42 protein-coding genes (2 of these 42 cut by a window edge) are annotated in these 57,671 nt (G+C 71.6%); 15 read left to right on the top strand and 27 right to left on the bottom strand.

Annotated features, from left to right (window positions below; all coding sequences use genetic code 11):
- Positions 1 to 86: the beginning of an oxidoreductase gene (locus tag ACFC0Z_RS03715; protein ID WP_376432342.1), read on the bottom strand. The gene continues 772 nt to the left of window position 1, outside the view; only the first 86 of its 858 coding nucleotides appear in the window; its start codon is at positions 84 to 86; its stop codon lies beyond the left edge, outside the window.
- A 98-nt stretch (positions 87 to 184) separates the two neighbouring features.
- Here ACFC0Z_RS03715 and ACFC0Z_RS03710 point away from each other — a divergent pair, with 98 nt between their 5' ends.
- Entirely contained in the window at positions 185 to 604 is a 420-nt protein-coding gene (locus ACFC0Z_RS03710; RefSeq protein WP_376432339.1) for a MerR family transcriptional regulator, read from the top strand.
- Here the strand turns inward: ACFC0Z_RS03710 and ACFC0Z_RS03705 are convergent.
- From ACFC0Z_RS03705 to ACFC0Z_RS03650, 12 genes are all read right to left on the bottom strand, one after another.
- A complete protein-coding gene (locus tag ACFC0Z_RS03705) occupies positions 601 to 1,101 on the bottom strand; it encodes a universal stress protein (RefSeq protein ID WP_376432337.1) in 501 nt (166 codons plus the stop codon). The genes ACFC0Z_RS03710 and ACFC0Z_RS03705 overlap by 4 nt on opposite strands.
- A 5-nt stretch (positions 1,102 to 1,106) precedes the next feature.
- Positions 1,107 to 2,366, bottom strand: a complete 1,260-nt coding sequence (locus ACFC0Z_RS03700; RefSeq protein ID WP_376433443.1) for an SLC13 family permease — start codon at positions 2,364 to 2,366, stop codon at positions 1,107 to 1,109.
- A gap of 115 nt (positions 2,367 to 2,481) precedes the next feature.
- Positions 2,482 to 2,844, bottom strand: coding sequence for a DUF1304 domain-containing protein (locus ACFC0Z_RS03695; protein ID WP_376432335.1), 363 nt, complete (start codon positions 2,842 to 2,844; stop codon positions 2,482 to 2,484).
- A gap of 88 nt (positions 2,845 to 2,932) precedes the next feature.
- Complete coding sequence (locus ACFC0Z_RS03690; protein ID WP_376432333.1) at positions 2,933 to 4,411, bottom strand: non-reducing end alpha-L-arabinofuranosidase family hydrolase; 1,479 nt, start codon at positions 4,409 to 4,411, stop codon at positions 2,933 to 2,935.
- A 100-nt stretch (positions 4,412 to 4,511) separates the two neighbouring features.
- Entirely contained in the window at positions 4,512 to 5,198 is a 687-nt protein-coding gene (locus ACFC0Z_RS03685; RefSeq protein ID WP_376433441.1) for a cupin domain-containing protein, read from the bottom strand.
- Entirely contained in the window at positions 5,195 to 6,055 is an 861-nt protein-coding gene (locus tag ACFC0Z_RS03680) for a PmoA family protein (RefSeq protein ID WP_376432332.1), read from the bottom strand. Before ACFC0Z_RS03680 ends, ACFC0Z_RS03685 begins: the two co-directional genes overlap by 4 nt.
- The gene (locus tag ACFC0Z_RS03675; protein ID WP_376432330.1) at positions 6,052 to 7,098 is read right to left on the bottom strand and encodes a Gfo/Idh/MocA family protein; all 1,047 of its coding nucleotides are present in this window, start codon (positions 7,096 to 7,098) and stop codon (positions 6,052 to 6,054) included. The genes ACFC0Z_RS03680 and ACFC0Z_RS03675 overlap by 4 nt, the downstream gene beginning before the upstream one ends.
- Positions 7,095 to 8,135: an endo-1,4-beta-xylanase gene (locus ACFC0Z_RS03670; protein WP_376432328.1), complete on the bottom strand. Its 1,041-nt coding sequence runs from the start codon at positions 8,133 to 8,135 to the stop codon at positions 7,095 to 7,097. Before ACFC0Z_RS03670 ends, ACFC0Z_RS03675 begins: the two co-directional genes overlap by 4 nt.
- Positions 8,136 to 8,166: 31 nt before the next feature.
- A complete protein-coding gene (locus tag ACFC0Z_RS03665; protein WP_376432326.1) occupies positions 8,167 to 9,567 on the bottom strand; it encodes a glycoside hydrolase in 1,401 nt (466 codons plus the stop codon).
- Between the two features lie 117 nt (positions 9,568 to 9,684).
- The gene (locus ACFC0Z_RS03660) at positions 9,685 to 10,515 is read right to left on the bottom strand and encodes a carbohydrate ABC transporter permease (protein WP_376432324.1); all 831 of its coding nucleotides are present in this window, start codon (positions 10,513 to 10,515) and stop codon (positions 9,685 to 9,687) included.
- Positions 10,512 to 11,417: a carbohydrate ABC transporter permease gene (locus tag ACFC0Z_RS03655; protein ID WP_376433440.1), complete on the bottom strand. Its 906-nt coding sequence runs from the start codon at positions 11,415 to 11,417 to the stop codon at positions 10,512 to 10,514. Before ACFC0Z_RS03655 ends, ACFC0Z_RS03660 begins: the two co-directional genes overlap by 4 nt.
- A gap of 76 nt (positions 11,418 to 11,493) precedes the next feature.
- Positions 11,494 to 12,789, bottom strand: coding sequence for an extracellular solute-binding protein (locus tag ACFC0Z_RS03650; protein ID WP_376432322.1), 1,296 nt, complete (start codon positions 12,787 to 12,789; stop codon positions 11,494 to 11,496).
- 228 nt (positions 12,790 to 13,017) lie between these two features.
- Between ACFC0Z_RS03650 and ACFC0Z_RS03645 the strand changes: the two genes are divergently transcribed.
- The 4 genes from ACFC0Z_RS03645 to ACFC0Z_RS03630 all read left to right on the top strand — a co-directional run bounded on the left by ACFC0Z_RS03645 (position 13,018) and on the right by ACFC0Z_RS03630 (position 19,496).
- Positions 13,018 to 14,061, top strand: coding sequence for a LacI family DNA-binding transcriptional regulator (locus tag ACFC0Z_RS03645; RefSeq protein WP_376432320.1), 1,044 nt, complete (start codon positions 13,018 to 13,020; stop codon positions 14,059 to 14,061).
- Complete coding sequence (locus ACFC0Z_RS03640; protein WP_376432318.1) at positions 14,042 to 16,261, top strand: glycoside hydrolase family 3 N-terminal domain-containing protein; 2,220 nt, start codon at positions 14,042 to 14,044, stop codon at positions 16,259 to 16,261. The genes ACFC0Z_RS03645 and ACFC0Z_RS03640 overlap by 20 nt, the downstream gene beginning before the upstream one ends.
- Positions 16,258 to 17,751 (top strand): family 43 glycosylhydrolase, encoded by a 1,494-nt coding sequence (locus tag ACFC0Z_RS03635; protein WP_376432316.1) that lies wholly within the window; start codon positions 16,258 to 16,260, stop codon positions 17,749 to 17,751. The genes ACFC0Z_RS03640 and ACFC0Z_RS03635 overlap by 4 nt, the downstream gene beginning before the upstream one ends.
- Before the next feature lie 308 nt (positions 17,752 to 18,059).
- Positions 18,060 to 19,496 carry an endo-1,4-beta-xylanase gene (locus tag ACFC0Z_RS03630; protein WP_376432314.1) on the top strand — a complete coding sequence of 479 codons (1,437 nt, stop codon included), beginning with the start codon at positions 18,060 to 18,062 and terminating at the stop codon, positions 19,494 to 19,496.
- Between the two features lie 58 nt (positions 19,497 to 19,554).
- Here ACFC0Z_RS03630 and araD read toward each other — a convergent pair whose 3' ends face one another.
- From araD to ACFC0Z_RS03610, 4 genes are all read right to left on the bottom strand, one after another.
- Positions 19,555 to 20,304 (bottom strand): L-ribulose-5-phosphate 4-epimerase AraD, encoded by a 750-nt coding sequence (araD, locus tag ACFC0Z_RS03625; RefSeq protein WP_376433438.1) that lies wholly within the window; start codon positions 20,302 to 20,304, stop codon positions 19,555 to 19,557.
- On the bottom strand, positions 20,265 to 21,773 hold the full coding sequence (araA, locus tag ACFC0Z_RS03620; RefSeq protein WP_376432312.1) for an L-arabinose isomerase: 1,509 nt from the start codon (positions 21,771 to 21,773) through the stop codon (positions 20,265 to 20,267). Before araA ends, araD begins: the two co-directional genes overlap by 40 nt.
- 81 nt (positions 21,774 to 21,854) lie before the next feature.
- Positions 21,855 to 23,564 (bottom strand): ribulokinase, encoded by a 1,710-nt coding sequence (gene araB / locus ACFC0Z_RS03615; RefSeq protein ID WP_376432310.1) that lies wholly within the window; start codon positions 23,562 to 23,564, stop codon positions 21,855 to 21,857.
- Positions 23,565 to 24,362: 798 nt separating this feature from the next.
- Positions 24,363 to 25,409 carry a LacI family DNA-binding transcriptional regulator gene (locus ACFC0Z_RS03610; protein WP_376432308.1) on the bottom strand — a complete coding sequence of 349 codons (1,047 nt, stop codon included), beginning with the start codon at positions 25,407 to 25,409 and terminating at the stop codon, positions 24,363 to 24,365.
- A gap of 225 nt (positions 25,410 to 25,634) precedes the next feature.
- Here ACFC0Z_RS03610 and chvE point away from each other — a divergent pair, with 225 nt between their 5' ends.
- The 3 genes from chvE to mmsB are packed head-to-tail and all read left to right on the top strand — an operon-like array spanning position 25,635 to position 29,631.
- Positions 25,635 to 26,744 (top strand): multiple monosaccharide ABC transporter substrate-binding protein, encoded by a 1,110-nt coding sequence (gene chvE / locus ACFC0Z_RS03605; RefSeq protein ID WP_376432306.1) that lies wholly within the window; start codon positions 25,635 to 25,637, stop codon positions 26,742 to 26,744.
- Positions 26,741 to 28,390 (top strand): multiple monosaccharide ABC transporter ATP-binding protein, encoded by a 1,650-nt coding sequence (mmsA, locus tag ACFC0Z_RS03600; RefSeq protein WP_376432304.1) that lies wholly within the window; start codon positions 26,741 to 26,743, stop codon positions 28,388 to 28,390. Before chvE ends, mmsA begins: the two co-directional genes overlap by 4 nt.
- Complete coding sequence (gene mmsB, locus ACFC0Z_RS03595) at positions 28,387 to 29,631, top strand: multiple monosaccharide ABC transporter permease (RefSeq protein ID WP_376432302.1); 1,245 nt, start codon at positions 28,387 to 28,389, stop codon at positions 29,629 to 29,631. The genes mmsA and mmsB overlap by 4 nt, the downstream gene beginning before the upstream one ends.
- Positions 29,632 to 29,715: 84 nt before the next feature.
- Here the strand turns inward: mmsB and ACFC0Z_RS03590 are convergent, their stop codons facing one another.
- From ACFC0Z_RS03590 to ACFC0Z_RS03565, 6 genes are all read right to left on the bottom strand, one after another.
- Complete coding sequence (locus tag ACFC0Z_RS03590; RefSeq protein ID WP_376432300.1) at positions 29,716 to 30,789, bottom strand: aldose epimerase family protein; 1,074 nt, start codon at positions 30,787 to 30,789, stop codon at positions 29,716 to 29,718.
- A 111-nt stretch (positions 30,790 to 30,900) separates the two neighbouring features.
- Positions 30,901 to 31,908: a galactofuranose ABC transporter, permease protein YjfF gene (gene yjfF / locus ACFC0Z_RS03585; protein ID WP_376432298.1), complete on the bottom strand. Its 1,008-nt coding sequence runs from the start codon at positions 31,906 to 31,908 to the stop codon at positions 30,901 to 30,903.
- The gene (locus tag ACFC0Z_RS03580) at positions 31,905 to 33,029 is read right to left on the bottom strand and encodes an ABC transporter permease (protein WP_376432296.1); all 1,125 of its coding nucleotides are present in this window, start codon (positions 33,027 to 33,029) and stop codon (positions 31,905 to 31,907) included. Before ACFC0Z_RS03580 ends, yjfF begins: the two co-directional genes overlap by 4 nt.
- Complete coding sequence (locus ACFC0Z_RS03575; RefSeq protein ID WP_376432295.1) at positions 33,026 to 34,603, bottom strand: sugar ABC transporter ATP-binding protein; 1,578 nt, start codon at positions 34,601 to 34,603, stop codon at positions 33,026 to 33,028. Before ACFC0Z_RS03575 ends, ACFC0Z_RS03580 begins: the two co-directional genes overlap by 4 nt.
- A gap of 66 nt (positions 34,604 to 34,669) precedes the next feature.
- A complete protein-coding gene (locus tag ACFC0Z_RS03570) occupies positions 34,670 to 35,671 on the bottom strand; it encodes an ABC transporter substrate-binding protein (protein WP_376432294.1) in 1,002 nt (333 codons plus the stop codon).
- 250 nt (positions 35,672 to 35,921) lie between these two features.
- A complete protein-coding gene (locus ACFC0Z_RS03565; protein WP_376432293.1) occupies positions 35,922 to 36,935 on the bottom strand; it encodes a LacI family DNA-binding transcriptional regulator in 1,014 nt (337 codons plus the stop codon).
- Between the two features lie 323 nt (positions 36,936 to 37,258).
- On the opposite strand from ACFC0Z_RS03565, the gene ACFC0Z_RS03560 reads away from it, so the two are divergent.
- From ACFC0Z_RS03560 to ACFC0Z_RS03545, 4 genes are all read left to right on the top strand, one after another.
- Positions 37,259 to 38,224 (top strand): glycoside hydrolase family 6 protein, encoded by a 966-nt coding sequence (locus tag ACFC0Z_RS03560; protein ID WP_376432291.1) that lies wholly within the window; start codon positions 37,259 to 37,261, stop codon positions 38,222 to 38,224.
- A 62-nt stretch (positions 38,225 to 38,286) separates the two neighbouring features.
- The gene (locus tag ACFC0Z_RS03555) at positions 38,287 to 39,567 is read left to right on the top strand and encodes a glycoside hydrolase family 6 protein (RefSeq protein WP_376432289.1); all 1,281 of its coding nucleotides are present in this window, start codon (positions 38,287 to 38,289) and stop codon (positions 39,565 to 39,567) included.
- 110 nt (positions 39,568 to 39,677) lie between these two features.
- A complete protein-coding gene (locus ACFC0Z_RS03550) occupies positions 39,678 to 41,915 on the top strand; it encodes a glycoside hydrolase family 9 protein (protein WP_376432287.1) in 2,238 nt (745 codons plus the stop codon).
- A gap of 73 nt (positions 41,916 to 41,988) precedes the next feature.
- On the top strand, positions 41,989 to 42,558 hold the full coding sequence (locus ACFC0Z_RS03545) for a YbaK/EbsC family protein (RefSeq protein WP_376432285.1): 570 nt from the start codon (positions 41,989 to 41,991) through the stop codon (positions 42,556 to 42,558).
- A 12-nt stretch (positions 42,559 to 42,570) separates the two neighbouring features.
- On the opposite strand, the gene ACFC0Z_RS03540 is transcribed toward ACFC0Z_RS03545, so the two are convergent.
- Positions 42,571 to 46,770: a hypothetical protein gene (locus ACFC0Z_RS03540; protein WP_376432283.1), complete on the bottom strand. Its 4,200-nt coding sequence runs from the start codon at positions 46,768 to 46,770 to the stop codon at positions 42,571 to 42,573.
- On the bottom strand, positions 46,767 to 49,694 hold the full coding sequence (locus ACFC0Z_RS03535; RefSeq protein WP_376432281.1) for a hypothetical protein: 2,928 nt from the start codon (positions 49,692 to 49,694) through the stop codon (positions 46,767 to 46,769). The genes ACFC0Z_RS03540 and ACFC0Z_RS03535 overlap by 4 nt, the downstream gene beginning before the upstream one ends.
- Positions 49,695 to 49,965: 271 nt before the next feature.
- On the opposite strand from ACFC0Z_RS03535, the gene ACFC0Z_RS03530 reads away from it, so the two are divergent.
- Entirely contained in the window at positions 49,966 to 51,243 is a 1,278-nt protein-coding gene (locus ACFC0Z_RS03530; protein WP_376432279.1) for an MFS transporter, read from the top strand.
- A 108-nt stretch (positions 51,244 to 51,351) separates the two neighbouring features.
- On the opposite strand, the gene ACFC0Z_RS03525 is transcribed toward ACFC0Z_RS03530, so the two are convergent.
- Positions 51,352 to 54,834 carry a M28 family peptidase gene (locus ACFC0Z_RS03525; RefSeq protein WP_376433436.1) on the bottom strand — a complete coding sequence of 1,161 codons (3,483 nt, stop codon included), beginning with the start codon at positions 54,832 to 54,834 and terminating at the stop codon, positions 51,352 to 51,354.
- Between the two features lie 328 nt (positions 54,835 to 55,162).
- Between ACFC0Z_RS03525 and ACFC0Z_RS03520 the strand changes: the two genes are divergently transcribed.
- On the top strand, positions 55,163 to 56,119 hold the full coding sequence (locus tag ACFC0Z_RS03520) for a penicillin-insensitive murein endopeptidase (protein ID WP_376432278.1): 957 nt from the start codon (positions 55,163 to 55,165) through the stop codon (positions 56,117 to 56,119).
- A 65-nt stretch (positions 56,120 to 56,184) separates the two neighbouring features.
- On the opposite strand, the gene ACFC0Z_RS03515 is transcribed toward ACFC0Z_RS03520, so the two are convergent.
- The gene (locus ACFC0Z_RS03515; RefSeq protein ID WP_376432276.1) at positions 56,185 to 56,457 is read right to left on the bottom strand and encodes a hypothetical protein; all 273 of its coding nucleotides are present in this window, start codon (positions 56,455 to 56,457) and stop codon (positions 56,185 to 56,187) included.
- Positions 56,458 to 56,931: 474 nt separating this feature from the next.
- Between ACFC0Z_RS03515 and ACFC0Z_RS03510 the strand changes: the two genes are divergently transcribed.
- Positions 56,932 to 57,671 carry the 5' portion of a PHB depolymerase family esterase gene (locus tag ACFC0Z_RS03510; RefSeq protein ID WP_376432274.1) on the top strand. The gene runs 607 nt beyond the window's last position, so the window shows 740 of its 1,347 coding nt (coding positions 1-740); its start codon is at positions 56,932 to 56,934; its stop codon lies beyond the right edge, outside the window.

Genomic DNA, 57,671 nt, shown 5'->3' with positions numbered 1-57,671 from the left:
ATGACGCGGTGCCCCCGGCCGAGGGCCTCCCGCGTGATCTCCGCGCCGAGTCCGCGCGACGCACCGGTGACGAACCACACGCTCATGTCTTCTCCCCTGTTCGCAGAGCCCCGAAGGGCCGTGGGAACGACCGTAGAACCTAGAGTCGGGTCTAGATCAACAGCGATCGGCGGGAGGGGTACGGATGGACCTGAGCATCGGCGAGGTGGCCGAGCGCAGTGGGCTGAGCGTGCACGCGCTGCGGTTCTACGAGCGGGAGGGCCTCTTCGCCAACCCCGTGCGCCGCCTGTCCAACGGCCGCCGGATCTACCACGAGGAGGACCTCGGCTGGCTGGCCGTCTGCACGAAGCTGCGCGCCTCCGGCATGCCGCTGGCGATGATCCGGGAGTACATCGACCTGGTCCGGCAGGGCCCGGGCAACGAGCGCCAACGTCTCGACCTGCTCCGCCGCCACGAGAGCCACGTGGAGGAGCAGATCCGTGCGCTCCAGGACACCCTGGAGGTCATGCGCTACAAGGTCCGGATCTACGAGGAGCACCTCGCCCGCGGCGAGGCCGACGGCCTCTGGAACCCGTCCCGGCCCGATCGGCAGGAAGCCCCCTAACGGATGTCGGCGGCGCCGGGCGGCTCCGGCCAGACGAGCAGGACGGGGCAGGGGGCGTGGTCGACGACGTAGCGGCCCGCGGGGCCGAGGCTGTGGGGGCCGGCGTGGGTTCGGTCGCCGTCGCGGGACAGGATCAGCAGGTCGGCGCCCGACGCCTCCGCCTCCGCGAGGACCTCGCGCTCGGTGCGACCGGTGCGCTCGGTGGTCGTGCAGGGGCGGCCGAGGCGGTCGGCGGCGGCCCGGAGCAGCTCGTGGGCGGAGGAGGAGGCGAGGTGTTCCAGACGGGTGCCCGGGTCGCGTTCGGGATGGCCGCGGCCGAGGAGCCCGGCGAAGGCACCGTGCGCGGCGCCCGGCACGTCGGGGGCGGTGACGTGCAGCAGGACGGTCTCCGTCCCCACCGGGGTGTGGGCGCGGGCGGCGTCCACGCACGCCGGCCAGGTGCCCTCGGCGATCCAGACGACCACAGTCGCGGGCGGCACGGGTGCCACGGGGCTCATACGCGTCAGCCTCCTCCGATCACGGTGAGCGAGAGCCACAGCGCCGACACGGACGCGACGAGGGCCGCCGGGACCGTGTAGACGCCGAGCCGGGTGAACTCCTTGAGTTCCACCTCACCGTCGTGGGCATGGACGATACGCCGCCAGAGCAGCGTGGCCAGGGAACCGGCGTACGTGAGGTTGGGCCCGATGTTGACCCCGAGGAGCACGGCGAGGACGGCACCGGGGCCGGAGGGGGCGGTCAGCGGGAGCAGCACGAGGACGGCGGGGAGGTTGTTGATGACGTTCGCGAGGACGGCGGCGAGCGCGGCGAGGGCCAGCAGCTCGGGGAATCCGGCGCCGTCCGGGATGACGTTCGCGAGGACCTCGTCGAGCCCGTTGTCGACGACCGCCCGGACGACGATGCCGAGGGCGAGGACGAAGGCGAGGAAGGGGACGGAGGTGGCGCGGAGCAGGGCCCGCGGGGCGGTGCGGCGCCGGAGCAGGGCGCGTACGGCGAGGGCGAGCGCACCGGCGAGCGCCGCCCACGCGGGGTCGATCCCGACCGCCGAGGTCAGGACGAAGCCGACCAGCGTGCAGCCCACGGTGACGAGCGCGAACATCGGCGGCCGGGGTGCCTCGGTGAGGGCGGGGGCCTGCGCCCCGGCGTCCAGGTCGGTCGCGAAGAAGCGGCGGAAGACCGCGTACTCGACGCCGATCGCGACCAGCCAGGGCAGCGCCATGAGCGCGGCGAACCGGGTGAAGCTCAGACCGCTCGCGGCGAAGGCGAGGAGGTTGGTGAGGTTGGAGACCGGCAGGAGGAGGGAGGCCGTGTTGGAGAGGTGCGTGCAGGCGTAGACGTGGGGTTTGGGGCGGGCACCGATCCGGGCGGCGGTGGCGAAGACGACGGGCGTGAGCAGCACGACCGTGGCGTCGAGGCTGAGGACGGCGGTGATCGCCGACGCGGCCAGGAACACCTGCCCGAGGAGGCGGCGCGGCCGGTTCGCGGCCGTGCGGGCCATCCAGGCGCCGCAGGCGCGGAAGAGTCCCTCGTCGTCGCAGAGCTGGGCGAGGACGAGTACGGCCGCGAGGAAGCCGATGACGGGTCCGAGCCGCTCGGCCTCCTCGACCGCGTCGTGGAGGGGGATCGCTCCGGTGGCGACAACCACGCCGGCGGCGGGGACGGCCACCACCGCCTCGGGCCAGCCGAAGGGCCGCGCGACGGCGCAGGCGAGGACGAGGATCAGGAGGGTCGCGGACAGCGCCTCCGCGAGCTCGGGGTTCAGGGTCGGGTCCTTCCGCGTACGTACGGCGGAGACACCGCCCGGTCAAACAGCAGGGAGGTTACCCGCGCGCACCCGGCGTCCTCGCGGCGGCCCCGGCCTGTCGGCGGCGGCACCGTCAGTGGGCCGCGAGCACCAGGGCCAGGCCGATGAGGGCCGGGACCGTCTGGACGAAGAGGATCTTGCGGCTGGCGGTGGCGGCGCCGTAGGCGCCCGCGACGGCGACGCACACCAGGAAGAAGATCTTCGCCTGGAAACCGACGGGGTCGGAGGCGACCGCGCCCCACACGAGGCCGGCGGCGAGGAAGCCGTTGTACAGCCCCTGGTTGGCGGCGAGCGCCTTGGTCTCGGCGGCGAAGGCGGCGGTGGTGCCGAAGGCGGCGCGGGCCCGGGGGCCGGTCCAGAGGAACATCTCCAGGACCAGGATGTAGACGTGGAGCGCGGCGATGAGCAGCACCACGGTGGTTGCGAAGGTCGACATGGGCATCAGGATCACATGCCGCGGCCCCTCCGGCGGAGCGGAGGGGCCGCGGCGTGACGGGTCGGAGGGGGGCGGTGTGCCCCCTGGGTCAGCGCTGGAGGGTCAGAAGGCCCGGGCGGTAGGGCAGGAGGCCGTAGTCGCCGCCGACGTTCGGGTCACGTCCCTGGTAGAGGAACTGCAGGTTGCAGGGGTCGATCGTGAAGGTCTGGTCGGCGGTGGCGCGGACCAGCTCGCCGTGGCTGATGTCGTTGGTCCAGGTGGCGCCGCTGTTGGCCTTGCCCGCGAAGGGGTTGGTCTCGGTGGCGGCCTGGGGCGTCCAGGTGCCGTTCAGGCTGGTGGCGGTGAACGAGCGGAAGAAGCGCTGCTCGCTCGCACCCCGGGCCTCGACGATCATGAGGTACTGGTTCTGGTCCTTGACCTTGTAGACCTGGGGAGCCTCGAAGAGGTTCTTCTCCGTGTCGCTCATGACCGTCGTGTACGAGGAGCCGAAGCTGCTCGGGAAGTTCCCGATCGGCATGCTGGCGCGGTAGATCTTGCCGTTGTCACCGGCGAAGAACAGGTACATGTTCGTGCCGTCGGCGATCAGGGTCTGGTCGATGGGGCCCGTTCCCGAGCCGGAGATGGTGCCGGAGAAGAGCTCCTGCTCCGCCGACCAGCCGTTGGGGTTGGTGGGGTCGGTCGACGTCCGGTAGGAGAAGGCGGTCCTGCCCCACTGGTAGGCGAGCACCCAGATGTTCTTCGGCGCGAAGTAGAAGAGCGTGGGCGCGACGACGGAGTTCGTCATGCCGTTCTGGGCGGTGGTGGCCATGTCCGACCAGGTGGTGAAGGGCGAGAAGTTCATCGAACCCCAGCCCTTGCCCGTGCCCGCGGCGCCGTACGTGGTGGCGTAGACGAGCTGCTTGCCGTTGTACGGGGCGACGGTGAAGTCCTTGAGCGAGGCCCATTCCGGCTTGGGCTGCGCGAGCGGGCCCGAGGACGACCAGCGGTACGTCGAGGGGAGCGCACAGGTGCCGGGCGTGGTGCCGCCGGCGACCTTGATGAACTGCCACTGCTGGTTGGCGCCGCCCCAGTCGTCGTACTGGACGATGTTCGCACCGTCGGCGGTGGAGGCGCCCTGGACTTCGAGGGCCTTGCCGCTGTGGCGGGCGACGAGGCGCACGTACCCGTCGGCGCTGTCGGCGAGGCGCCACTGCTGGTTGGTGCCGTTCGCGTCGCTCCACTGGGTGATCGCGGCGCCGTTGGCGGTGGAGCTGTTCTGGACGTCCAGGACCTTGCCGGAGTGGCGGGACTTCACGCGGTAGTAGCCGTCGCCGTTGGAGACGAACTGCCACTGCTGCTGGTTCTGGTCGTTCCTGGTCCACTGGGTGATGCGGGCGCCGTCGCTGGTCGACAGGTTGTAGACGTCGAGGGCCTTGCCGCTGTTGCGGTTGACGAGGACGTACCAGGCGCTGGTGTCGACGGTGGCCGCGGCGGCCGGCGGGGCGGTGAGGAGTGAGGACCCGAGCAGCAGGGAGGACAGGACCGCGAGGACGAGCCCCATGATCAGGGGTGGACGACGGAATGTCATCGGACGGCTTCCTTCGGGGGGTGGGGGTACGGGGTGCGGGTGGTGCGATGGGTGCGGGTGGTGCAGGTGGTGCGTCGGGGGCCGGCGGGCCGTCGAGCGGCTACGCCGGGAGGGCGGCGGTGTACGGGTGGAGGAGGCCGCACATCCCGTGGCGCGGGGCCTCCGGGCGGTCCAGGCGCTCCACCGCGCCGTCGTCGAGATGCGCGAGGTCCCCGGCCTTGAGGCGCTCCAGCTGACGGCCGGTCTCCTCGGCCGCCGCCAGGGCGCCGCCGCGCCAGCGGGCCTCCCATTCACCGAGGAGGCCCTGTTTCAGGCGGAGGGCCGCGGCGTGGAACTCCCGCAGCCCGCCTTTCTCGCGCAGGGTCAGAAACCCTTCGAGCGCCAGGTCGCGGCGGCGGAGCGCCGCCTCGCCGTGGTCGCCGGTCAGGGTCGCCGCCGCCGCGTAGGCCTCGGGATCGGCCAGGACGGGGGCGGGGAAGGTGAAGACGGCGTCGCCGGCCTCGGGGAGGCCGCTGTTCTGCATGAGGACGACGAGCCGCAGACCGCCGCCGTTGACCAGGCGGTGGATCGTTCCCGGGGTGAACCGGACGACGTCGCCGACGCGCAGCGGCGTGTCGGCGAAACCGGAGGTCGTGAGGGTCTGCACGCTGCCCTCGCCGCCGATGACGACGTACGCCTCCGAGCAGACGAGGTGCATGTGCGGGGTGCCGCCGCACAGTCCGTCGGCGGCCTCCCACTCGTACACGGTCAGGTCGGAGAGTCCGACACCGCCGGGGAGCGCCGTCACCACGGGTGCTCCTCGACGTACCGGGTCAGGCGCGCGCGGTCCCAGGCGCCGTCGGCCACGACGATCCGGTAGCGGCGCGCCAGCGTCTCGCCGGGGGCGAGCGGCACCTCCTTGTCGAACGCCAGGGACGGGTTGACGGCGGGGATGGGCTCGCTGCGGACGAACCACTGGCAGGGGTGGTCGGGGTCGTCCAGGAACAGCAGCGTCGAGGAGTGGTCGACCTCGTCGTGGGTGCCGACGAAGGCCAGCCAGTCGCCCCGCTCGCCCATTCCGGGGCCGATCACCTCCCCGCCGGTGAACTCGCGCGGTCCGCGCCAGAACAGGCCGGTGTATCCGGCGAGTTCGCGGCCCTGGGTGCCGGGGCTGCCGAAGACCAGGCCGGTGCCGTGGACGTTGGTCAGCTCGGTGGTGACCTCCAGGGTCCAGGAGTCGTCCTCGACGTCGCGCGCGGTCAGCGTCCGGCGCTCGTCGATCCAGTGCCCGCCCGCCATGGTGTGCCAGGCGAGCCGTTCGGTGAGGGCGACGCGGTCGTGGTCCGTCTCGGCGGTCACGTCGAGGCTGCGCATCGTGCCGAGGTTCGGCAGGTCGACGTAGCCCTGGCCGCGCAGGTAGGTGCCGCCGCCCCAGAAGTTCTGGCCCGACACCCAGGAGGCGGTGAGCTGGACGCCCTTGTGCCAGCGGTGGTCGTGCGGCCGGTAGCCGGTGACCACCCGGCCGCCGAGCGTGCGCACCGGGTGCAGGTAGGGCTTCGGCGCCTCGAAGGGGTCCATGACCGGGTGGTGCACGTACCGGAAGAGGTCGGTGCCCCGGGCCCGTACGGTCAACGCGTCCTCGTCCCGCAGGAGTTCGAGGGTCATCGGAACACCTCCGGGCGTCCTCCGTGGAGGACGCCGTAGAACGGGTCGTTGGCGTCGATCTCCCCGCGCACGACGGGCCGGCCGGTGATCGCGGCCTTGTACAGGGCGGTGACCAGTTCCATGGTGGGTCGGCCGAGGTCGGGGCGGATCCCTGCCTCGTACCCGTCCAGGAAGGCGGCCAGCTGGGCGGTGTGCGAGCTGGGTACGTCCTCCGGCGGCTCCCACTTCGTGTCGGGCGTCCTGCCGGTGAACGTCCAGTCCGCGTTGGAGTAGCCGTACAGGTGCCGGAGTTCGACCGTGGCCTCGGTGAGGTCGAACCGCAGGTAGCTCTCCTCGCGCGGCGAGAGGACGCTGTTGACGACGGTGGCGACGGCGCCGTTCTCGAAACGGACGAGGGCCGTGGACACGTCCTCGGTCCGGACGTCGCGTGCGAGGCGGCCGGCCATCGCCCGCACCTCGGCCCAGGGGCCGAGCACCGCGAGCAGCAGGTCCGTCTGGTGGATGCCGTGGCCGAGCGTCGGGCCGCCGCCCTCGCTCTCCCAGGTGCCGCGCCACGGCACGTCGTAGTAGGCGTCGTCGCGGTACCAGGCCGTGACGCACTGGGCGACCAGCGGGCGGCCCAGGGTCCCGGCGGCGATCAGCTCGCGCAGGTACCGGGCACCGGAGCCGTACCGGTGCTGGAAGACGGCGCCCGCGGCGGCCGTGCCCTCGGCGGCGCGGATCCGGTCGATCTCGGCGAGGGACAGCGCCACCGGCTTCTCGCACCAGACCCACGCCCCCGCGTTCAGGCAGGCCACGGCCTGTTCGGCGTGCAGGAACGGCGGCGTGCACAGGTGCACCACGTCCGGGCGCTGCTCGTCGAGCATCGTGCGCAGGTCGGTGTGGACGGCGGGGATGCCGTGCTCGGCCGCGAAGGCCTCGGCACGCACGGCGTCCACGTCGACGACGGCCACGATCTCGGCCCGGTGCGCCTGGGCCCGGAGGGCGGGGACGTGGCAGATGCCCGCGATCCCGCCCGCCCCGACGATGGCCGTCCTGATCATCCGCCCAGCACCTTCCGGATGGCGTCGTAGGCGGGCTTGGGCCGGAGGTTCTCGTCGAACGGCAGCGCGGCTCCCTCCTCGGGGAAGACCCCGGGGATCCACGAGTACTTGTCGGTGTAGTCCCAGATGGTGACGCCGACGCACCGCTCGACGTCCAGGCAGGCCTTGACGTAGTCGGCGTACCACTGGGCCTGGGTGGCGAGCTTCTCCGGGGTCGCGGGGAGCTGCATCCGGATGTCGAGCTCGGTGACGGCGACGTCGACGCCGAGGTCGGCGAAGCGCTGGATGTTCTCCTTGACGCCGGCGGGGAAGCCGTACTGGAGCGCCAGGTGGCCCTGGAGGCCGAAGCCCTCGACCGGGACGCCGTCGGCCTTCAGCTGCTTGATGAGCTTGTAGTAGGCGTCGCTCTTGGCGTTGATGCCGTCGACGTTGTAGTCGTTGAGGTAGAGCTTGGCGTGCGGGTCGGCCTCGTGGGCCCAGCGGAGGGCGTCGGCGATGTAGCCGGGGCCGAGCGTCTTGTAGAAGACCGACTGGCGGTAGGTGCCGTCCTCGTTGAAGGCCTCGTTGACGACGTCCCAGTGGATGACCTTGCCCTTGTACTTCCGCGCCACCGTCTGGATGTGGTTCTTGAGGACGGGGCGCAGCTCCTCGGCGGTCCAGGTGCGGTCGGTGAGCCAGGCGGGGAGCTGGCTGTGCCAGACGAGCGTGTGGCCGCGGACCTTCTGGTGGTGGTCCTTGGCGAAGGCCATGACCTCGTCGGCGGCGGTGAAGTCGAAGACGCCGGGCTGGGGTTCGGTGGCGTACCACTTCATGGCGTTGCCGGGGGTGGTCTGGCCGAACTCGCTGCCGAGGAGCTTCAGGTAGGCGGCGTCGGTGAACTCGGGGTTGTCGGTGGCCGAGCCGAAGTACTTGTGGTGCTTCTTGGCCAGTTCGGCGAGCGTGGCGGGGCGGGGCTCGGCGGTGGCGGGGGCGGCGGCGAGGCCGGCGGAGACGCAGACGGCCGCGGCGAGGGCGATCAGATGACGGGACATGGACATGAGCGGCTCCTCGGGTGTGGGCGGGGGCGGGTCAGTCGAGAACGATCGTGGTGAGCGCGCGGGGGGCGAGCTTCGCCGTGAGGGTCGTGCCGTGGGCGGTGACGACGTCCGCCGGGGCGATCGAGCGGGTCTCGTCGGTGACGTAGCCTTCGGGCCGCTTGTCGTGTCCGCCGCGGAGGGTGAACGTGGCGGACCTCTCGACGGACGCGGTGTTGAGGATCTCGATCACGCGGCTGCCGTCCGTGTTGCGGAAGGCCGTGACGCGCAGGTCCGGGTCGGCGTCCGTGACCGGCACGCGGACGGCGCCGGGACGGATGAAGCGGCTGAAGGCGGCGAGTGCCCAGTACCGCTTGGACACCCGGTAGTCGTCGCCGGGGTTGGCGAGCTGGATGAGGCCCCGGGTCGCGCCGAGGGAGGCGCCGGTCCAGTAGACGTAGGCGTTGGCGTTGCCGACGGTCAGGGTGTTCTGGATGTCGGCGGCGACGGTGAGGCCGTCGTAGCCGCTGCCGTCGTCCCAGCGCTCGTTCCAGGTGCCGCCGTCCGGCGACCACTCGGACATCCACACGTGCTTGTCGGTGGGCTGCGGGACCGAGGTCGCACCGCTGTAGCGGTGGCCGGTGACGGTCCGTACGGCCCTGTCGGCCTCCGGGTCCGCCTCGATGGCCTCGGTGTAGGCGACCTGGCGGTCCCAGCCGGCGGCATCACAGCAGACGATGCCGGTCTTCAGCCCGGAGGCGCGGACGGTCGGTCCGAGCACCTTGAGGAAGTCGACGGCCTGCTGGGGCGTGAACCGCATCGAGGCGTAGGTCGCCGTCCAGTCGGGTTCGTTGGTGAACCCGAGGTCGGTGATGTCGATGCCCTCGCGCTCGTAGAACTTCGCGTACTGCACGAGGTAGTTCGCGTAGGCCTGGCGCCAGGCGGGGAGCAGCTCGCCGCCGTTGTTCTCGCTGCCGTTGGTCTTCATGAAGGCGGGCGCGCTCCAGGCGTCGGCGTAGAAGCGCTCGACGCCGTACGCCTTGGCCTCCTTGGCGAGCCACACCTGGCCGCCGTCCCAGCCGTCCCAGATGTACTCCGGTGTGGCGTCCGGCCCACCGGGGTCGGTGGGCAGGATGGTCGGCATGTGGTCGTAGACCCGGTCGGTCGACGAGCCGATGCCCAGGCGCAGGATCGACAGGCCCGCGCCCTTCTCCTTGCTGAGCAGCAGGTCGAGGACCTCGCGCTGCTTCGCGGGGCTGAGGCCGCGTGCGCCGTGCAGCAGGTCGGCGCGCTGGAAGGCCATGGAGAAGCCGAATCCGTCGATGGGCTGGAGTGCTGCCCGGAAGTCGATGACGGGTCCGGCCGGGTGGAGCCGGCGGGCCTGGTCGGCCGGGTGGGCCGTGTGGGCCGGGTCGGCCTGGGTGGCCGCCGACGGCGCGGGTTCCGCGGCGGCCATGGGGGATGTTAGCGCTAACAGTGCGACGGCTGTCAAGGCGGTCATGCGTTTCACTGGATCTCCTCAGGGACAGGGAGGTCACGCGGTACGGGTCGGCCCTTGGTCACGCGGTACGGATCAGCCCTTGGTCGCGCCGGCCGTGAGGCCGCCGATCAGCTGCCGCTCGGCGACGGCGTAGAACGCGAGGGCGGGGATCATGGCGAGCACGATGTACGCGAGGACGAGCGCGAAGTCGGTCGAGTACTGGCCCTGGAACTGCTGCACGCCGACCGGGATCGTCTGCAGCTTCGGGTCGTTGAACACCAACAGCGGGAGGAAGAAGTTGTTCCAGCTCGCGACGACCGCCAGGACGGAGACCGTGCCGAGCGCCGGCCGCGCCATCGGCAACAGGATCTGCCAGAAGAAGCGGAGCTTGCCGCAGCCGTCCATGGTCGCGGCCTCCTCGATCTCCGCCGGGATGGTCCGGAAGAAACCGCGCAGGATCACGATCGTCATGGGCAGCCCGAACGCCGCCTGCGGGAGGATCACTCCGAGCGGATTGTCGAGCAGGCCGAAGGTGCGCAGCATGAGGAAGAGCGGCAGAACGGCGACCGCGAACGGGAACATCAGCCCGATGGTGAAGAGCGTATAGAACAACTCCCTTCCCCGGAAGGCGTATCGGGCGAGCACGAAGGCCGCCATCGCCGAGGCCACGACGGTGACGACCGTCGTACCGATGGCGATGCCCGCACTGTTGGCGATCTGCCGCCAGAACATGCCGTCGCCGAGAATTCCGAGGTAATTGCCGACCTTCCACTGCTCCGGAAGTCCGAACGGGTTGTTCGTGAGTTCCGCGGTGCTCTTGAAACCGGAGATCACCGCGTAGAGCAGGGGTACGGCGACGAAGGCGGCGATCAGCCAGACCACGGCGTGCAGCGAGAGGCCGCGTACCGTCCGACGGGCGTTCATCGGTCACCTCCCGAGGTGACGGCACCGCTCAGGTCACGCCGGAGCACGTACCGCTGGTAGAAGAGGGAGAAGACGAGGCTGATCATGAACAGCACGACGCTGATCGCGCTGGCGTAGCCGACCTGGTACCGCTTGAACCCGAACTGGAACATCGCGATGGCCATCGTCTCGGAGGAGTGGTTGGGACCGCCCGCGGTCATGACCCAGACGAGGTCGAAGAGCTGGATGGACCCGATGATCGACAGGAAGACGCTGATCCGGACCGTCGGTCCGAGCAGCGGCAACGTGATGTGCCGGAAGCGCTGCCAGGGGCCGGCGCCGTCGATCGAGGCGGCTTCCAGGATCTCGGTCGGGATGCTCTGCAGCCCGGCGAGGAACAGCATCATGTGGAAGCCGAAGTACTTCCAGATCATGACGACGAACAGGGTCGGCAGGACCGTCGAGGGGTCGGCGAGCCACTTGCCCTGGAGACCCTCCAGGCCGAGGAGGCCGGCGATGTGGTCGGCCATGCCCGCGCCGGGCAGGAAGATCATCGTGAAGAGGACCGCGGTGACGACCTCGGAGAGGATGTACGGCGCGAAGAACAGCATCCGGTAGACGGCCCGGCCGCGGAGCTTCTGGTTCAGCAGGACCGCGGTGAACAGGGCGAACGGCAGCTGCACCAGGACCGACATGAGGATCAGGTACAGGCCGCGCCACAGATCCCCGACGAAGACCTCGTCGTCGAAGAGCTTGCTGTAGTTGTCCAGGCCGACGAAGTCATCCATGGGGCCGATGCCGCCCCATTTGAAGAAGCCCGTCCAGACGGCGACCACCATCGGGGCGAGGACGAACACCAGGAAGAGCACCAGGGCCGGGACGAGGAACCAGGCCACCGAGGCCCAGGAACCCCACCGGCTCAGGAGTGAACGGGTCGGAGGGGGCGTGGGCGTCGCCACGGACGCCTCCGTCCTCTCCTTGGTCAGGGTGGACACGGAGCTAGGCACTCTTCGCAGCCTCGGTGATCGACTGGGTGACCTGCTCGGGGGTCTTCTTGCCCGCTATGAGGTCGGCGACGCTGTCGTTGACCTCCTGGCCGACGGCCGGCGGGTAGGCCTGGTCCAGGAAGAGCTGGAAGCCGGTGGCCTTGACCAGGCTGTCGGCGACGACCTTCTTGTTGGCGTCCTTGAGCTGGCTCTCCGCGCCCTTGACCACCGGCAGGTAGCCGTTGGAGGCGAGGAGCTTGTCCTCGTTGTCCACCGAGAAGAACTTCAGGAAGTCCAGGGCCTCCTTCGGGGCGCCCTTGCGGAGCGCGAAGCCGCTGCCGCCGCCGAAGACCTCACTGGCCTGGCCCACTCCGCCCTCGACCGTCGGGAAGGCGAAGAAGCCCAGGTCCGCGCCGAGGTCGGCGCCCGCGTCCTTCTGCACGGACGGCCCCCACTGGCCCATCAGCTCCATGGCCGCCTTGCCGTTGCCCATGGTCGCGGCCTGGCCGCCGGGGCTGGAGTACCCGGCGCCGAGGAAGCCCGGCTGGAACGGCTGGAGGTCGACGAGCTCCTTGAGGAGGGCGCCCGCCTTGACGAAGCCGGGGTCGGTGAAGTCCTTGGTCTCGGCGGCCTTCTGCAGGGCGGGGAGGCCGGCGACGCGCATCGCGAGGTAGGCCCAGTAGTAGTGGCCGGGCCACTTCTCCTTGCCGGCGAGGGCGATCGGGGTGACGCCCGCGGCCTTGAGCTTCTTCACGGCGCCGAGGTACTCGGTCCAGGTGGCCGGCGGGGCGGTGATCCCGGCCTTGGCGAAGAGCTTCTTGTTGTACCAGAAGCCGACCATGCCGATGTCGTACGGGATCGCGTAGAGGCGGCCCTCGATCTGGTAGGCCGAGAGCGAGACCGGGGTGAGCTGCGAGGACCACTCGGCGGCGAGGTCGGTGAGGTCCTCCACGAGGCCCGCGTCCACCTGCTGCTGGAGCACGCCGCCGCCCCAGGTCTGGTAGACGTCCGGGAGCTTGCCCGAGGAAGTGGTGGCGGTCAGCTTCGACTTGAACGCCTCGTTCTCCAGCGAGGTCGTGTTGATCGCGACCTTCGGGTGCGCCTTGGTGAACGCCGTGGAGATCTGCGGGAAGAGGGACTTGCCCGGCTCCGTCGTGGCGATGTTCCACCACTCGAACGTGACCTTGCCGTCGGCGGAGACGTTGCCGCCGGTGCCGTCGGACCCGCAGGCCGCGGTGAGGGCGACGGACAGCGTGGTCATGCCCGCGAGCGTCAGGAAGCTGCGACGGCTCGGTTGGGTGCTGGCCATGGGACCTCCGAAGGGGATGATCTCGAAAACTTTTCGAAATACTCTCGAATTGCGTGGTGCCAAAACCTAGGAACGACCGGCACCGCGGTCAAGACTTCTCACCGATTTATCTCCGAAACCTTCCGGCAACAACGGGGTTGACAAGCCGTCATGCCGCCCCGAAACTCATCGAAAGTTTGCGAAATCTGTCGCCCATGCATGGCGTCGAGACGCCGAAGAGGAGAGAAGTTGAGCGAGCAGCGGGCGACCCTGGCGGTGATCGCCGCGGAGGCGGGGGTCTCACAGGCCACCGTCTCCAAGGTGATCAACGGCCGCTCCGACGTCGCGCCCACGACGCGCCGACGCATCGAGGCACTGCTGCGGTCGCACAACTACCTCCAGCCCGGCCGGCAGAACAGGGCCCGCAGATCCGGTCTCGTCGACCTGATCATCGGTGGCCTGGACAGCGCCTGGGCGGTGGAGATCCTCCGCGGCGTCGAGGCCGAGTGCGCGGGGCGGGGCATCGGCACCGTCGTGTCGCTCGTCCCGCCGGGCGAGGCCACCCCGTCGAGCTGGTCCGCCGTGCCGGTCCAGCACCACAGCGACGGCGTCATCCTCGTCACCGCCTCCGTCACCGAGGCGCAGCGCGCCCAGGTCGAGCGGGGCGGGGTGGCGCTCGTCGTCATCGACCCGATCGACCTTCCGGACAACGGTGTCCCGAGCATCGGCGCGACCAACTGGGCGGGCGGCCTCGCGGCCACCGAGCACCTGCTGGAGCTGGGCCACCGCCGGATCGCCGCGATCGGCGGACGCAAGGAGATGCTCTGCAGCCAGGCCCGCGTCGACGGCTACCGGGCAGCCCTGGAGCGTGCCGGGATCGAGTTCGACCGCGACCTGGTCCGGTTCGGCGACTTCCAGCACGAGGGCGGCTTCCGGTGCGCGCGGGAGCTGCTCGCCCTCCCCGAGCCGCCCACCGCCATCTTCGCCGGCAGCGACCAGCAGGCGATGGGCGTCTACGAGGCGGCCCGGCAGGCCGGACTGAGCATCCCCGGAGACCTCAGCGTGGTCGGTTTCGACGACCTGCCCATGTGCGAATGGCTGTCACCGCCGTTGACGACGGTGCGTCAGCCGCTGGAGGAGATGGGCCGGCTCGCCGCCCGCACGCTCTTCCAGCTTCTGGAGGACCAGCCCCTGGTCAGCCCCCGGATGGAGCTTTCGACCGACCTCAAGGTCCGTGTCTCCACCGCCCCACCCCGTTCTCAGGAGTACCCCCGTGACCGAGCCCTGGTGTGACCCCCTCCTGCCCGCTTCCGTCCGAGTCGCCGATCTGCTGAGTCGGATGACGCTGGAGGAGAAGGCGGGTCAACTCGCCGGCTTCTGGGCCCTGCCGTCCGACCCCGGAGCGCCGGTGGCGCCGATGGAGGACGATTCCGGCGAACCGGCCCCCGGCCTCGACGACATCATCGGGCAGGGTCTCGGCCAGCTCACCCGGGTGTACGGGACGGCGCCGATCGCCGCCGAGACCGGCATGGAGCGGCTCGCCGCGCTCCAGCGGCAGGTGACGGAGGCCGGCCGGTTCGGCATACCGGCCCTCGCCCACGAGGAGTGCCTGACCGGGTTCATGACGCTGGGCGCCACGGTCTTCCCCGGGCCGCTCGCCTGGGGAGCGTCCTTCGATCCCGGGCTCGTGCGGCGGATGTCCGCCGCCATCGGCGACGGGATGCGGCGGGTCGGCGTCCACCAGGGGCTCGCTCCGGTCCTCGACGTGGTCCGCGACTACCGGTGGGGCCGTACCGAGGAGTGCGTGGGCGAGGACCCGTACCTCGTCGGCGCGATCGGCACCGCGTACGTCCAGGGTCTGGAAAGCGCGGGCATCGTGGCGACGCTCAAGCACTTCGCCGGGTACTCGTCCTCGCGCGGCGGCCGGAACATGGCCCCCGTCGCCGTGGGGCCCCGCGAGTTCGCCGACGTCCTGGTCGAGCCGTTCGTCCGCGCGCTGCGCGAGGGCGGCGCCCGGTCGGTGATGAACAGCTACACCGACGTGGACGGCGTTCCGGTGGCCGCCGACGAGCGGCTCCTCACCGGACTCCTCAGGGACGAGCTCGGCTTCGACGGCACCGTCGTCGCCGACTACTACGCGGTCTCCTTCCTGGAGTCCCGGCACGGCGTCGCCGGGTCGCGGGGCGCGGCCGGCGCGCTGGCGCTGACCGCCGGGATCGACGTCGAACTGCCCACTGCCCGTTGTTACGGCGAGCCGCTGACCGCCCTCGTACGGTCGGGGGAACTGTCCGAGGCGCTCGTCGACCGGGCCGTGGAGCGGGTGCTGCTGCAGAAGGCCGAGCTCGGCCTGCTCGACCCCGACTGGGAGCCCGTCAAGCCCGAGCCGATCGACCTGGACCCGCCGGAGAACCGGGCGCTTGCCCGGATTCTGGCCGAGCGGTCCACGGTGCTGCTCGCCAACGACGGCATCCTGCCGCTGCGGCCCTGCCGGGTCTCGGTCAGCGGTCCGTACGCGGACGATCCGCTCTCCTTCCTCGGCTGCTACTCCTTCCCGAACCACGTCGCGCTGCCCGGCGACCCGGGGGTGGAGATCCCGACGCTCGGCGAGGCGCTCTCCGCCGCCGGGTTCACGGTCACCGAGGAGGATCCGGAGGTGAACGTGCTGGTACTCGGCGACCGGGCCGGCATGTTCGGCCGGGGCACCTCGGGCGAGGGCTGCGACGCCGAGACCCTCGACCTGCCCGGCGACCAGGCCGCGCTCGCCGAGGCCGTGCTGGCCTCCGGGGTGCCGACCGTGCTGGTCCTCGTCTCCGGACGGCCGTACGCGCTCGGCTCGCTCGCCGACCGGGCGGCGGCCGTCGTCCAGGCCTTCTTCCCCGGCGAGGAGGGCGGCACCGCGCTGGCCCGGATCATCAGCGGGGCCGCGGAACCGGGCGGCCGGCTTCCGGTCTCCGTCCCCCGCCAGGTGGGCGGACAGCCCGGCACGTACCTGCGCTCCACGCTGGGCGGCCGGACCGACTGGAGCTCGGTGGACCCGACCCCGCTGTTCCCCTTCGGGCACGGGCTGAGCTGGACCAGCTTCGCCTACGCGGATCTCGCGGTGGATCCCACCGCCGCGACGGACGGGTCCGTGTCGGTCGCGGTCACCGTGCGCAACGTCGGCGAGGTGACCGGCACCGAGGTGGTCCAGCTGTACCTGTCGGACCCCGAGGCGTCCGTTGTCCGGCCGCTGCGGTGGCTCGCCGGGTTCGGCAGGGTCGAGCTGCGGCCGGGCGAGGCCGCCCGGCTCACCTTCTCCGTGCACGCCGACCGAACCTCCTTCACCGGGGTCGATCTGCGCAGGAGAGTGGAGCCCGGCGAGATCGGCGTGGCCGTCGGACGGTCCAGCGGTGACCTCCCGCTCCAGGGGTCCTTCACCCTGCACGGCCCCGTGCGTCACCCGGGTGCCGACCGTGTCCTGTCCGTTCCGGTCGAGATCGAGGTCGCGCCGTGAGCGAAGCGCTCGGTGAGCCCGTACCGTCCGGGGCGTTCGGTGAGCCCGTACCGTCCGGGGCGTTCGTTGAGCCCGTGCTTCCCGGGTTCCGGCCCGATCCGTCCGTCTGCCGGGTGGGGGCGGACTACTACCTGGTGACGTCCAGTTTCGAGTGGTTCCCCGGGCTGCCCGTGTTCCACAGCCGCGACCTGGTGAACTGGCGGCGCGTCGGTTCCGCGCTCGACCGGCCGTCGCAGCTCGACCTGGACGACTGCCGGCCGTCGCGCGGCCTGTTCGCGCCGACGATCCGTCACCACGACGGGCTGTTCCACCTCGTCTGCACGCTGATGGACGGTCCGGGGCACTTCGTCGTCACGGCGACCGACCCGGCGGGGCCGTGGTCGGAGCCGTACTGGCTGGAGGGCGACGGCTTCGACCCGTCGCTGTTCTTCGACGACGGGCCGGACGGCGACGGCCGGGCCTGGTTCACCGCCTCCCGGGTACGGGACGAGGCCGCCGGCCACACCGAGATCTGGATGCGCGCCTACCTGCCGGACGAACGGCGGCTCACGGGACCGGAGTACGTCCTGTGGTCGGGGACCCACCCGGAGGCCCGCTGGTCGGAGGCCCCGCACCTGTACAAGGTCGACGGGACGTACGTCCTCATCACCGCCGAGGGCGGTACCGACGTGGACCACAGCGTGGTCGCCGCCCGCGCCGACACGGTGACCGGGCCCTACGAGGGCGTTCCCGGCAACCCGGTCCTGGCACCGGTCCCGAAGGGGCCGGTCACCTGCACCGGACACGCCGATCTCGTGCAGACGGCGTACGGGGACTGGCGGGCCGTCCTCCTGGGCATCCGGCCGGGCTCCGCCCTCGGCCGGGAGACCTTCCTCAGCCGGGTCACCTGGGACGAGGGCGTGCCGGCCTTCTCCCCCGTCGCCCACGCCGGGGGTTCCCGCCCGGTCCGCGACGACTTCACGACGCTCTCCCCCGACTGGAGCGTCCTGCGCACTCCGCGCGCGCCGTTCTGGAGCACGGGCGACGGGCTCCGTCTCCGGCTCCGCCCGGAGCGGCTCGGGGAGACCGCCGTGCCGTCCCTGCTGGTACGCCCCCAGGAACAGCCGGACTGCGACGTCTCGACGGAGCTGCGCTTCACCCCGGACGGACCGGGAGAGGAGGCCGGCCTCGCCGTGGTCGTCGACGACGACACGCACCTTCTCCTGCTGCGGACGGCGGAGGGGCTCGTCCTCCGCCGGGGCGCGGACGTCCTGGCCCGCGCCGCCCTCCCCCCTGGCCCCGTCCGCCTGGGGGTCCGTGTCCGAGGCTTCGGGCACACCTTCGTCCACGCGGTGCCCGACGGGCCCTGGCAGGAGCTGACCACGGTCGAGGCCACGTTCCTCAGGCCTCTGTTCACCAGTGTCCAGCTCGGTGCGTACGCCACGTCCCAGGGCCTTCCCTCGACTAACCAGGCGCATTTCCCGTGGTTCGCGATCGACTATCCGAACTGACCGAGCGCTTCGGGCACGTGCCCGCGGTAAAAGCGGTCCTCGTCGAAATACTTTCGACGAGGACCGCTTTTTCGTCACCCCGGCGAAAGGGCGTGACACCCCTGACACGCGGCCGATGTTTCCGAAACATCTCCGAAACCATTGACAGGCCCATGCCGTATTTCCAGACTGATTCCCAAGGCGTCACCGCCGCTTTCCGCAGTCCCATTCCCCGGACGCGGACTTCGCCGCCGCGGATTCCTTCCGCCGCGCGCGCTCCCCCACCCGCGATTTCCCTTATCGGAGGTCCCCCCATGCGCCCTCACGCCATGACACCGCCCTCGCTCCGCCGGAAAAGAGGAGGCCTGATCGCGGCGCTCCTCGTCGGCGCCCTCGGGTCCGCCACCCTCCTGGCGGCACCCGCCTCGCAGGCCGCCGAGACCACGCTCGGCGCCGCGGCGGCGCAGAGCGGCCGCTACTTCGGCACGGCCATCGCCTCGGGCCGGCTCGGCGACACGGCGTACACGTCGATCGCCGCCCGCGAGTTCAACTCGGTGACCGCCGAGAACGAGATGAAGATCGACGCCACCGAGCCGCAGCAGGGGCAGTTCAACTTCACCTCCGGCGACCGGGTCTTCAACTGGGCCGTGCAGAACGGCAAGCAGGTGCGCGGCCACACCCTGGCCTGGCACTCCCAGCAGCCCTCCTGGATGCAGGCCCTCAGCGGCAGCGCGCTGCGCCAGGCGATGAACAACCACATCACCGGCGTGATGACCCACTACAAGGGCAAGATCGCCCAGTGGGACGTCGTCAACGAGGCCTTCGCCGACGGCAGTTCGGGGGCCCGGCGCGACTCCAACCTCCAGCGCTCCGGCAACGACTGGATCGAGGTCGCCTTCCGTACCGCGCGCGCCGCCGACCCGGCCGCCAAGCTCTGCTACAACGACTACAACGTGGAGAACTGGACCTGGGCCAAGACCCAGGCCATGTACGCCATGGTGAAGGACTTCAAGCAGCGCGGCGTGCCCATCGACTGCGTCGGCTTCCAGTCGCACTTCAACAGCGACAGCCCGTACAACAGCAACTTCCGTACCACACTGCAGAGTTTCGCCGCGCTCGGCGTCGACGTGGCCGTCACCGAGCTCGACATCCAGGGCGCCTCGGGCACCACGTACGCCAACGTGACCAACGACTGCCTGGCCGTCCCGCGCTGCCTCGGCATCACCGTCTGGGGCGTCCGCGACACCGACTCCTGGCGGGCGGGCGACACCCCGCTCCTGTTCAACGGCGACGGCAGCAAGAAGGCGGCCTACACCTCCGTACTGAACGCCCTCAACGCGGGATCCACCAACCCCAACCCCACCCCCACGCCGACCCCCTCCCCCGGCTCCGGACCGATCAAGGGCGTCGCCTCGGGCCGCTGTGTGGACGTGCCGGGCTCGTCGACGGCCGACGGCACCCAGGTCCAGCTGTACGACTGCAGCGGCGGCGGCAACCAGCAGTGGACCCTCACCTCCGCCGGTGAGCTGAAGGTCTACGGCAACAAGTGCCTCGACGCCGCCGGCACCGCCAACGGCGCGAAGGTGCAGATCTACAGCTGCTGGGGCGGCGACAACCAGAAGTGGCGCCTGAACACCGACGGCAGCATCGTCGGCGTCCAGTCGGGCCTCTGCCTCGACGCGGCCGGCAACGGCACCGCCAACGGCACGCTGATCCAGTTGTACACCTGCTGGAACGGCACCAACCAGCGCTGGACCCGCGCCTGACCCGTACGGCCCGCACGGAAGAGGGGAGCCAGGATCATCCTGGCTCCCCTCGGTGCTGTCAGGCGGAGGTCGGGTTGCCGTAGTACGCGCCGGGGCCGTGCTTACGGGTGAAGTGACGGTCCAGCACGTGCTGCGGGGGCACCACCGTGCCCAGCGCGATGGTGTGGAGGGCCATCTCCGCCACCGCCTCGCAGATGATGGCGTGCTCCAGGGACTTGGTGGCGCTCGCGCCCCAGGTGAAGGGGCCGTGATGGGCGACCAGGGCGCCGGGGACCTCCCGGGCGAGCGTGTCGTCGCGGCCGAGGAGGTCCACGATGACCTGGCCGGTGTTGTACTCGTAGTCCGTGGCGCACTGCTCGGGCGTGAGGGGCTCGGTGACGGGGACGGGACCGTTGAAGGTGTCCGCGTGGGTCGTCCCGAGCACCGGTATGGGACGCCGGGCCTGGGCGAAGGCGACCGCGTGCGTGGAGTGCGTGTGGGTCACGCCCCCGATGGACGGGAAGGCCAGGTAGAGGCTCCGGTGCGTCTCCGTGTCCGTGGACGGCCGCAGGCGGCCCTCCACGACGCTGCCGTCGGCCAGGGAGACGACGACGAGGTCCTCGTCGCTCAGCACGTCGTAGGACACGCCCGAGGGCTTGATGACGAAGACGCCGGCCTCCCGGTCCACCCCGCTCACGTTGCCCCAGGTGAGGGTGGCCAGACCGGCCTTCGGGATGCGGAGGTTGGCCTCCAGCACCTCCCGGCGCAGCTCCTTGGACACGGTGGCGCTCACAGGCTCTGCGCCAGACGGTGGTACGCCTGGTTCCAGCGCAGTTCGCGCGTGAACCGCCGTACGGTGGTGTCCTCGTCGATGACGGCGAGCTCGACCCGCAGCATCTCGGCGAGGTCCTCGAGCTCCTCGCCGCCGAGGGCGGTGGTCAGGACGGTGTGGTGCGGCGCCCCGGCGGTCAGCCAGGCCTCGGTGGAGGTCCGCAGGTCGGGGCGGGGGCTCCAGACGGCCCGGGCGACGGGCAGCTTCGGGAGCGGCTCGGGCGGGGCGACGACGTCGATGTGGTTGGCGACGAGGCGGAAGCGGTCGCCCATGTCGGCGAGGCCGACGACCACGGCCGGGCCCGGGTCCGCGTCGAAGACGAGACGGACCGGGTCCTCGCGCCCGCCGATGCCGAGCGCGTGGATTTCGCAGCTCGGCCGGGACGTCGTGATCGAGGGGCAGACCTCCAGCATGTGGGCGCCGAGGATGAGCTCCTGGCCAGGTGTCAGGTCGTAGGTGTAGTCCTCCATGAAGGAGGTGCCGCCGGGCAGGCCGCGGTCCATCGCCTTGAGCGTGCGCAGCAGGGTGGAGGTCTTCCAGTCGCCTTCACCGCCGAAGCCGTACCCGTCGGCCATCAGCCGCTGCACGGCGAGCCCCGGCAACTGCCGCAGGCCGCCCAGGTCCTCGAAGTTGGTGGTGAAGGCGCGGAATCCGCCCTCCGTGAGGAAGGCACGCATGCCGGCCTCGACGCGGGCCGCGTAGCGCAGGGAGTCGTGGCGCTCGCCGCCGGGGCGCAGCTCGGGCGCGAGGGCGTACAGCTCCCCGTACTCCTTGACGAGGGCGGAGACCGCGTCCTCGGGGGCGGCGTCGACCACGGCGACGAGGTCGTTGACCCCGTACGTGTTGACCGAGACGCCGAACCGCAGCTGGGCCTCGACCTTGTCGCCCTCGGTGACGGCCACGTCCCGCATGTTGTCGCCGAACCGGGCGAGCTTGAGGGTGGTGAGCTCGGCGCGGCCGACGGCGGCGCGGGCCCACCCGGCGATGCGGTCGACGACCTCGGGGGTGGAGACGTGCCCGGCCACGGTCTTGCGGGGGACGCCGAGACGGGTCTGCACGTAGCCGAACTCGCGGTCGCCGTGGGCGGCCTGGTTCAGGTTCATGAAGTCCATGTCGATGGTGGACCACGGCAGTTGACGGTTGGCCTGGGTGTGCAGGTGCAGCAGCGGCTTGCTCAGGGCGTCCAGGCCGGCGATCCACATCTTGGCCGGGGAGAACGTGTGCATCCAGGCGATCAGGCCGATGCAGCGGTCGTCGGCGTTCGCCTCCAGGATCAGCGCGCGGATGGCGGACGCGTCGGTGAGGACCGGCTTCCACACCAGACGGACGGTCATCTGGGGCTGGTCGGCGAGCGTCTCGCAGATGGTGCGGGACTGGTCGGCGACCTGGGCCAGGGTCTCGTCACCGTAGAGACCCTGGCTGCCGGTGAGGAACCAGATCTCTCGGTCGGGCTGGATGAGCGTCATGTCGGGTGTGCTCCTCGGAAACGCGGGTGCGAACGTGCGGGTGCGGAAGTGCGGGGGGCGTACGGGGGGGGGCGCCCTCGGTCAGGCGGTGGGGGTGACGACGCGGGCCGTGTTGCGGATGCGGCGCAGTCGGTGCAGGAGCAGGTCCGCGCCGGTGCCGAAGTGCTCGTGCAGGGCGCGGTACTCGCCGAACAGCGCGTCGTAGGCGTCCGCGCGGTCCGGGTCGGGCAGGTAGGCGTGGCGCTGGACGCTGCCCATCGCGGCGGCGGCGGAGCGGACGTCGGGGTACACGCCCGCGGCGACGGCGGCGTGGATGGCGGAGCCGAGCGCGGGGCCCTGTTCGGAGGTGCCGAGGGAGACCGGGCGGCGGAGGACGTCGGCGTAGATCTGCATGAGCAGCGCGTTCTTCCGCAGGCCTCCGGTGACGATGAACTCCTCGACGGGTATCCCGCCGTCCTCGAAGGTCTCGACGATGATCCGGGTGCCGTAGGCGGTGGATTCGAGCAGGGCCCGGTAGACGTCCTCGGGCCGGGTGTCGAGGGTGAGACCGGCGATGACGCCGGAGAGGTGGTGGTCGACCAGCGGGGAGCGGTTGCCGTTCATCCAGTCCAGGGCGACGAGCCCGTGCGCGCCGACGGGCTGGCCGGCCGACTTGCGGGTGAGGAGCTGGTGCAGGTCCTCGCCGGACGCCTCGGCCTCGGCCCGGTAGTGCTCCGGTACGCCCTGCCGGAGCCACCAGGCGAAGATGTCGCCGACCGCGCTCTGGCCGGCCTCGTAGCCGTAGGCGCCCTCGACGATGCCGCCGTCGACGACCCCGCAGATGCCGGGGACCTCGGAGAGGGTGGCGCCGTTGAGGACGTGGCAGGTGGACGTGCCCATGATGGCGAGCATCCGGCCGTTCTCCACGGCACCGGCGGCGGGGGCGGCGACGTGGGCGTCGACGTTCCCGGCCGCGACGGCGATGCCCTCGGGGAGCCCGGTCCAGCGCGCCGCCTCGGCGCTCAGTCCGCCGACCCGGGAGCCCAGGGGCGACAGCGGGTGCTCCAGGCGCGTGGCGGGGAAGTCCGCGAAGTCGGGGTGGAGCGCGGAGAGGAAGTCCGGGGACGGGTAGGCGCCGTCCTGGTGGATGCCCTTGTAACCGGCGGTGCAGGTGTTGCGGGACTCGGCGCCGGTGAGCCGCCAGACGATCCAGTCGGCCGCCTCGATCCAGCGGGCGCAGGCGGCGTAGACGGCCGGGTCCTCCTCCAGGACCTGGAGGGCCTTGGCGTACTGCCACTCGGAGGAGATCTTGCCGCCGTACCGGGGGATCCACTTCTCGCCGCGGGCGTGCGCGAGGGCGTTGATGCGGTCGGCCTGCTCCTGGGCGGCGTGGTGCTTCCACAGCTTGGGCCAGGCGTGCGGGTGGTCGGCCCACTCGCGGGTGAGGGCGAGCGGGGTGCCGTCCTGGGTGGTCGGCAGGACCGTGCAGGCGGTGAAGTCGGTGGCGATGCCGATGACGTGGGCCGCGTCGACCCCGGCGTCGGCGAGCGCGGCCGGAACGGCGGTACGCAGGACCTCGCACCAGTCCTCGGGGTGCTGGAGCGCCCAGTCGGGGGGCAGGGACGCCTGGGCACCGGGAAGCCGGTCCTCGATGACGGCGTGGCGGTACGCGTGGACCGCCGCGCCGAGCTCGGCGCCGTCCCGCACCCGGACGACGACGGCGCGCCCGGAGAGGGTGCCGAAGTCGACGCCGACGGTGCAGGCCTCGGGGTGGAGTCGGGCCTCGGGGCCGGACGGGGCGTGTGGGGTCACGATGCGTCTCTCTCGTCATGTACGGGGACCTGGGAGCACCCTGATTGTTAACGCTCACATTCCTGTTGGACAAGAGCTGAGCGGCACTCTCTCGAACATTCGGCGCGAAATCGAGGCCTTGAAAGTGAGCGCTCACCTCAAGGTGTTGCGGCCGCCGCGCCGAAGCACGCCTCCGAGGCGGTCAGGACGGCCCGTACGGACCGGGCTCCGGCCGGCGGAGGGGCGGAAGGCGGCACCCGCCACGGGGCGACCGGGCGCCCTCGACGCGTGCGCGCCGAGCGGGCTCGCGCGGGTCCGACCGGCGCCCGGGCTCGCAGCGCACGACGGGCCGACGAGGCCCGCCTCCTGTTCGGAGCGATGCCCCCTACCCGTACGGGCGGAACGTGGCACGCGTGGCGGCGGGCGGGGACAAGGACCCGTCCAGCCCGCCGGGCGAGCCACCCGGCGGCCCGCGAACGCGCGACCCTCGCACGACCGCCGGACGGCGAGTGGTCGATGGTCGGGGGGCGGGAGGCGTACGGAGCCGGGCGGGAGGCGACCGGCTTCACGCCCACTGCTTCACGCCGACTGCGGCCAACCCGCCGGTGCACGCCGGCCGGTTCACACCCACCGCGTCAGACCCGTCCACCCGCGCCCGCCGCTTCACCCTCGCCGCGTCAGGCGCCGCGAGGCCGGTCCCACCGCGTCAGACCCATCGCGTCAGGCGTCGCAACGCCAGGCCCACCGCGTCAGCACCGCCACGTCAGGCGTCGCAACGCCAGCCCCACGGCGCCAGCCCCACCACTCCGCCCCGCAACGTCAGCCCTCGACCGAAGGCCGGGTGCTCGCGCGCATGATGAGTTGCGGCTGCACCAGAAGGTGTTCGGCCTTCTTGGCGCGGCCCTCGATGTGGTCCACCAGGAGCCGGATGCTGCGGCGGCCGATCGCGGCGAAGTCCTGGCGGACCGTCGTCAGCGGCGGCGGGAAGTACTCGGCCTCCGGGATGTCGTCGAAGCCGGCGACGGCGACCTGCGCGGGCGTGCGGATCCCGCCCTCCCGCAGTGCCCGCAGGACGCCGAGCGCCATCTGGTCGTTGGCGACGAAGACGGCCGTGACGGGGGTCGCCCCGCGGCGGGCGAGGGCGAGGCCCGCGAGTTCCTGTCCCGCCCGGTACCCGGACAGCGGGCTCCAGTCCCCGGTCAGGACGCGCGGGGGACGGATGCCGTTCTCCTCCAGGACCGCGCGCCATCCCGCGGCCCGGGCCTCGCTCTCCAGCCAGTCCTCGGGTCCCGCCACGTGCCAGACGGTGCGGTGTCCGGCGGCGAGCAGGTGCTCGGTGACCATGCGGGCGCCGAGCTCCTGGTCGAGGGAGACGCTGGGCAGGTCGAGCCGGTGTCCGCCCTCGACGGTGACCACGGGGAAGGGCGCGTCGAGTTCGGCGAGCGCCTGGACGTGCGAGCGCTGCGGGGTGATGGCGACGACGCCTTCCACGCCCCAGGCCGCGAGGTGGTCGATGGCGTCCTTGAGTCCCTGCCCCTGTCCGGGCCGCAGGCTGACGGTCGAGACGAGGTAGCCCTCCTCGCGTGCCGCTTCCTCCAGGCCGGTCAGGGTGCTGGCGGGGCCGTAGAGGGCGGTGTTGACGGCGATGACGCCCAGTGTCCTCGTACGGCGGGTGACGAGGGCGCGCGCGGCGGAGTTGCGGCGGTAGCCGAGGCGCTCGATGGCCTCGGTGACCTGGTCGCGGGTGGCCGGGCGCACGTTGGGGTGGCCGCTCAGCACCCGGGAGACGGTCTGGTGGGAGACCCCCGCCTCTCGTGCGACGTCGGCCATCGTCGGCGGGCGGACGTCTTCCGCTGCCTGCGCCACGTTCGCCTCCCTTCTCCGTGCTCTCGGTTGTGCATCGATGTCAGAAAAACCTTATCGCCTCTTGTATCACGGCGTTGTGAGCGCTAACAATCTCTCTCGTCCGGGGTGCCGACGCCCTGGACCACCCCCACCGGAACGGTGCCGTCCCAGCGGTGCGCGGACACGCGCCGCCCCAGGCCCGACCCGGTCGGAGCCGCTTTCGACGACGGGATGGGTAAGCCCCCCATGAAGAAGTTCCGATCCTCATCCGCCCTCCTGGCCGTGACCACCGGCGGCGCCCTGCTCCTGACCGCCTGCGGGCAGAGCAGCGAGGGCGGCAGCGCGGAGACGAAGGACAAGAAGGACCTCACCATCGGCATCGCGATGCCCACCAAGTCCTCGGAACGGTGGATCGCCGACGGCAAGAACATGACGGACAGCCTGAAGAAGGCCGGGTTCGCCACGACCCTGCAGTACGGCGAGGACGACCCCGACCAGCAGGTCGCCCAGATCGAGAACATGATCACCCAGGGCGTGGACGCCCTGGTCGTGGCCGCCATCAACGGCGAGGCCCTCTCCAACGTCCTCCAGCAGGCCGCCGACGCCCACATCCCGGTGATCTCCTACGACCGGCTCATCCTGGGCTCCCCGCACATCGACTACTACGCCTCCTTCGACAACGAGAAGGTCGGCGAGCTCCAGGCCACGTACATCGTCGACAAGCTGGGGCTGAAGGCCGGGGCGAAGAAGGGCCCGTTCAACATCGAGCTGTTCGCCGGCTCCAACGACGACAACAACACCAAGTACTTCTTCAACGGCGCCATGAAGGTCCTGAAGCCGTACATGGACAAGAAGCAGCTGGTGGTGCGCTCCGGGCAGACCCAGCTGAACCAGGTCACCACGCTGCGCTGGGACGGCGGTACGGCCCAGAAGCGCATGGACGACCTGCTGACCTCCGCGTACGCCTCGTCCCGCGTCGACGCCGTCCTCTCCCCCTACGACGGCATCTCCATCGGCATCCTGTCCGCCCTCAAGTCCGACGACTACGGGAGCAAGGCCAAGCCGCTGCCGGTCGTCACCGGCCAGGACGCGGAGGTCGCCTCCGTGAAGTCGATCATCGCGGGCGAGCAGACCCAGACCGTCTACAAGGACACCCGCGCGCTCGCGCAGGTCGCCGCCGACATGGTGGCCGCCGTCCTCGACGGCAAGAAGCCGGAGATCAACGACGACAAGACCTACAACAACGGCAAGAAGGTCGTCCCGGCCTTCCTGCTCGAACCGGTCAGCGTCGACAGGACGAACTACCAGAAGGTCGTGGTCGACTCCGGTTACATCGACGCGGGCGCCCTGAAGTGACCCCCGCCCCCGCCTCCACCCCCAACCCCACCCCCGCCTCCACCCCCGAGGGCCCCGTCCTCGAAATGCGCTCCATCGTCAAGACCTTCCCCGGCGTCAGGGCGCTCTCCGACGTGACCCTGTCCGTGGCGCGCGGCGAGGTCCACGCCCTGTGCGGGGAGAACGGCGCCGGGAAGTCGACCCTCATGAAGGTCCTCTCCGGCGTCCACCCGCACGGCACGTACGAGGGCGAGATCCTCTTCGACGGCGAGGTCTGCCGCTTCCGGGACATCCGGGCCAGCGAGCAGCGCGGCATCGTCATCATCCACCAGGAACTCGCCCTCGTTCCCTACCTGTCGATCGCCGAGAACATCTTCCTCGGCAACGAACCGACCCGGCGGTCCCGGCGCGGGATCATCGACTGGCGCGAGTCGCTGCGCCGCGCGTCGGAGCTGCTGGCCCGGGTCGGTCTCGACGAGCACCCCGAGACCCGCGTCGCCGACATCGGCGTGGGCAAGCAGCAGCTGGTGGAGATCGCCAAGGCGCTGGCGAAGGACGTCCGCCTGCTGATCCTCGACGAGCCCACGGCAGCCCTCAACGACGAGGACAGCGCGAAGCTGCTGCGCCTCATGGGCGAGCTGAAGGACCAGGGCATCACCTCGATCATCATCTCGCACAAGCTGAACGAGATCGCCCGGATCGCCGACTCCGTCACGATCCTGCGCGACGGGCGTTCCATCGAGACCCTCGACGTCAGGGACCCGGCCACCACCGAGGAGCGCATCATCCGCGGCATGGTGGGCCGGGACCTCGACAGCCGCTTCCCCGCGCGCACGCCGTACGAGGGGCCGGCCGGCACCGCACCCGTCCTGGAGATCCGGGACTGGACCGTGCGTCACCCGCTCGACCGCGCCCGCAAGGTGGTCGACGGGGTGTCGCTCCAGGTCGGGCGCGGGGAGATCGTCGGCGTCGCCGGGCTCATGGGGGCGGGCAGGACCGAACTCGCCATGAGCGTCTTCGGGCGCTCCTACGGCCGGTACGAGCGGGGCACGGTGCTCAGGGACGGGCGCGAGGTCCGGACCCGTACCGTCCCCGAGGCCGTCGCCGAAGGCATCGCGTACGTCACCGAGGACCGCAAGCACTACGGTCTCGACCTCGGCGACTCCGTGAGCCGGAACATCTCGCTCGCGTCGCTCGGCGACCTCGCCCGCCGCGGGATCGTCGACGGGCACGAGGAGCGCAAGGTCGCCGAGCGGTTCCGGCGGACCATGAACATCAAGTCGCCGAACGTCCTCGAACCGGTCGGCCGCCTCTCCGGCGGCAACCAGCAGAAGGTCGTCCTCAGCAAGTGGATCCTCGCCGGACCCGACGTCCTCATCCTCGACGAGCCCACGCGCGGGGTCGACGTGGGGGCGAAGTACGAGATCTACACGGTCATCGACCGGCTCGCCGCCGAGGGCAAGGCGATCCTCTTCATCTCCTCCGAGCTGCCCGAACTGCTCGGCATGTGCGACCGCTTCTACACCATGGCCGCCGGGCGGCTGACCGGCGAGGTCGGCCGCGCGGACGCCACCCAGGAAGTCCTGATGCGGCACATGACGCAGGACTCCCCCGCGCCATCGGCGCTCCCCACCGGCGCCGCCTCCAGCGAAGGACACCAGGCATGAGCACCGACGTCAGCACGGAAAAGACCGCCTCGGCGCCCCCGGGCGGCGGGTCACCGTCCACCGGGACACCGGTGCTCCGGGTGCTCCTGGACGGCGTCCGGCGGAACATGCGGCAGTACGGGATGCTCTTCGCGCTCGGCCTGATCGTGCTGCTCTTCCAGATCTGGACGGGCGGCGACCTGCTGCTGCCGCGCAACGTCTCCAACCTGGTGCTGCAGAACAGCTACATCCTCATCCTGGCCATCGGCATGATGATCGTCATCATCTCCGGGCACATCGACCTGTCGGTGGGCTCCCTCATGGCGCTGGTCGGCGGCCTCGGAGCCGTCCTCATGGTCGAGCACCACGTCTCCTGGCCGGTGGCGGTGGTGCTGACGCTCCTGCTCGGAGCGGTCGCCGGTGCGCTCCAGGGCTTCTTCATCGCGTACGTCGGCATCCCGTCGTTCATCGTGACGCTCGCCGGCATGCTGCTGTTCCGCGGGCTCACGGAGATCTTCCTCAAGGGGCAGACCCTCGGCCCGTTCCCGAACGGACTGCAGAAGGTCGCCAACGGCTTCCTGCCCGAGGTGGGGCCGCGGACCAACTACCACAACCTGACGCTGCTCCTCGGTCTCGGCCTCGCCGCCTACGTGGTCTTCCAGGAGGTGCGGGACCGGCGCCGCCAGCGGGAGTTCACCCTGGAGACGCTCCCCGCGGGCCTGTTCGCGCTGAAGGTGACGGCGCTCGTCGCCGCCGTCCTGGTCACCACCCTGCTGCTCGCCAGCTACAAGGGCGCCCCGGTGGTCCTCCTGATCCTCGCCGCGCTGCTCGTGGCCTTCGGGTACGTGATGCGCAACGCGGTGATCGGCCGCCACGTGTACGCGATCGGGGGCAACCTCCCCGCGGCGAAGCTCTCCGGGGTCAAGGACAAGAAGGTGACCTTCGCGGTCTTCCTGAACATGGGGATGCTCGCGGCGCTCGCCGGACTCGTCTTCGCCGCCCGCTTCAACGCGGCCTCGCCGAAGGCGGGCGTGAACTTCGAACTGGAGGCCATCGCCGCCGCGTTCATCGGCGGGGCGTCGATGAGCGGGGGCGTCGGCACGGTCCTGGGCGCCATCATCGGCGGTCTGGTCCTCGGCGTGCTCAACAACGGCATGAACCTCGTCGGGGTGGGCACCGACTGGCAGCAGGTCATCAAGGGGCTCGTGCTCCTCGCCGCCGTCGGTTTCGACGTGTGGAACAAGCGCAGGGCGGGCGCCTGACACCCGGCCGCCCTGGACATGGCTGTGCCCGCCGGCACCTCCCCGCCGGCGGGCACAGCCATGTCCCTCGTACGGGTGCGGGGTTCAGGCGCCGGTACGGAACCGGAGGACCGTCCTGGACCGGTACTCGTCGCCGGGGAACAGCACCGTCGACGGGTCGTCGGGGCGGTTCGGGGAGTCGGGGAAGTGCTGGGTCTCCAGGGCGATCCCGGCGCCGGCGCGGTACGGCGTCCCGCTCTTGCCGAGCACCGTGCCGTCGAACTGCCCCGCGCTGTAGACCTGGATGCCGGGCTCCGTGGTGAGCACCTCCATCCGGCGGCCGGTGGCCGGCGAGCGCAGGACGGCGGCCCGGCGGAGGGCGCCGTCGGCGCGCGGGTGCAGGACGAAGTTGTGGTCGTACCCGCCGTCCGCGCCGGGCCGCGCGAGGGCCTCGGCGATCCCGAGCGGCCGTCGGAGGTCGAACGCGGTGCCGACGACGGGGAGATGGTCTCCGGAGGGGATGAGGTCCGCGTCGACCGGGGTGTAGTGGGAGGCGTCGACGGCCAGTTCGTGACCGAGGACGTCGCCGGAGGCCTCGCCCTCCAGGTTGAAGTAGGCGTGGTTGGTCAGGTTGACCAGGGTGGGGGCGTCGGTGACCGCCGCGTAGGAGAAGGCGAGTTCGTCGTCGCGGCCGACGAGACAGCTGACGGTGACGTCGAGGTTGCCCGGGAAGCCCTGGTCGCCGTCGGGGCTGCGCAGGTGCAGGAGCACACCGGTCCACTCGGGGGTGTGCACGCTCTCCGCTTCCCAGAGCCGGGTGTCGAAGCCGTCCGTTCCGCCGTGCAGGCTGTGGCCGTCCTTCTGCGTGGTCAGCTGGTACGTCTCCGTCCCCAGGGTGAAGCGGCCGTGGGCGATGCGGTTGGCGTAGCGGCCGACGGTGGAGCCGAAGTACCGGGCGGCGGTGGCCGTCAGGGCCGGGTCGCGGGGCGAGAGGACGACGTCGGCGGGGGTGCCGTGACGGTCGGGCACCCACAGGGCGTGGAGGCGGGCGCCGCGGGTGTGCACCTCCGCCCTGAGTCCGCCGGGGAAGCCGAAGGTCCAGCTTTCCCCGCCGTCCGGGCAGAGCGCGCGGACCGGCGGCCCTCCGGTGAAAGTGAAGGCGGGCGATGAGGAGTTCATGGGTCTTCCTTGTGTCCGGGGGTCCGAAGAGGCGTACGGCCCGGAACGGGGGCAGGGGGTCCCTGCCCCCGTTCCGGGCGCGGTCGGGGGTGGCCGGGGCGGCCGTGCGGGTCAGTCCGCCTGCCGGGCTCCGCCGAAGAGACGCTGGAGGAGGATGAAGACGAACAGCAGGCCGCCGATGACGATCCGCGTCCACCAGGAGCTGAGCGTGCCCTGGAAGCTGATGACGGTCTGGATGAGGCCGAGGACGGTCACGCCCAGCGCGGTTCCGAGGACGAAGCCGGAGCCGCCGGTGAGCAGCGTCCCGCCGATGACGGCGGCGGCGATGGCGTCGAGTTCCATGCCGACGGCGTGCAGGGCGTAGCCGGACAGCATGTAGAAGGTCAGCAGCAGGCCGCCGAGGGCGGAGCACAGACCGCTCACGGCGTAGACCGCGATCTTGGTGCGTCCCACGGGCAGGCCCATGAGGCGGGTCGAGGCCTCGCTGCCGCCCAGGGCGTAGACGGTACGGCCGAAGCGGGTGTGGTGCAGGACCACGAAGGCGACGGCGAGGACCACCAGGGCGATGATCACGGCGGGCGAGACGAACAGGCCGCCGGGCAGCAGCACCCGGGTCTGCGCGATGCGGGTGGTCGTGGGGTCCGTGATGGAGATGGACTCGGTGCTGATCATGTAGCAGAGGCCGCGGGCGAGGAACATGCCCGCGAGGGTGACGATGAACGGCTGGATCTCGAAGGCGTGGATCACCCAGCCCATCAGGGCGCCGCCGCCCGCGCCCACGAGCAGGACCACGGGCACCGCGAGGGCGAGCGGGAGACCGTTCTGCTCGACGAGCCAGGCCGTCAGCATGGTGGAGAGGGCCACCATGGAGCCGACGGACAGGTCGATCCCGCCGGTGAGGACGACGAAGGTCATGCCGATGGCGACGACGAGCAGGAAGCCGTTGTCGATGAGGACGTTGAGCAGGACCTGCGCGGAGAAGAAGCCCTCGTAGTTCAGGGAGCCGACCGTGAACATCGCGACGAGCAGGGTGGCCGTCACGACGAGCGGGAGGCGGGTGGCGTGCCGTACCGAGAACCGGTGGAGCGGCTTGCCGAGGGAGCTGAGGGTGGTGCTCACGGGTGGACCTCCTGCCGGCGGGCCGTCACGTCGGCGGGGGCGGGGGGCACGACCGGTGTGGCCGGCCCTCGGCTGCCGCTCTTGCGCGACAGCCGCGCGCGGAACGCGGGCGACTGGACGAGACAGACCACGATGACGACCAGGGCCTTGAACACGAGGGTGGTCTCCGGCGGCACGCCGAGGGTGTAGATCGTGGTCGAGAGGGTCTGGATGATGAGGGCACCCAGGACCGTGCCGCCGAGGGAGAAGCGGCCGCCGGTGAGGGCCGTGCCGCCGACGACGACGGCGAGGATCGCGTCGAGCTCGATCCAGAGGCCCGCGTTGTTGCCGTCGGCGCTGGACACGTTGGAGCTGATCATCAGTCCGGCGACCGCGGCGCACAGGGCGCTGACGACGTACACGGTGACGAGGAGTCCGGAGGCGCGGATGCCGACGAGGCGGCTGGCCACGGGGTTGCCGCCCACCGATTCGATGAGCATGCCGAGCGCGGTCCGCCGGGTGACGAGGGAGGTCACGGCGACGAGGGCGGCGGCGAGCAGGACGGCGAAGGGGAGGGTGAGCCAGTATCCGCCGCCGATCATCTTGTAGGCGGGGCTGGACACGCTGATGATCTGGCCGTCGGTGATGAGCTGGGCCACGCCCCGACCGGCGACCATGAGCACCAGCGTGGCGACGATGGGCTGGACGCCGAGGCGGGCGACGAGGAAGCCGTTGAGCAGGCCGATCGCGGCGGCGACGCCGAGCGCGAGCCCGATCGCGGTGAACACGGTGGCGAGGCCCCCGGGATCGGCCGCCGTGGCGATGTGCTCGCAGGCGAGGGCGCCGGCGATGGCGACCGTGGAGCCGACCGAGAGGTCGATTCCCCGGGTCGCGATGACCAGGGTCATGCCGAGCGACACGAGGATCAGCGGGGCGCCGAACTGGAGGATGTCGACGAGGCTGCCGTACAGGTGTCCGTTCTGGACGCGGACGGCGAGGAAGTCGTGGGTGAGCGCGACGTTGCCGAGCAGCAGGGCGGCGAGGACGGCGGCGGGCCAGAACAGGGGGTGTCCGGTGAGCCGCCGGGTGCCGGGCGCCCGGGCCGGGCGCGTACCGGCGCCGGTGTCGTCAGGTGGGGTCATGAGGTGGCTCCGGTGGCGATGGTGCCCAGGATGCGGTCGGGCGTCAGGGTCGTGTCGTTGGGGAGGGTGGCGACGAGCCGGTGGTCGCGCAGGACGCCGACCCGGTGGCTCAGCCGCAGGACCTCTTCCAGCTCGGCGGAGATGTAGAGGACCGCCGTGCCCTCCGCGGCGAGGCGGTTCACCAGGCGCTGGATCTCCGTCTTCGCGCCGATGTCGATGCCCCGGGTGGGTTCGTCCAGGATGAGCAGCTCGGGGTCGGTGAGCAGCCACCGGGCGAGGAGCACCTTCTGCTGGTTGCCTCCGCTGAGGTTGCGGACCTGGGCCTCGGGGGCGGCCGGGCGGATGTCGAGGACCTCGATCCAGCGGGCGGCGATCTCGTCCTGCCGGGCGCGGGAGAGGGGTTTGGTCCAGCCGCGTGCGGCCTGGAGGGCCAGCACGATGTTCTCGCGGACGGTGAGTTCGCCGATGAGTCCCTCGGCCTTGCGGTTCTCCGAGCAGAAGGCGATCTTGTGGGCGATGGCGGCGCGCGGGGAGCGCAGGGCCGCGGGTCCGCCGTGGATCCGCAGCTCGCCCTCGTCGGCGTGGTCCGCGCCGAAGAGCAGCCGGGCCGCCTCGGTGCGTCCGGAGCCGAGGAGTCCGGCGAGGCCGATGACCTCGCCCCGGTGGATGTCGAGGTCGTACGGCTGGACGGCGCCGGTTCTTCCGAGTCCGCGGGCGCTGAGGAAGGGGACGTCCGCGGCGCCGGGGGTGGCGGCGGTGCCGGTCTGGGAGGTCTCGGCGAGCTCGTCCAGGCTGCGGAGTTCGCCGCCGACCATGCGGTGGACGAGGGTGACGGGCGTCAGCTCGTCGATCCGGTACTCGCCTTCGAGGCGGCCGTTGCGCAGGACGGTGACCCGGTCGCACAGGTCGAAGACCTGGTCGAGGAAGTGGGTCACGAAGAGGATGGCGACGCCCCGGTCGCGGAGCCGGCGTACCAGGGTGAAGAGCTGGGCGACCTCGTCCCGGTCGAGGCTCGACGTGGGCTCGTCGAGGACGAGGACCTTCGCCTGGACGTCCACGGCGCGCACGATCGCGACGAGCTGCTGGACGGCGATCGAGTGCGCGCTCAGCGGCGCGCGGACGTCGAGGTCGAGCTCCAGCTCGGTGATGAGCCGCTCCGCGCGCGCGTGGAGGGCCGACCAGTGGACGAGTCCCAGGCGCCGGGGTTCACGGCCGATGAGGATGTTCTCGGCCACGGAGAGGTTGGGGCACAGGTTCACCTCCTGGTAGACCGTGCTGATGCCGGCGTGCTGGGCCTCCAGGGGTTCGGAGAAGCGGCGCTGGTCGCCGTCGACGGTGACGGTCCCCGCGTCGGGCGGGTGGACCCCGGTGAGCACCTTGATGAGGGTGGACTTGCCGGCTCCGTTCTCGCCCATCAGGGCGTGCACCTCACCGGGGAAGAGGCGCAGGTCCACGCCGTCGAGGGCGAGGACGCCGGGGAACGCCTTGCGGATGCCGCGGGCTTCCAGGACGGGCCGGCCGGTGGAGGCCGGTGTGCCGGGGGTGGGTGTGCGGGGGGTGGGTGGGGCTGCCATCCGCCCTCCTCTCCTGAGGGTCCGGGGGCGGCGCGAGGGCCGCCCCCGGTGCGTACGGGCGGTGGGTCAGTACTGGCGGTTGGGCAGGGCGGCCTCGGCCTGGTCCTGCGTGAAGACGCCTTCCTCGGTCTCGACCCGGCGCGGGACGTCCTCCCCGGCGGCGACCTTCTTGGCGAGCTCCATCAGCTGGTCGCCGAGGAGCGGGTTGCACTCGACCACGACGTTGATCTTCTTGTCCTTCATGGCGACGAAGGCGTCCTTGATGCCGTCGACGGAGATCACCTTGATGTCGGTGCCCGGCTTCTTGCCGGCCTCCTCGATGGCCTGGATGGCACCCAGGGCCATGTCGTCGTTGTGGGCGTACAGGACGTCGATGTCCTCGTGGGACTTGAGGAAGGCCTGCATGACCTCCTTGCCCTTGGCGCGCGTGAAGTCACCCGTCTGGGAGGCGACGACCTTGATCTTGGGGGTGCCCTTGATCGCCTCGGCGAAGCCCGCCTTGCGGTCGTTGGCGGGGGCGGAGCCGGTGGTGCCCTGGAGCTCGACGACGTTGACCGTGTCGGCGGAACCCTCGGACTCCTTCACGAGCCACTTGCCGGCCTCGTTGCCCTCCTTGACGAAGTCGGAGCCGAGGAAGGTGCGGTAGAGCGAGGTGTCCTGGGAGTCGACCGCGCGGTCGGTCAGGATCACCGGGATGCCGGCGTTCTTGGCCTCCTTCAGAACCGTGTCCCAGCCGGACTCCACCACCGGCGAGAAGGCGATGACGTCGACCTTCTGCTGGATGAAGGTGCGGATCGCCTTGATCTGGTTCTCCTGCTTCTGCTGGGCGTCGGAGAACTTCAGCTCGATGCCGGCCTTCTCGGCCGCGTCGCGCACGGACTTGGTGTTGGCGGTACGCCAGCCGCTCTCGGCGCCCACCTGCGCGAACCCGAGCACCAGCTTGCCGTCGGAGGAGCCCTTGGCGGCACCGCCGGTGGTCACGGTCGTCGCGGGCTCGGTGGTGCAGGCGGTCAGCACACTGCCGGCCAGGGCGGCGGCGGCGATGACGCGGAGGGTTCTGTGGGCCATGTCGTGGTTCCTCTCGGGGACGTGCGTCGTACCTGGAGCCCTCAAGGAGATGGGCCCGGTCAGCTGGTGAACGCGTCACATTGTGAGCGCTAACACAGCCGTAACTCAAGGGCCTGTACGGCTGTTACCTGTTCTTGATCCGCCAGGAGGGGGTGGAGGGCCCCGTTAACGGCAGGTGATTGTGAGCGTTAACACGCGTCACCGGCGACGTTGCGGCGGTTCCCCGCAGGCGAAGAGGAGCGACGGCCGGTCAGGCGCTGCCGCGGAGGACCAGACGCGTGGGGAGGATGAGAGGGGTGGGAGTCCGCCCCTCGACGAGTGCGACGAGCATCCGCGCCATCTCGCGGCCGAGGCCCTCGACGGGCTGGTGCACCGTGGTCAGCGGCGGCTCGGCGAGCCGGGCCACGGCCAGGTCGTCGAAGCCGACCACGGCGACGTCGGCGGGGACACGGCGGCCGGCCTCGCGCAGCACGCGCAGCGCCCCCGCCGCCATGTTGTCGCTGGCGGCGAACACCCCGTCCAGGTCCGGGTGGCGCGCCAGCAGCGCGGCCATGGCGGCGGCCCCGCTCGGCTCGGTGAAGTCACCGGCTTCCGGCGGGTACGGCGCCAGGCCCGCCGCGAGCATCGCGTCCCGGTAGCCGCGGTGGCGGGTGCGGCCCACCTCGGTGTCCGGCCGCCCGCAGATCGTCGCCACGCGGGTCCGGCCGAGCGCGATCAGGTGCTCGGTGGCCGCACGGGCTCCCCCGAGGTTGTCGACGTCCACGTACCACCGCGGGTCCGCGCCGACCGGCCGCCCGCCGAACACCACGGGCATCTCCGCCTCTTCGGCCACGCGGACCAGGGGATCGTCCTCGCGCAGCGCCATCAGCATCACGCCGTCGGCCCCCTTGGAGCGGAGCAGCCGCTCCACGCGCCGCCGCCCCCGGTCGGAGGCGGCGAGACACAGCATCAGGTGCAGGTCGGCCTCCTCCAGCGCCGCCGAGGCGCCCACGATCACCCGGGCGAAGAACGGGTCCGCGAAGATCGACGGATCCTCCCCCGCGACGACCAGCGCGGCCGCGCCGGTCTGCCGGGTCGCCAGCGCGCGGGCGGTGGGATTCGGTACGTACTCCAGCTGGTGGACGGCCCGTTCGACCGCTTCCCGCTTGGCGCGACTGACGTGCGGGGCGTTGTTGAGCACCCGCGAGGCCACCGACCGCGAGACGCCCGCCAGTTCGGCCACCTCGTCGAGCGTCGACTGCCGGTGCGGCACTCCTTGCGCCATGGTCCGCCTCCCGGCCCCTGCCCCTCACGGCTGGAAGACTGGAAGCGCTTCCAGTTTCAGGACTGTAAACCTTCCCCTCACTCCTGTGAAGTGCTCTTTAAGTGGCGGTACTTGACAGTGCAGATCGGCGCACCACACGATACGGCCACACCTCGGCCCCGGAACCGCCGACTGGTACCGCTTCCAGTGGGAGCGCTCCCAAGCACCTCCGTGGCTTTCCGCGGGGCCGGAGTGACCTCGTACCACCGCACGTCCTCACCGCGTCACCCGGCTCGGGACGAGACCGGGTGACGCGTCCGCCGTCAGGAAACCGAGGTACCGTCATGCGCCGCAGAATCCGCGCCCTCGTCGCCGCCCTTGCCGCCGTGCCGTTGGCGCTGGCCGTCGCGCCGTCCGCCCACGCCGCGGATCCCACCACCCTGACGAGCGGGTTCTACGTGGACCCGGATTCGAGCGCGAAGCGATGGGTCGCCGCCAACCCCGGCGACGGCCGGGCCCCCGCGGTCAACGCGTCGCTCGCCAACACCCCCATGGCCCGCTGGTTCGGTTCCTGGAGCGGCACGATCGGCACCGCCACGGGCGCGTACGCCGGGGCGGCGGACGCCCGCGACAAGCTGCCCGTCATGGTCGCCTACAACATCTACCTCCGCGACTCCTGCGGCGGCCAGTCCTCGGGCGGCGCCGCGTCCCCGTCCGCGTACGCGAGCTGGATCGCCCAGTTCGCCGGCGGGATCGCCGCCCGGCCGGCCGTCGTCCTCCTCGAACCGGACTCCCTCGCGGACTACGGCTGTCTGAACCAGACCCAGATCCGCGAGCGCCAGACCATGATCAGCGGCGCCCTCGCCGAGTTCGGCCGCCAGGCCCCGAACACCTGGGTCTACCTCGACGCCGGGAACCCCGGGTGGGTGAGCGCGGCGACGATGGCCCAGCGCCTCCACGAGGCCGGACTCCGCCAGGCGCACGGCTTCTCCCTCAACATCTCGAACTACTACACCACCGCCCAGAACACCGCCTACGGCAACGCCGTCAACGGCGAACTCAGCGCCCGCTACGGCTACACCAAGCCGTTCGTCGTCGACACCAGCCGCAACGGCAACGGCGCCAACGGCGAGTGGTGCAACGCGGCGGGCCGCCGCATCGGCACCCCCACGCAGCTCGGCGGCGGCGCCGAGATGCTCCTGTGGGTCAAGGCCCCCGGCGAGTCCGACGGCAACTGCGGCGTCGGGGCCGGGTCCACGGCCGGGCAGTTCCTCCCCGAGGTCGCCTACAAGATGATCTACGGCTACTGACGCCCGGCCCCCCTACCCCCCACGCCTCCGATAACCCCCCACCCCTCCGACCAGGAGCCCTCATGAAGTCACGCGTCCTCCGGCGCCGCGCGACGGCCGCCCTCGCGGCGCTCGCGGCCTGTGCCGCCCTCACCGCGACACAGGGGCAGGCGCAGGCCGCGCCCGACGCCGACCCGCTCACCCCGGCCACGAAGTTCTACGTCGACCCGCAGAGCAAGGCCGCCGGGCAGGCACTCACCGACCTCAAGAACGGCGACCTCGCCAACGCCGTGAACATGGCCAGGCTCGCGAGCTGGCCCCAGGCCGAGTGGTTCACCCAGGGCACCCCCGACGAGGTCCGCGCCAAGGTGAAGGGCCTCGTCCGCGAGGCCCGCGTCGTGAACCGGACGCCCGTCCTGGTCGCGTACAACGTCCCGGGCCGCGACTGCTCGCAGTACTCCAGTGGCGGCGCCGCATCCTCCGCCGCCTACCGGCGGTGGATCGACGCCTTCGCCGCCGGCATCGGCGACGGCAAGGCCGTCGTCGTGGTCGAACCCGACGGCCTCGCACTCCTCCCCAGCGACTGCGGACCCGGCGTCGACCCGACCGGCGAGCTCACGGCGGCCCGGGTCGCCGACCTCGCGTACGCCGTGAGGACCCTCAAGGCCCAGGGCCGTACCGCGGTGTACCTCGACGCGGGCAACGTCCAGTGGCGGCCCGTCGGCGACATCGCGCGACGGCTGCTCGACGCCGGCGTCCGGGACAGCGACGGCTTCGCCCTCAACGTCTCCAACACCCACCCCACCGACCACAACGCGCGCTACGGCACCTGGATCGCCCAGTGCATGTGGTACGCCACCGAGGGCCCCGAATGGGCCCGCGGCCACACCGACTGGTGCGCCTCGCAGTACTACTCGCCCGCGGCGCCCAACGACGGAACCCCGGGCGGAGCGGTCGACTCCGCCGACCCCGCCACCTGGCGCTGGACCGACGCCTGGTTCGACCAGAACGTGGGCACGCCGCCGGCCGAGGCGCTGCGCCACTTCGTCATCGACACCAGCCGCAACGGCCGGGGCGCCTGGACCCCGGAGCCCGGCAAGTACACCGGCGATCCGGAGATCTGGTGCAACGCGCCCGGCCGCGGCCTCGGGCCGCGCCCGACCGCCGACACCGGCGTCCCGCTCGTCGACGCCTATCTGTGGATCAAGATCCCCGGCGAGTCCGACGGCAGCTGCACCCGCAACACCGGCGGCACGATCGACCCCGAGTACGGGATCGTCGACCCGCCCGCCGGAGCCTGGTGGGCCGACCAGGCCCACGCGCTGGCGCGCAACGCGGCACCCCGGCTGACCTTCCAGCGCTGAACCCCGGCGGGAGCGCCGTCAGGACCACCGCCGACAGCGGTGGGCGCGCTCCCGCCCCGGCCTCCCCCAGGCCCTGTCCGGAAAGCCCCGCCCTCCCGAAGGAGCCGCACATGCCCCCCACCCCGCTCGCGTTACTCCGCGACCCGTCGCCCTCGCGCCCCTCCGCCGCGCGTCTGCCCGCCGCGCACCTCTCCGCCGCGCGCCTCTCCGCCACGCTCCTGACCGGCGCCCTCCTCGTCGGTGGTCTCGCGACCGCACCGGCCGTCGCCGGCACGTCGGCCACCACGGCAACGACGGCGGCAGCGGCGACCGGAGCCGTACGCGTCAACCAGGTCGGCTACCTCCCCGACGGACCGAAGCGCGCCACCGTCGTCACCACGGCGACGCAGGCCCTCGCCTGGCAGCTGCGCGACGCGTCCGGGACGGTGGTCGCCTACGGCTCGACCGTCCCGCGCGGCGCGGACGCCCCCTCCGGGCAGTCCGTCCAGGTGGCGGACTTCTCCGCGCACCGGGCCACGGGCACCGGGTACGTCCTGACCGTCGACGGCACCAGCAGCGTCCCGTTCGACATCCGCGCGAACCTGTACGACACCCTGCGGTCCGACGCGATGGCCTTCTTCCACCACCAGCGCAGCGGCATCGCGATCGACGCCTCCCTCGTCGGCTCCGCGTACGCGCGCCCGGCCGCCCACCTCGGGATCGCCCCCAACAAGGGCGACATATCCGTCCCCTGCCAGGCCACGGTGTGCGACTACACCCAGGACGTCAGGGGCGGCTGGTACGACGCCGGGGACCACGGCAAGTACGTGGTGAACGGCGGCCTCTCCACCTGGCTGCTCGTGAACTCCTTCGAGCGGGCCGAGCGGGCGGGCAAGGGAGCGGCGCTCGGCGACTCCACCCTGCGCGTCCCCGAGCGCGGCAACGGCGTGCCCGACGTCCTCGACGAGGCGCGCTGGGAGCTCGACTTCCTCCTCAGGATGCAGGTGCCCGAGGGCAAGCAGTACGCGGGCATGGCCTTCCACAAGATCCACGACGCGGCCTGGACCGGGATGCCGCTCCGCCCCGACCAGGACGCCCAGCCGCGCGAACTGCACCGCCCGTCCACGGCGGCCACGCTCAACCTCGCGGCGGCCGCCGCGCAGTGCGCCCGGGTGTTCCGGCCGTACGACTCCGCCTACGCCGACCGCTGCCTGTCCGCCGCGCGCCGGGCCTGGACCGCCGCCCAGGCCAATCCGGCCCTGTACGCGCCGGCTTCCGACAGCACGGGCGGAGGCGCCTACGAGGACAACCGGGTCACCGACGAGTTCTACTGGGCCGCCTCCGAGCTGTACGCGGCGACCGGCGAGAGCGCGTACCGGGACGCGGTCACCTCCTCGCCCTGGCACACCTCCGCCGACGCCTTCAGCGCGTACGGCTTCGGCTGGGCCGACACCGCCGCGCTCGGGCGGCTCGTCCTGGCCACGGTCCCCAACGGCCTTCCGGCCTCCGACCTGACCCGCGTCCGCGCCTCGGTCACGGCGGCGGCCGACGGCTACCTCTCCCGGATGTCCGCCCAGGGGTACGCGGTGCCCGTCCCCGCGGACGGCTACTTCTGGGGCTCGAACGGCGAGGTCGCCAACGACGCCGTCGTCATGGCCGTCGCGGGCGAGCTGACGGGCGACGCGCGCTACCGCGCCGGAGCCCTGGAGACCCTGGACTACCTCCTCGGCCGCAACGCCCTGGGCCAGTCCTACGTCACCGGCTACGGCGAGACGTCCTCGCAGAACCAGCACCACCGCTTCTGGGCCCACCAGTTGGACGCCTCGCTCCCCCACCCGCCGGCCGGTTCCCTCGCGGGCGGCCCCAACAGCGGGCTCCAGGACCCGGTGGCCGAGGCGAGGCTGCGCGGCTGCGCCCCCGCCGCCTGCTACGTCGACCACATCGACTCGTACTCGACCAACGAAGTGGCGGTGAACTGGAACGCCCCGCTGGCCTGGCTCTCCGCCTACGCCGCCGAGCGGTCCTCCACCGGCGGCGAGCCGCCCACCCCGACCGCCGCCTGCGCGGTGACGTACACGCCGAACAACGTCTGGAACACCGGCTTCACGGCGACCGTCACCGTCAAGAACACCGGCCCGACGGCCGTGGACGGCTGGCAGCTGGCCTGGACGTACCCGGCCGGCCAGAGCGTCACGAGCGCGTGGAACGCCGCCGTCACCCAGACGGGCACCGCCGTCAGCGCCCGCAACCTGGACTGGAACCGCACGATCGCCCCCGGCGCGACCGTGAGCTTCGGCATCCAGGGCAGCCACACCGGTACGGCTCCGTCCCCCGCGGCCTTCACCCTGAACGGGAGCGCCTGCGCCTGACGCCCAACGCCGGGGCCCGGGCGGTCACTTCCGCCCGGGCCCCGGCCCATGACGCCGGGTTAGAGTCCCTCCTGTGAACGCGAACGCATCCCCGCAGCCGCCCTTCGGCACCTTCTCCTCCGCCTTCGTCGCCCTGGACGTCCTCGACCGACTCGTCGGACCCGTCGCGGAGGCCCTGAAGAACTGGGAGGCCCGGGACGCCGCCGAGGCGGTGCTGTACGTGGACACGGACCCCGACAAGGCCGACACGGCGGTGTTCGGCGAGACCTACGACGTACCGCCGGAGCTCTCCGCGAACTGCGTGGTGGTCGCGGCCAAGCGCGCCGGCACCGTCACCCTCGCCGCCTGCCTGGCCCTGGCCGGCACGCGCGTGGACGTCAACAAGGCGGTCCGCAAGCACCTGGAGGCCCGCAAGGTCTCCTTCGCCCCCATGGACACCGCCGTCGGCGAGACGGGCATGGAGTACGGCGGCATCACCCCGATCGGCCTTCCCTCGGCATGGCCCCTGCTGATCGACGAGGCCGTGGTGGCGGCCCCGCACGTCCTCGTCGGCAGCGGCCGCCGCCGCGGCAAGCTCATCCTGCCCGGCTGGGCGACGGCCCGGATCCCGGGCGCCGAGGTGATCACGGACCTGGCCGGCTGAGTCGCGGACCGGTCACAGCGGGACCACGTCCGCGTGGACGAGCCGCCGCGCCTCGGTGAGGCGGACCGAGGGCGAGGCCGACCGGTCGTCGGCGGCGTGCCGCTCGTACTCCCGTACCGCGAGCCGGTGCCTCGTCCCCGGAACCGGCGGCAGCGGGACGCTCCCTCTCCAGACGGCTGTGCCATCTCCGTTCGGCGTACAGGCGAGCAGGGTCTCGGGGCCGGCCGCGGTCCAGCCGACGTACGGGTCGGTGAGTGCCGGAGCCTGGGTCTCGATGACGGCGGCGACCAGGTTGGAGCCGGCGACGAGGTGTCCCTCGGCGTCGGCGGAGGCGGAGGGTGCCGGGCCGCTCAGGGTGACGTCGGCCCGCGCGCCCGTGACCGCACAGGTGAGGGTGCGGTCCGGCACGGTCTGGACGAAGGCCGTGGGCACGAGCGGGGACAGTTCGCAGGAGGCGAGGGAGTGCTCCTGGTAGCGGGCGAGCCCCAGCCGGACGAACGGGAAGTACGCCGTGCCCGTCGGGAACTCCAGGTCGACGTACCAGGCCTGCCTGCGGGCGTCCCACACGGGACGGAAGGCGACGATGTCCCGGCGGAGCGGGGACCCGTACAGCGGGACGTCTCGCACCACGTCGCCGTTCTCGAAGTCCGAGGCCTCCAGAAGCTCGGGGACGGCCGAGACGTGGACGGGGTCGCGGACCAGGCACGTGATCTCACGGGACAGTTCGACGAGCGGGCTCAGCAGTCCGTTGTGGCAGACGACCGCCAGCTTCTCCTCGGCGCCCGAGGAGAACCACGGCCTGCCCAGCCACACCCGCAGGCCGACGCTCTCGCGCTCGCTGATCACGGAGCCGTCGGGCCGACGGCGCTGGCGGTAGCTCATGAGCGGCAGGACCTGGAGGACGTCCGGTTTGGCGGGCGGGGCGCTGCTCGGGACGAGGACGGTGACCGGGTCGGAGGCGAGGATCCCGTCCTCCGCCGGCATGGCGGGATCGAAGTACTCGCGGAACCGGGTGGCGGCGCTGCACCGGTACGTGACGCGACGGTTCTTCGTGTCACCGAACTCGTGGGCCCTGAAGGTCTCGATCTGCGCCGCCCCGGCTTCGAGCCGTCGTCGCTCCGCGGCGTCGAGTCCCGGTGCGGCGGCCTCCGCCAGGAGCGCCGTCCGGGTCTCCTCCGGTGTCCTGTGCTCCTCTCCCCGTGTGCTGAAAGGCAGGTGGGCGGAGTCGAACGGGCCGAGGAGCGGCTCGATCTCGGGCAGCCACTGGGTGCCGAAGGGTTCGGGCACCGGCAGGGAGAAGACGGGGGTCCCGGTCGGGCGCACCATGGCGTCCTCGTCCGGGTAGGGCGTGACGCCGTCGTCCTCGACCTCGTCCCATGCGGCGTTCAGGTCCAGTCGGGCGGTGGACGCCTGGTGGAGGCGCAGGAAGCCGCGCAGGTCGGCCGCGGTGGCGCCGGCCGCCCGTACCAGGGACGTCGCCTGGCCGCCGTCCGCTTTCGTCAGCACGAACTGGGGTGATTCGACGGGACGCTGGACGGCGTGCACCAGGGTCAGTTCTCGCCAGGGTGCGGTCATCCAGTGCGTGCCCGCCCTGATGGCCTCCCGCACGTCCTCCAGGTCCGCGTCACCGAGCACCTCCTCGCACCAGCCCAGGAGGGCGAAGACGCCGGGGTCGTCGAGGAAGAGGGAGGACAGCCGCAGCCGGGCCGTGTGGCCCGGAGGGAGCGCGATCGTGATCAGCTCGTCGGCACCGTCGTACGCGGCGCCCAGGTCTCCTTCCGCCAGGCGCAGCCGGAGGGGCTGCGGGACACGCCATTCCCCTTCCTGGTCCGCGTAGGTCATGTCGAAGGGGATGTCCAGGGTCTCCTCCGGGGAGCCGGGGCGGAGCGTGACCCGTACCTTCACCCCCGCGCACAGGGGATCCGGCAGGTAGGGCAGGACCACGGCGTCCGCGTCGATCCACAGGTACTCCTCCGGGTCCTCCGGCGCTCCGGGATCGTCGCGGAAGCTCCGGCTCTCCCTGGTCGCGTACGTGTACGCGGACCGCGCCGCCGCGGCCGCCGCCGCGGGGTCCGGGCCGTGGACGGCGTCGATGGTCCCGTCGAGCCGCCCGTGCGTCTCGGTCAGGTGGAGTGAGGCCTTGGGCGCGGCGACGTGCCGGTCGCAGAAGGCGCGGAACCGTGCGGAGGGGGCGGTCGCCGACTGACTTGCCTCGGCGTACTCCGCGGCCGAGCGTCCGGGCGTACTGCGGATGGCGAGTCGTTCCAGGCCCTCGCCGGGGCCGTACGGGAAGCGGGGCACGAGCTCTGGCGGGGGAACCGGCTCGAAGCGGAGGTAGGGCAGTCCGTCCTTGGGGGTGGAGCACACGTACTGGTCGTCGCCGGTTCCTTCGAGTGCGTCCATGAGCGGGTCGGCCTCGGACGGGTCGTGGGCGTTTCCGGCCAGGTCCACGGTCCGCAGGCGGACCTGGTAGCGGGAGCGGAAGCGGAGTCTGGGGAGCGTCCCGCCGGGTGCGTCGGTGGTGACGGTCAGCCGGGGGCCGGCCACGTCCGGCCCGGCCTCGGGCGGTTCGGGTTCCTGGGCGACGGGTTGCCCCGGCCTCGGTGCCGACAGGCTCCAGCCGTCCCAGGTGACCAGTGCCTCGTGGGCGTACAGCGGACGGTCCGGGTCGGCGGGCGCCGCCGGGGTGTCCGCCTCGGCGGTCAGGGAGAGCTGGACGCAGCCCTCGTCGTCGGCGGTGAGCTGTTCGGCCGGGTCGCGCTCAGGGGTGTAGACGACGTGCCGGCGGTGCAGGGAGTGCCAGCCTTCGTCCGTACGGATGTCGACGCGGTAGCCGCGCGTCAGGTCTTCGGCGGCGAGGTCCGGTGGGTTGTCGGGGTCCTGTTCCAGGGCGTCGTTGTTGAGGCGTGCCCGGTAGAAGTCCTCGTGCAGTTCCTCGGCGTGCTGGGCGTGGACGACGGAGAGGCCGCCGGTCCGGGCGGTGGGGACGCCGTCCCGCTCGGGTTCTTCGACCGGTCGTTGGGCCTGGTCCTCCTGGCGTTGCAGGGTCGCGGCCATGTTCAGGGCCTTCAGGCCGAGGCCGTCCACGTCCGCGGTGACCAGGCTGTAGCGGTCGGGGTCCATGTGGAGGAATCCGTGGGCGAGGTCGCCCCGGTCGGTCCGTTCGGCGGGCTCGAAGAACATCTTCCCGCCGACCTCGGTCAGCCGGCACCAGGTCCACGGGGTCACGTCCACGGTCCAGGTGTCGGCGTCGGGGTCGTCGGCGCGGGGCGGGAAGGCGGAGGGGCGTCGCACCCGCAGCCGCAGGGCGCCGGCCGGGTCCGCGTCCGCCGTCTCCGGCACGAAGCCGGTCGGCAGCTCCAGGTCCAGGACGAGTCCGAGGCGGCGCAGGAGTGCCGGGTGGTCGCCCAGTCCGGCGAGGTCGTCGTGGAAGTCGTGGGTCTCGGCCCACCGGTCCCGGGCCTCGTCGCGGTCGGCGGGAAACGTCCTCGGTGCCTCCGTGGACGGGCGGGCGTGGAACCCGGCGAGGGCGTAGAGCGCGGCGGCCGGGTCGGCGTCACCCGAGCCGAAGGGCCGGATGAGGTCCTGGACGAGGGTTTCGTGCCGCAGGCGCAGGTCCCGGGCCTCCGCGGCCGCGTCGTCCAGGAGGCCGCGCAGTCGTTCCGAGAGCGCATCGCCGCCCGCGTCTCCCTCGAAGACCCCGAGGCGCGCCGCCGCCAGGAGTTCCTCGAAGTGGTCCACGAGGGTGTAGGGGGGCTCGCCGTCCGGGCCGGTGGACGGCCCTCCGATCGGGGACGCGTTGTGGTGGGTGACGGGAAGGTCGTCGCGTGCCTCGTAGGCGAGTGCGGCCCAGCGGTCGCGCAGGTAGCCGAGTACCTCCTCGACCGGGAAGCTGACGAGGGGCCGGTCCGCGAAGTCCTCGAAGGCGAAGGGGCGGACGGTCGTCGTCGGGGGGAAGAGCGCCGACCACAGCCCCCGGGAGGCGGAGACGTCCACCCGCGCGGGAGCTTCGACGGCGCCGTCCGGCCGCTCCAGCGCCAGATCGAGCCCGTCCAGTACCGAGCGCCAGTCCTCGAAGTCGGGGAAGTCGGCGAGCGTTGCCGCCCCGCCGGGGCGCAGGCGCGGTGCGACGAAGACCGAGGCGCGGGGCCGCCCGGCGTCGGTGACACCGGCCGGCAGCAGGATCCACTGGACGAGTTGGTGGCGCATCATGCGAACGCCTTCAGGTAGTCGGTCCATTGGGCCGGGGTGACGGAGTCCGCGAAGCTGGGGTCACCGCCCGCGCCCGCGAAGCGGCGTTCGACGGAGAGCGTGACGGACGTGCTGATGAAGGCGATCTTGACGCTCACCCTGAGGGAGGCCTGTCCCCACACCTCGCTTCCCCCGCCGTCCTTGTCGCGGTACGTGAAGGCCAGGTAGAACTCGACCGAGAGGGAGATCAGGCCGAGGATGTCGAGGTACCCGCCGCACCGCAGGTATCCGGTGAGCTCGACGCTCGCGCCCTTCATGCCGAAGTAGATCCCGGCCATCACGGAGACCCCGCCGGACGCGACGCCGAGGTTGAGACTGACGCTGGCGCCGAACTCGATGGAGGCCTCCACCTGTTCCAGGCCCTTGGCGCCGGCCTCGACGGCGAAGAAGCCGCCGCCGCCGAAGAGGCTGACGGTGACCAGGAACGGCTTGTGGCGCTCGGCGAGGGCGAAGCGCATGCCCGCCGGCCGGTCCGTGAAGGGGAGGGAGAGTGCGGCGGTGACGGCGATGTTCTGGATGCTGAAGATGCCCACGGCGACGGTGGGTACGCCGAGGGTGTAGCCGGCCACCACCCCCTGCGCGTCGACTGTCAGGAACGGAGGGTCGGAGAAGCCGTCGGCGGGAAGGACGTCCCGCAGGGTGTTGACGAAGGCCAGGGGTCCCACGAAGTCGACGTGGACGTCCCTGGCCTCCACGTCGACCTTCTTGCCGCTCTCGGACCGGAAGGCGAGGACCCCGATCCTCGTCGTCATGGCGCCCGCGAAGGTGAACCTCGCTCCCCGCAGCCGGCCGAGGGCGACGGTCACGGGTTCGGCCCCGTGGACCCGCGACGTACGGACGTCGAGGAGCAGGTCGGCTGACTTGAGGTCCAGGAACTCCGTCTTCGCCTTGGTCAGGGGCGGCTTCCACAGGAAGCGTGTCTCCACACGCTCGGGCTCCGGTCCGCTCGCGGGCAGCCGGCGTGTGGTGACGCGGGGCGGGTTGACCAGGAAGTCCCGCTGGTCGAGCTGGGCCTGGGACACGGGTGCGTCCGCGGTGTCTCCCCCGACGAATCCCATCCGTTGGCCGTCCAGCAGGTCCTTCAGGGTGACGGTCCCCAGGAACTTCATGCCGTCGAAGACCGAGAGGTCGACCTTGCCCGCCTGGAGCGCGTCGGGGGCGGAGACCGGGCCCAGCGTCCGGGACAGCGCCTTCGCCGTCAGAGCGGGACTGGCCAGTCCCCCACCGCGCTGCGGGGAGAGGCCGACGGGAAGGTCCGCCGTGAGCGTCACGAAGGTCTGCGCCCGGTTGGCGGCACCGAAGCCGTGGTTCAGGTAGACGGTGTCCCAGACCAGTGCGCGTGGCGCCCCGGCGGTTCCGAGCAGGTCGTCCACGGCGGGGACGGCGGCCACGATGTCGTGAACGCGGGGCAGGAAGCGCGGGATGTACGACGCCGGTGCCGCCTCCGCGTGGACGGGGAGGTCCGGGTTCGGGTTGGGCACTCCCGGCGGCAGTTCGATGGTGAGGGTGACGCTGCTCGTCTTGAGGGCCGTGGAGCCGGGTCGCCCGGCGTCGGCCGCGAAGGCGACGGTCTGCCCGTGGAGCCGAACCGTCCTGGCGTCCTCGAACCCCGGGCTGAAGTAGGTGAAGAAGAGGCTCTCGTGGTCTCCGATGTACCGGTAGGGGACGAACACCATGGGGAGGGAGAAGTCCACCGGGTTCCCCACGACGTCCTCGCCGACGGCGCGGAGCGGGAGCCGTTCCCCGTCCGGATCGAACAGCCAGAACGGTCCGTCGTCCGGGTCCCGAGGAGAGATCCGCGCGGACGTGGTGGTGATGCGGACCTTGGTGAAGGGGAACTCGCGGCCGCCCCGCGCGAACGCGCCCGCCAACGGCCCGTATTCGACGACGGGTTGCTGGACGATCAGCTCGGCGGTTCTGACCAGTACGCCCCGTGTCTCGTGCCCGTCGCCGTGCTGGACGGGCCAGGGAACGCGCTCGACCGTTTCCAGCACCACGGCCCGGTGGCCGGTCGGGCACAGGTAGCCCACGGTCACCGTCCGCACCAGATGGTCGCGCCCCAGGGCGGCCGTGTGCTGGTACTGCCGCAGGTCGAGCGCCACGTACCCGGGAGGCTCCGCACCGGGCGGATACTCCGGGTAGGCCCAGCCGGCCTCCATCTCGACGTTCGCGCCCAGCGTGGTCAACTCCATCCGCTTGGCCCGCAGCGGCACCGGGGTGAAGTGCCCGCCGTCGGCGACCGGCAGGTGGAAGTCGGAGCTGAGCCGCGCGACCTGCCGTCGGCTCCCCGTTCTGAGGGAGGGCGTGAACCCCGGGACCTCGAAGCCCTCGACGGCCGCGAGCGCCCGCAGATCGCCCCCGGGCCCGTCCTTCGTCCGCAGCACCGCGCTCCAGAGCTGGTGGTACGGGGAGTCGGAGGCTCCGTTCTCCGTCTGCCACTGACCGTCACGGTCCGGCGAGAGCAGCAGCCGCCAGGGGAACTCGATGGCCGTCTCGCGCGCCGTGGGCGGCGCGGACGGCGGGATGCCCGCGTGGGGCGGGGTGTCCCGCGGCAGCGCGGTGGGTGCCACCACGGGCATCCAGTCCCGCCACCTCAGGAGACCCTCGACGGTGAGGGGAACACTCGCTCCGGGCGGCAACCGGAAGACCAGTCGCGAGGGACCCGCCACCACGGTGCGCAGCGGCGGAGGCAGCGGCAGCGGGCCTTGCTGAACGGCCTCGGCCATGGCCTGCGAGGGCAGGCCGACGATGACGTACGACTCCGCCGCCGGGTCCCGGGGCACCAGGCTCCGCCCGTCGGCGGAGGCGCGCAGATTGACCAGTTCGCATGCGAGGCAGAGCAGGTCCTGCGGGCGCAGGATGCTGATCACCGTGTCGGAGCTCATGACGGGGAATCCCCCTCGGTCAGCGGCTCGGCCAATCCGGTCGCGACGTGTCGCGGGGTGACGGCGGAAGCGCCACCACGACCGACAGCGCCGGCGTCTGCCGCGCTTCCCTCCTCTACCAGTAGCTCTCCGCCCCCGACACCCCGCAAGTCGGCCTTGGGCGTTCCGTCCCCATCCTCGGCGTCGGACGATTTCCCGAGACTCGGGCGAGACGGATCGCCCGGCACAATCCGCCGTCGGCCTCGCGGCCGACGCTGTTAGCCTGCCGATCATGATCAAAGGTGGTCCGGTCGGCCCGGCCTGCCGCATAGGCCGGATGGTGGGGGACACCGGGCCGGAACGCGTGCTGATCGCCACCAGCTTCGTCAACCGGGTCGGCAACGGTCTGTTCAACGCGGCCTCGGCGCTCTACTTCACGCTGGTCGTGGGCCTGCCCGCCGTCCAGGTCGGTGCGGCGCTCACCCTCGCCGGACTGGTCGGCCTGTGCGCGGGGATACCGGGCGGGCATCTGGCCGACCGGCGCGGCACGCGTGCGGTCATGATGGTGGCCCTCGCGGTCCAGGCGGTGTCGATGGCGGCCCTCGTCCTCGTCGAGAGCTGGGCCGCGCTCGCGGCGGTCGCTACGGTCGACCAGGTCGCCGCGGCGGCCGGCGGGGCGGCGGCGGGCGCTCTGGTGGCCCGGGTCGGGGGTGAGCGCCCGGCGCGGTTCCGCGCGAAGCTGCGCACGTTCGTCAACCTGGGCGTCATCCTGGGAACGGTGGGTGCGGGCCTCGCGCTGGCCGCGGGCACCCGTGGCGCCTATGTCGCGCTGATCCTCGGCAACGCGGCGAGCTTCGCCCTGTGCGCGCTGCTTCTGCTCCTGCTCCCCCGCTATCCGGTACTGGCGGCACCGGCGCGACAGCGGCGCTGGCTCGTGCTCGCGGATCGCCCCTTCCTCGCGTTCACCGCGCTCTACGGGGCGATGGGGCTGCAGTACCCGGTGGTCTCGCTGCTCCTGCCGATCTGGATCTCCGAGCACACCGAAGCGCCGCGCTGGACGGTCGCCGCGCTGTTCGCCGTCAACTCCCTCTTCTGTGTGCTCACGCAGACAAGGATCGGCTCGCGCGTCGAGACCCCGCACGACGGAGGCCGGGCGTTCCGCACGGCCGGGCTGCTCTTCCTCGTCAGTTGTCCGACGATGGCGCTGGCCGCGTACACCCCGGTCTGGGCCGCGGCAGGACTGGTCCTGACCGCGATCTTCGTCCACAGCCTGGGAGAGGTCTACGAGTCGTCGGCGGGCTACGCCCTGGGCTTCGGTCTGGCCCCCGACCACGCACAGGGCCAGTACCAAGGCGTCCTCGGTCTCGGCTTCAGCGCGGGCCAGGCTCTCGCCCCCGCGGTCCTCACCACGGTGGTCCTCGGCCTCGGCACGAAGGGCTGGCTGCTGCTGGCGGTGTTCTTCGCGGCACTGGGCGCCGCCGGCCCGGCCCTCGCCCGGTGGGGCACACGCACCCGGCCCCTGCCGGGCGGCGCGGCCGAAGCGACGGGAGCGACGGAGGCGACGGGATGACCGACGCGCGTCAGACCCACGCGACTGCGGGAGCACCCCTCAGGGCACTCCCGCAGACCGAATCAAGCTCACGAACTACTGACGCTCTCCCTCAGAGGGTGCCGTGCCTCAGCTCACCTGGATCGAGACGTCGTCCAGGACGAAGGAGGTCTGCAGGGACGCGTCCTCCACGGACGTGAACGCGAGGCTGACGGTCTGGCCCGCGAAGGCCGAGAGGTCGTAGGACTTCTCGACGTAGCCCGCGGCCGCGTTCAGGTTGGAGTAGGAGGCCACCTGCTGGCCGCCCACCTTGACCGTGGCCACGTCGTAGGCGACGTTCTCGGTCTCGTCCGTGTCGATGTGGACGAAGAACGAGAGCCGGTACGAGGTGCAGCCCGAGGGGATGGACACGGACTGCGCGGCGTTCTCCGTGTAGCTGGTGCCCCTTCCGCCCAGCCACGCCTTGTAGCTGCCCGCGTGCGCGGCCTGACGCGCGTCGTTGGTGATCACACCCGCGGTCGCGGTCCACGGACTGCTGCCGCTCTCGAAGCCGCCGTTGACGACGAGCTGGCGCGGCGTGCAGGATCCGCCCCCGCCCGTGACGGTCAGCGTGTACGTGGTGGTGTGGCTGACGGTGCCCGTTCCGGTGACCGTCAGGGTGTAGGTGCCGGGCGTGGTGCTCGCGCCGACCTGGACGGACAGGGACGAGGAGCTGCCGGACTGGACGGACGTCGGGCTGAGCGTGGCGGTCACGCCGGCCGGCGCGCCGGAGACGGACAGGCCGACGGTCTGGGCGGCGCCGCTCACGGTGGCGGTGTTGACCGTCGCCGAGACGGACCCGCCGGGGGCGGTGCTGCCCGCGGACGGGCTTACGCCGACCGAGAAGTCCTGGGCCGGGGCGGTGCCGCCGACGGCCTGCTTCCAGAGGGCGTAGGCGATGCCGTCGGAACTGCGGTTCAGGACCGTCGCGTTGATGTTGTTCGTGGTGTCACAGGCGCTGTGGTAGCAGGAGTCGTAGGCGGTGTTGGCGGTGCCGCCCCACTTCTGCGCCTGCGCCGTGGTCTTGCGGGCGCTGGCGCCGGCCGCGTACCCGGAGGTGGCGATGCCGCCCTGCTGGAACGAGTAGTCGTCGCTGCGGCCCTGGCCCTCGGTGTTCTCCTCGGGCGCCAGGTTCAGGGACGTCCAGTACGCCTTGAGGGGCGCGGCGGCGGTGGAGTTGAGGTTGTTGATGAAGTAGCCGCCGTTGGTGGAGCCGACCATGTCGAAGTTGTAGTACGCCTTGACGGCCGCGCGCTGCGTGGCGGTGAGCCGGTTGACGTAGAACGCGGAGCCGTTGAGGCCCTGCTCCTCGTCGGTCCACCAGGCGAAGCGCACGTGCTTGGTCATCGTCGGGTTCTTCTGGGCGAGGACGAGGGCGTTCTCCAGGAGCGCCGCCGATCCCGAGCCGTTGTCGTTGATGCCGGGGCCGGCCGAGACGCCGTCCAGGTGCGCGCCGAACATGACGACCTGGTCGTCGGGGCCGCCGGGCCAGTCGGCGATCAGGTTGTTCGAGGGGTACGTGCAGGAGGTGCAGTTCTGCTCGGTCACCGTGTAACCGGCGGCCTGGAGCTTGCCCTTCACGTAGGCCAGCGACTGCGTGTAACCGGCGCTGCCCGCGCGGCGGTTGCCGCCGTTCTGGGAGGCGATCGTGTTGAACTGGGTCAGGTGCGCCTGCACGTTGGCGACGTTGACGTCCGGCGGGTCGTTGCCGGGCTGGGTTCCGCCGACGTTGAGCGTGTAGTCGGTGGTGTGCGACAGCGTGGTGCCCTGGCCCTTGACGACGACCGTGGACGTGCCGGGCGCCGCGTTCGAGGTGGCGGTCAGGGTCAGCACCGAGGACTGTCCGGACTGCACCGTCGCGGGGTTGAAGGAGGCGGTCACGCCGGAGGGCAGGCCGGTGGCGGTCAGCGTCACCGACTGCGCGACGCCGGTCGTGACGGCGGTGCCGACGGTGGTGGTCACGGAGCCGCCCTGCTGGACGGTGCCGGAGGACGGGTTCAGCGACATCGAGAAGTCGTCGTTCTGACCGGTCGGGGTGCAGGTCGGGTCGGCCGTCTGCGCGGGCACGCTGATCGCGTCCCAGGCCGCCTTCGTCTTGAGGAAGAGAGCGCAGGTCGCGTCGAGGGACTTCGCGGAACTGAGCGTCGCCGTACGGTACTTCTTGTAGCTCATGCTGCTGGTCTTGAGCAGCATGCCGCCGTAGAAGATCTTGCCCGCGGTCTGTACGCCCACGCCCGTCAGGGTGCTCTGGTTGCAGGTGGTGCTGCTGGGCTTGCCGCCGCCGGGATTGGTGCCCTCGGCCAGCAGGTAGAACCAGTGGTTCAGCGGGCCCGCGGCGGCGTGCACCTCGGTGCCGGGGATCGACGAGCTGTAACAGGCCGGGTCGTTGTTGACGGCCGGCGGGTTGTACATGTTGCGGATCGGGCCGCGGCCCTGGAGGTTGATGACCTCGCCCACCGTGTAGTCGGGGACGTCGTAGGGGGCCGGCTGGTTGATGTACGCCTCGGTCAGGGCGCCGAAGATGTCACCCGTGGCCTCGCCGAGCCCGGCCTCCTGCCCGCTGGTGCCGCCGGGGGTGTTGGTATCGATGGCGTGCCCGTACTCGTGGGCCACCACGTCCACTCCGGCTATCCACTCGTTGGCGCTGTTGCGCCCGATGGTCACCGCGCTGCCGTCCCAGTACGCGTTCAGTTCGTTCAGACCGACCTTGGCGGGGAAGCTGCGGCCGTTCCCGTTGACGCCGTTGCGGCCGAGCCACTGGCTGAGCATGTCCCACTGCTTCTGCGCGGCGAACATCAGGTCGACGCAGCCGGTCTCCTTGCTCGTGGGGTTTCCGGTGCCCCAGGAGTCGGAGGACTTCGAGAAGACGGTGTTGGTGCTGTAGTCGGCGCAGCTGAGGCCGGTCCGGCTCGGGTCGCGGAGCGAGTAGGTGGAGCCGGAGGCGGTGGTGTCGATGGTGATCGGCCCGGGCCCGTTCCACTTGCTGTTGCCGGTGCCCGCCACCACGTCGTCGTAGCTGTCGATGACGGCGCCGGTACGGGCGTCGACGAAGACGTGCAGCTTGCTGGGCGCGCTCGCGGTACGGCCGTGCAGCACGGTCTCCCAGGCCAGCTTCGGCTTGTCGTCCTTGAGGCGGACGACCAGCCGGCCGCTCTCGGCCCTGTCGACCGAGGCCAGTTCCTTCCGAGCGGTCGTCTCGGCCTTCTTCGCGGTGACCGACGGCCGGGTCGCGACGTCGATGCGCACGGCGGAGGCCGACTGGAGGGCGCGGATCTTGCCCGTACCGTCGGCGAGGACCACGGCGTCACCGCCGACGACCGGCAGGCCCCGGTAGCTGCGCTCGTAGGAGACCGAGTAGAGGTCCTTCACCCAAGGGGTGACGAGACGCCGTTCGTACTGTTCCTGGGCCGAGTTGACCAGCGTGTCGAGCCCGCTGTCGACCGCGAGGTCGGCGGCGGCGACCGCGCGGGTCACGGGGCTGTCCTTCTGGGCCGACGCCGTTTGTGCCGATCCCGGCTGTGCCGCCGACGCCGTTCCGGCGAGGGCTCCGGCGAGGCTCGCGGACAGCGCCATCGCTGTCACGGCCGCCGTCCATCTGTTGGGTCGCAACGTCCACTCCGATCGTGGGGGTTCGGGTGTCATTGCCGCCGAGTATGGATGTGGACATGACGAACAGAGGCCATCCCTTCGGACATAAGACCCGCGTTATGCCCCACGGCCAGGCCGGGACGGAGGGGCCGGGACGGAGGGGCCGGGACGGAGAGGCCGGGACGGAGGGCCCCGTAGGAACGACGTATCGATCCAGCGTGCTTCCGTCCCGCGTCCGACGAGCGCTACCGTCACGAACCCCGCCGCCGACACCCAACCCCGCCCCGACTCCCGTCACGAGAGGGATCGCGCCATGCTCCGATCGTCCGGTCTGCCGCGCAGGCAAAGCGCCCGGATCGCCGTGTTCCTTGCCGTGATCACGGCCCTGTTCGTCCAGGCCGGTGCACCGGCCCAGGCATTCGCCGGCGCCTCCTACCACGTACAGAGCTCGGGCAACCGAGGCAGCGACGTCGTCGCCCTTCAGCACCTGCTCGCCGCGCACGGCCACACCGTGGCCACCGACGGGGTCTTCGGCTCCGGCACGGTGTCCGCCGTCACGTCGTTCCAGAGCGCGAAGGGTCTCGCCGCGGACGGCGTCGTCGGCGCCGGCACCTGGGGGCGGCTCGTCGTCACGGTGCGCCAGGGCGACAACGGGCCCGCCGTGAGGGCCGTGCAGTACCTGCTCAACGCCAAGCGCGCCGCGGGACTCGCCGTCGACGGCGACTTCGGGCCCGCCACCACCACGGCGGTGAAGACCTTCCAGAGCCACGCCGGCCTCGCCGCGGACGGCATCGTCGGTCCCGACACCTGGCGCAACCTCGTCTGGCACTACGAACTCGTCGACTTCGCCGCCGTCTGCGACCAGAACCCGGACGGCAACGCCGACGCGAACTGGGCCACCGCCGCCGCCGTCGCCCAACTCGAAGCCGCCGCCTCCGCCTTCGCCTCGACCGGCCAGGGCAAGGTGCCGATGGGTGACGCCGGCTTCGAGCACGGCGGCGACATCCCGGGTCACGCCAGTCACGAGGTGGGGCTCGACATCGACGTCTGGCCGATCCGGACCGACTCGGCCCAGTGCGGCGCGGGCCGGATCACATGGCAGTCCGGGACCTACGACCGGGCGGCGACCCGACAGCTCGTGCAGGCCATCCGCGCGGCGGCCCCCGGCCACATCGAGCTGATCTACTTCAACGACCCGACGCTCATCTCCGAGGGCCTGACCACGCAGTACCCGAACCACGACAACCACCTGCACATCCGCTACCGCTGACGACGCACCGGCTGCCGGGTGAACATGACGAAAGGCCGCCGGAGCGGCCTCGCGTCACCGGCGGGTCAGCGGACGGCGACCGCCGGGTCGTCCAGCTCGTACGGGGACACCCACCAGCCGTTGCGGCAGATACGGCCCTCGGGGTCGTGGTCGCCTTCGACGTACTCGCCGCTGCCGGTCTTCTCGCCGTTAGGGCCCGTGAAGTAGCTGGTGTAGTAGTAGCGGCAGCCGGCGGCGGCCTGCGCACCCGCGGGCACGGCCTGCGCCGCGGGGACGGCGACGAGAGCCGCCGCGGCCGTACAGGCCGCGAGGGCGACAAGACGCGTGAACGTCTTCATGGTGGGGGTCTCCTTGTCCGGCGGGGCGGGTCGATCGCCCGTCCTCGCGCCGCCAAGGCTGCCGCCGCGCCGCCGCCATTCCCGGCCGCACTCGCGCTGCGTCACCCGGCCAGGCCGGATGAACCGATTCGCCGATCCGCCATCCAGCGCAGCGCACGTGCCGACACCCCGCGGGCGCGGCAGCACGACGAAAACCTCGCGAGGGGAATGGGTGGGCGCCGGGCCCCTCGCCGAGAATGTTAGCGCTCACATTATTCAGGGGGCAACCCTCTCCCCCGCCACCCGGACCACACACTCAACAGGGCCCCGCACCCCCGTAAGCCCCCACCGGAGGCGCGGAGATGACCGCTCAACACACCATCGAGTCAGGACAGTTGACGAACACGGTGGACCGGCACGAGTATCGGTCGCGTTGTCTCCGCGGTGGCGCCGGGAACCTCCTCATGCTCTCGGCAATCCCTACGGAGAGGTCCCATGTCCCGACCCCGCACGGTCGCGTCCCGGCTGCTCGGCATCATCGCCGTACTCGGCCTCGCGCTCGGCCTGAACCTGCAGGCGGCCCCGCGTGCCGCCGCCGCGTCCCTGGTCCAGATCACGAACTTCGGCACCAACCCGACCGGCCTGCTCATGCACGTGTACGTGCCGGACAGCGTCAAGCCCAACCCGCCGATCCTGCTCGCGCTGCACGGCTGCCAGGGCTCCGGCCCGTACCTCTACTCGAGCACCGACTTCGCCTCCCAGGCCGACACCCACGGGTTCATCGTCATCTACCCCTCGACGAACCCGAGCGGAAGCTGTTGGGACGTCTCGTCGGACCAGGCGCTGACCCGCAACGGCGGCAGCGACCCCGTCGGCCTCATGTCGATGATCACCTACGCGCAGCAGCGCTACGGCGGCAACCCGAACGCCGTGTACGTGACCGGGCAGTCCTCGGGCGGCATGATGACGAACGTGATGCTCGCCCTGTACCCCGACGTCTTCAAGGCGGGCGCATCGTTCATGGGAGTGCCGTACCACTGCTTCGCCACCGGCACCGTACGCGGCTGGAACTCGGCGTGCGCCCAGGGCCAGCTGTCCATGACGCCGCAGCAGTGGGGCAACTGGGTACGGAACACGGGCTACCCCGGCTACACCGGCCCGCGCCCGCGCGTGCAGCTGTGGCACGGGACCGCCGACACCATCCTGAGCCACAACAACCTCGGCGAGGCCGTCAA

It is taken from the genome of Streptomyces sp. NPDC056144, assembly GCF_042264145.1.
In the GTDB taxonomy this organism is placed as follows: Bacteria; Actinomycetota; Actinomycetes; order Streptomycetales; family Streptomycetaceae; genus Streptomyces.
This window is presented reverse-complemented; position numbering and strand designations above follow the sequence as displayed.

Excerpts from the sequence above, each read along its gene's own strand:
- ACFC0Z_RS03710 (WP_376432339.1), top strand. The coding sequence starts at position 185 with ATGGACCTGAGCATCGGCGAGGTGGCCGAGCGCAGTGGGCTGAGCGTG.
- ACFC0Z_RS03705 (WP_376432337.1), bottom strand. The coding sequence starts at position 1,101 with ATGAGCCCCGTGGCACCCGTGCCGCCCGCGACTGTGGTCGTCTGGATC.
- ACFC0Z_RS03695 (WP_376432335.1), bottom strand. The coding sequence starts at position 2,844 with ATGTCGACCTTCGCAACCACCGTGGTGCTGCTCATCGCCGCGCTCCAC.
- ACFC0Z_RS03690 (WP_376432333.1), bottom strand. The coding sequence starts at position 4,411 with ATGACATTCCGTCGTCCACCCCTGATCATGGGGCTCGTCCTCGCGGTC.
- ACFC0Z_RS03680 (WP_376432332.1), bottom strand. The coding sequence starts at position 6,055 with ATGACCCTCGAACTCCTGCGGGACGAGGACGCGTTGACCGTACGGGCC.
- ACFC0Z_RS03675 (WP_376432330.1), bottom strand. The coding sequence starts at position 7,098 with ATGATCAGGACGGCCATCGTCGGGGCGGGCGGGATCGCGGGCATCTGC.
- ACFC0Z_RS03670 (WP_376432328.1), bottom strand. The coding sequence starts at position 8,135 with ATGTCCATGTCCCGTCATCTGATCGCCCTCGCCGCGGCCGTCTGCGTC.
- ACFC0Z_RS03665 (WP_376432326.1), bottom strand. The coding sequence starts at position 9,567 with ATGGCCGCCGCGGAACCCGCGCCGTCGGCGGCCACCCAGGCCGACCCG.
- ACFC0Z_RS03660 (WP_376432324.1), bottom strand. The coding sequence starts at position 10,515 with ATGAACGCCCGTCGGACGGTACGCGGCCTCTCGCTGCACGCCGTGGTC.
- ACFC0Z_RS03650 (WP_376432322.1), bottom strand. The coding sequence starts at position 12,789 with ATGGCCAGCACCCAACCGAGCCGTCGCAGCTTCCTGACGCTCGCGGGC.
- ACFC0Z_RS03630 (WP_376432314.1), top strand. The coding sequence starts at position 18,060 with ATGACACCGCCCTCGCTCCGCCGGAAAAGAGGAGGCCTGATCGCGGCG.
- araA (WP_376432312.1), bottom strand. The coding sequence starts at position 21,773 with ATGACGCTCATCCAGCCCGACCGAGAGATCTGGTTCCTCACCGGCAGC.
- chvE (WP_376432306.1), top strand. The coding sequence starts at position 25,635 with ATGAAGAAGTTCCGATCCTCATCCGCCCTCCTGGCCGTGACCACCGGC.
- mmsB (WP_376432302.1), top strand. The coding sequence starts at position 28,387 with ATGAGCACCGACGTCAGCACGGAAAAGACCGCCTCGGCGCCCCCGGGC.
- ACFC0Z_RS03590 (WP_376432300.1), bottom strand. The coding sequence starts at position 30,789 with ATGAACTCCTCATCGCCCGCCTTCACTTTCACCGGAGGGCCGCCGGTC.
- ACFC0Z_RS03580 (WP_376432296.1), bottom strand. The coding sequence starts at position 33,029 with ATGACCCCACCTGACGACACCGGCGCCGGTACGCGCCCGGCCCGGGCG.
- ACFC0Z_RS03575 (WP_376432295.1), bottom strand. The coding sequence starts at position 34,603 with ATGGCAGCCCCACCCACCCCCCGCACACCCACCCCCGGCACACCGGCC.
- ACFC0Z_RS03570 (WP_376432294.1), bottom strand. The coding sequence starts at position 35,671 with ATGGCCCACAGAACCCTCCGCGTCATCGCCGCCGCCGCCCTGGCCGGC.
- ACFC0Z_RS03565 (WP_376432293.1), bottom strand. The coding sequence starts at position 36,935 with ATGGCGCAAGGAGTGCCGCACCGGCAGTCGACGCTCGACGAGGTGGCC.
- ACFC0Z_RS03560 (WP_376432291.1), top strand. The coding sequence starts at position 37,259 with ATGCGCCGCAGAATCCGCGCCCTCGTCGCCGCCCTTGCCGCCGTGCCG.
- ACFC0Z_RS03555 (WP_376432289.1), top strand. The coding sequence starts at position 38,287 with ATGAAGTCACGCGTCCTCCGGCGCCGCGCGACGGCCGCCCTCGCGGCG.
- ACFC0Z_RS03550 (WP_376432287.1), top strand. The coding sequence starts at position 39,678 with ATGCCCCCCACCCCGCTCGCGTTACTCCGCGACCCGTCGCCCTCGCGC.
- ACFC0Z_RS03540 (WP_376432283.1), bottom strand. The coding sequence starts at position 46,770 with ATGATGCGCCACCAACTCGTCCAGTGGATCCTGCTGCCGGCCGGTGTC.
- ACFC0Z_RS03535 (WP_376432281.1), bottom strand. The coding sequence starts at position 49,694 with ATGAGCTCCGACACGGTGATCAGCATCCTGCGCCCGCAGGACCTGCTC.
- ACFC0Z_RS03530 (WP_376432279.1), top strand. The coding sequence starts at position 49,966 with ATGATCAAAGGTGGTCCGGTCGGCCCGGCCTGCCGCATAGGCCGGATG.
- ACFC0Z_RS03525 (WP_376433436.1), bottom strand. The coding sequence starts at position 54,834 with ATGGCGCTGTCCGCGAGCCTCGCCGGAGCCCTCGCCGGAACGGCGTCG.
- ACFC0Z_RS03520 (WP_376432278.1), top strand. The coding sequence starts at position 55,163 with ATGCTCCGATCGTCCGGTCTGCCGCGCAGGCAAAGCGCCCGGATCGCC.
- ACFC0Z_RS03515 (WP_376432276.1), bottom strand. The coding sequence starts at position 56,457 with ATGAAGACGTTCACGCGTCTTGTCGCCCTCGCGGCCTGTACGGCCGCG.